Genomic DNA, 54928 nt, shown 5'->3' on the forward strand with positions numbered 1-54928 from the left:
CTGCTGCTGCGGCGAGTGCTGTGGTCAGGGTGGTGCGCATGTGGTGGGCTGCTTCCATTTTATTCGGTTCCCGACCGATTAGTCTGATGCTGCCATATGCGCTGGTTGTGGACTGGTTTTCGTCGTGTATTGCTGCGCGGGCCGGGAGTGAGTGTCGGTGTCCTGTCTCTGCGGTCGTTCGTCTCGTGAGGCATGTGCAGGTGCCCCGCCAACTCGGCGAAGGTGAAGGCCGGTGCCGCTGCGGGCGTCGCGACCCTCATTGCGACGGGGCACCACGGGTTGGTGGGTTAGAAGCCGAACGATCCGGTGGGGAGGCAGACCGATCCGGTGCAGCCGGGTTCGGGTTCTTCGGGTGTTACGGCGGGGACTACAAGTATCGACGGTGCGCTGTAATTGGCGAGACCGAGTGCCCTCATGGTCCCGTCGCCTTCGCCGGGCGCCAAATAGCAAAGCCACTCGATCGTGTAGGTGCCATCTGCTACGTCGGTGTCGGTGACGACAAGGGGGGACGAAGGTTCCGCGTCCATCCCGGCGAACAAACCAGCGTCGTTATTCGAGTAGTCGGTCATCGCGCAATAACGCGGGAGGCTGCTACCAGTGGCGGTGAACGTGCCGGTGACGGTGTTGCTGCCGCCGGGGTTGGGTGTGGTGGTGAAGACGGCGCTGATGTCGCCGGGTGCGGCTGTGGCTGGCGCGGCGGTGAGGAATGCGAGGGGTATTGCTGCTGCTGCGGCGAGTGCTGTGGTCAGGGTGGTGCGCATGTGGTGGGCTGCTTCCGTTTTGTTCGGTTCCCGACCGATTAGTCTGATGCTGCCATGTGCGCTGGTTGTGGGGTGGTTTTCGTCGTGTATTGCTGCGCGGGCCGACGTGGGTGTCGGTGTCGTGTGGCATGTTCTGTGGCCATCGATCGCACGCCGCCGGCCGTGACGAGTCGGTCGCATTTCGATGACTGCCCTCGGTGCAGTAGTCCGATTCGGTTGCCGCTGGACAACTTTCGTTCTCAGTGTAGGTATCCGTTGCGGGTCGATTCGGAGGAGCGGGCGGCACGGTTTTATGCTGCGAACCTTCGGCGGCTCCGTCGGCGTCGTGGGTAGAGGGGTCAGGTGGTGGCGGGGACGAGTGTGTCGGGTTTGACGAGGTAGGGGTAGACGCCGGGGCCTGGTGTGTCGTTTTCGACGAGGACGAGTCCTGTGTCTTGGATTTCGCGGATGACGACGATGCCGGGTGCTCCGGGTGCGAGGTGGTAGCGGTCGCCGATGTTCACGGTCTCTCCTGTGCTGCTGTGGTGGTGTGTGTTGATTGTCGGTGCTCGAGGCCGAGTCGGATGGCCACCGTGTTGGTGGTGTCGGTCATGTGATGGGTGTGATGGCGTTGGCAGGGACCCATTGCCGGTCGAGGTCGAGCCGCCCCATCTTGTTGCCGGTGGGGATCGAAAACGTGACGCTTGCAAGCCAATCGCCGACACTCGTCCGGGCCCAGGCGAACAAGGTTCCCTCGACGATGGTGTCCATTGCGAGGCCTTCGGCCGGACTTTCAACGCCGTGGTGTCGCGGAATCGTCCGCCTGCGGATCGTCCGATCGCGAGCGCGATGTTTTGTGCACGGATGGACAGATGTCCACGTACTGTTGCCCACCATGCCGAGACCTGGTTGGCGTGTTTGTATCACTCCACACGAGTTGGTGCCGCGGCCAGCGGTGCCGGACACAAATTTGGAGTGGCCTGGGTTCGCGCGGCCAGAGTTGGTGGCCGGCACGCCGTTCCTCATTGACCCATCATTTGAGTATGACATCGAGTTGAATGCCTTCTTCAGATCAGTCGATATGCAGGCGAAGGCGCGCCACACCCAGGTGGGCTACGCCCGCGATCTAGCCGCGTTTTTGAACTTCGTTGCTGTCTCACGAGACAGAGCTCGTTGGTGCGACGTCAACGAGGCTGACCATCTGGCGTACTGGCGCTGGCGCAGGATCGACTCTCAAGGGCCGCACATACAAGGTGCGACATGGGACCGAGAGGTTGCCGCAGTCGACAAGTTCTATCGATGGCAGGTCCGCGCGGGCCATATATTGAACAACCCTGTGCCGCAGAGAGTTCGACGACCAATGCCGTTCGGCGCGGGCCTCGTCCGTCATGACTCTTCGACCACAACACCGGCAACCTACTCGCACGATGCCGCGACGGATCGTATCGAGTGGCTCCCACCCCAGTCCTACCGTTTATGGCGCGATGTCGGGATTCGCGGATATCGCGCCGACGGTGTCCACGACACCGGGTTTCGCGGTCGCTGGGCGGCGCGCAATGCATCATTCTGCGACTTGATGGTGCGCACCGGCATGCGGTTGTCCGAGCAAGCGGCGCTGACGGTATTCGATGTGCCAACAGCTCGCGGTCTCGGGGGCTATCAACGTTTTTGGCTGCCGACGGCCATCGCCAAAGGTCGTTCGGCCCGCCGAGTCTACGTTCCTGAATCCGTGATCGCCGACCTGATCGGGTACGCGACACTCGATCGCGCGGAGGTCATCGCCCGCGCACGCGCCTGCGGACGGTACGAACAGGTTCGCCGCCCGCTCGTGATCCCTGATCCGCATTCGCCGGTCGTCGTACAGACTCGGTCCGGTCTGCGATCGACCGTGAAAGTTTCCAACCTCGATGCCGACGAACGACGCCGCTTGCTCATCGACGGGCCCGATGGCTTGACGCCGGCCGCGTTCTGGCTGTCGGAGTTCGGCACCCCCATCGCGGTCTCGACCTGGAAAGACATGTTCGCAGTCGCCAACACACGGTGTCGTCGAGCAGGAGTTCCTCTGACTGCACATGCTCACCTCCTGCGGCACACGTTCGCGGTGGTGACTCTGGAACAGCTACAGCGCGGACATATCAGCGCGATGACCGAAATGACTGCCGAACAGCGAGGGCAATGGACACAGATCTTCGGTGACCCTCTGGACTGGGTGCGACGTCGCCTCGGACACCGCTCCGTGGTGACAACACAGATCTACTTACACGCGCTGTCGGAATTGGAAATGGAAACGCGAATGATGTTGGTGCCCAACACATGGGAAGATCCCCGCGACACTCCACTCGACGTCTTCGACGTCGCCACTGAGAACAAAACACAGTGAACGGTCGCGGCAGTACCGGCACCGGGCGCCGCGCGATGCTCCCATCTGGCCCGTACACACCGACCGAAGGCGAACACGCCATCGCCTCCGGCCTCACGGTCCGATTCGATGGTGAAGACGGCCGGACTCTGCTGGTGGACGTCGCGAAGATGGCGCTGCCCGGTTGGCACACGGCAGTTGCAGAGGCTCTGGCCCTTGCCCTCGGGGCGACGGGACGCAGCAGGACGCTCAGCTCAGCGAAGGGACTGGTTACGAGGGTGCGATCCATGCTGCGATCCCTCTCGGAACTGCCGGATCCACCGACCGGACCACCGTTGCTGGAGACCGCCCACCTCCAATCTGTCTACAACCAGCGCAGAATCACGCAGAAGGACGTCTACGCCTGGCGAGGCATCGCACTTTTCGGACAGTTCCTGACGTTGCCACCGCTGGTCGATACGGTGAATTCATCAGTGATCGACTACACCTGCCGCCAAATCGGGCAGACCCGGATTGGCCAACCTGGCTACTCGGACGGAGAGTTCGATCGTATTCTCTCAGCCGCTCGGTCAGACATCACCGCATTGCGCGATCGAATTCGACTCTCGGAAGCTGCAATAGGACAAACGGGTGAACAGGAAGGCTTGGAGGGCGACAAAGAGCTCGTCGCGATTGCGGAATCAGGAGTCGTACCCCCGAGCCGGAGCTTCAGCGCGCACGTCGTCAGACTGGAGCTTGCGAGCCGGCTCTATATGACGATCCGGGACCTCGCGCCAATGCTCGTGTTGATGGTGGCGCTGACCGGCCGCAATATCGAAACCATCAAAGAGCTCCCCTGGGAACACCGAATCCTGGAGACACGCGCCGTCGAAGTTCGTGTCATCAAACGCCGCCGCGGCAATCACCGATGGTTCGAGACCGCGACGTGGGAGATCGGGCCACCGGGTCGCGAACTGCACTATCCCGGCGGTCTTTACCTACTGCTACACGAACTGACCACTCGCAGCAGGAACACTTCTGGCAGCGCATCCGTTTGGTCGATCTGGCGTAGCGGCCACAACACCGGCCTTCGCGGTATCGAAGAACATTTCGACCCATTCGCTCGCGAACTGACCGCGACAGCAATCAACCTTGCCGGATGGCGCACCCGGCATTGCCTCCACGCTGACGTCGTCGACGGAACGCCCCCGGCTCCGCTTGCGGTCACCGGCAACCGGATCAAGACCACGGCAGACGTGCGCCGTACCAAACAGATCGGCGGTCACCTCCCGTCCGCTGCCCGGAGCAACACCATCCCGGTTCTGTTCCGGAACTATCTACGCGGAGACCCGACAACACAGGAATGGGCACACACCGTTGTTGCGGCTGCCGTCAGCGACGCCGAATCGAGCGCTCTGGCAGCACACAGACGGGCGCTGCACGTTGCAGGAGGCACACTGAACGTGCAGCCGGAACGCTCCGCCACCAATCCTCACGGGGATACCCCGCCGACGCACACAGACGCAGCCGATACCGCCTGGTCAGCGTGCCGGGATCACGACCACCATCCCGCCACCGGGAGAAGCTGTCGCGCATCGTTTCTCGACTGCTTTCACTGCGGAAACTGCGTGATCACGCCTGATCACCTTCCTGGACTGCTCGGATTGCTCGATGCGCTGGCGGCCCGCCGCGATCAGCTGTCGGAGGCCGATTGGTGGGTCCGATACGGACCGACGTGGGCGGCCATCCGCCATGACGTTCTCTCGAAGTTCAATCGGTCCGAGATCCTGGCGGCAACGGAGATCAAACCCACCGATGCACTTCTCGATCTCGTCGAATCACCATGGGAGCAAACATGACCAACGCCCACCCTCAACCGTCGACGTCGCACCCGTTCGACGAACGATGCGTACTGAACGGGCGGCCGGTGCGCCCGGAGACAGAACTCAGCCGAGCTTCCCGATTCGTAGAGGACGTCTGGGATCTCAGTCCAGCTTTCTTTCAGCAACATCATGTTGCTCTGATCCTCGACTTCACATCCGTGCCGTCTGTCTATCGCACCGTGGCCAAAGAACTTTTCATCGGGCTGCTGGGCGGGCCTGCACCCGCCAGAGGACGCGGCTTACCGAAGGTAGCGACGATTGCCTCGATGTTGCCCACGCTCCGCCACTTCTTCTCCTGGCTCGCTTCGCGACCCAACCTGCGCCAGCCGCTGCTATCGGAGTTGCAACCTTCCGATTTGATTGCGTACCAACTGCATTTGCTCGCGACGCAACCCACTCTCACGGTTCGTGATCGCTATCGCAGTTCGGTTCGGTCGCTCTATCGCTACCGCGGACTCATGGTTACCGATCAGCTGACTTTCGACCCGTACCACATCGATGGTTGGAGCGAGTCCGGCGACAGGAGCGGGCCAGACAACGCGACCGCCAGAATTCCGGAGGCGGTGCTCGGACCCCTACTCACCTGGAGTCTGCGGTTCGTCGATGAGTTTGCATCGGACATTCTCGCGGCAGACCGCGAGTGGCGACGAGTTCGATTGCAAGAAGGGGTAGTTCCGCCCGAGGCAAGGCGTTGGGTAGAGAAGGATCTGGTCCATCTGTTAGCTGAATACCGTGACGCAGAACGCCCACTACCGGGACACAACGGCCAACCGAGCTTTCGCCACCTGTCCCGCCTGCTTGGATGCGATCGCTCGACCTTGCGGACTTACCATGACCTCATCGAGGACACAGCTCGACTGGTCGGGGTCGACAACGATGTCTCGTGTGACGTGGTGATCAACGGACGGATCAACGGGTCCCCCTGGATTGACCGCATCCTGTTCAATCGGCGTGATCGGCAGGCCGGGATCTTGCACCTGCTGTCGGCGCTGAGCGCAGCCTGCTACGTGATCATCGCGTTCCTGTCCGGCATGCGTGACAGCGAGATCAAGCATCTGCAGCGGGGCTGCATCAGCGTCAAACGTGACCCTCACGGCAGGCCCTACCGGTGGATGATCACCAGCCTGGCGTTCAAAGGTGAACGCGACCCCACCGGAGTGCAAGCGACCTGGGTTGTCGGCGCTCCGGCCGCCCGCGCCGTGGCGGTCCTCGAACTCCTCCAACCCCGTAACGAAACCCGGCTGTTCGCACCCTCAACTCATGGCACCGCTGTGCGGATCGGCAAAACCGCCGCCCACGTCAATTTGACCAAGACCACGAACGACCACATCAACAATCTGGTGTCCTGGATCGATGGCTATTGTCGCGCACATGATCTCGCAGAGGACATTCCGGCTGTGAATGCCCAAACGTGGCGGCTGACAACCCGCCAGTTCAGACGAACACTCGCCTGGTTCATCGCACGCCAACCCGGCGGATCCATTGCCGGGGCAATTCAATATCGCCACCAAGCTGTCCAGATGTTCGAGGGCTACGCCGGCACATCGGATAGCGGTTTCCGCGCCGAAGTCGAGTCAGAGGAGGCCCTTGCCCGAGGGGAGGGTCTGATGGCAATGATCGATGCCCACGAACACACCGATCTCGTTGGACCCGCCGCCGACGAAGCCCGCCGACGTCTGAGCGAGCTCGAGTCGAATATCCGATACCAAGGACAGGTCGTCACCGACCGGCGTCGGCACGACCGCTTAATACGCCGATTCGACCCAGCAATCTATCCAGGCCGATACGCCACCTGCGTCTACGATCCGGACAAGGCACTGTGCACACGCGCACAAAACCTTTCGGGCCAGAACGCGCCGACGCTCGGTGGTTGTCGACCTCTCGAATGCCGCAACGTCGCGCTCACCTCAGGCAACCTCGACGAGTTGCGTTCGGAGAGCTCCGATATCGAGCGCGAGCTCGAACGAACACCGTCGCTGCCTCCGTTGCTGCAGCATCGACTACGGCAACGGAGTGAGCAGATAAATCAGTTCGTCGACCGACACGATCCGAACTCAATCCGATGAGTAAACGCATCGACCTCCCGAGCGAGCAGGACGTCCGTCGAGTGATGACAGAGCACATCGAAGACGCAGCATCGGCCGGCGGCCGCGCCACTGTCATCGGCCTTGCCCGTCGACTGGGTCTGTCCAACGCAACCTTCTGGCGGCACTACCCCGCTATCGCTGCCGAACTCAGAGCCGCTTCCGTCGCAGCTCCCGTCGCCACACGGCATGACGACCGGACCGAACTCCTTGCCTCCAACAAACGCGTGCAACGAGACAACGCGGCGCTGACTCAAGACCTCACCCTCGCACTGGCCGTCATCCAGCGGCTAACACTCGACAACCACGCCCTACGGAAAGAACTGGAAACAACGTCAGGGGTGACCTCCCTGCAGTCACGCTCGAGCTCCGCGGACGCTGTCGTGGGCGCGTGTGGCCGGCAGGACCGCTAAGCCTCGATCCACCGATAAAGCTGCAAGATACTGGGCGTCGGGGAGGAAGTATCCTCCGACCAGAATTAATTCGAGTTCTCACACAGCGAATCAGACCAGACCACTCCGAGTATGTTCACCGCTGTCCTTTTTGAGATGACTCGTTCAGCTTTTGACGTCGGATGGCAGATACACCAACGACAATGCTTGCGATCCCAGCCGCGAGGACAAGCGTTGACAGCGGATCAAATTCATTAGTCTCCACACGCGTGTCAAAATCCTGTGCAGCGCAACGCACGACGACTAGCGGTAGGAGGGGACGACTGGACTCGACGTCGACAGCCCCCGGATAAGCATTCTCGCAAATTTCTGAGGCCGAGCGACCGAGCCCAATCTGGCTGGTCGCCCCAAATGCAACACCAACGAGCAAGACGCCGATTAGAACCAGCAGGACAGCTGGCCGTAGCCACCGAGAACCTGTATTGCTCATGCGTTCGAAGTCTAGCCGCCGTCGAGTTGGCGGCGGTCACGGTGACCGAATTGTGACCAAACTCGTGTTCGCGTGTCTCTCCAACGGTGGGCAAACTGACCGTACTGTTCGGTTCGTCCTTGATGCCCTTCACTGTGGGAGCTCCATGAAACCGAGCAGGCTACCTCTCAAGTCGCATATTGGCGATCCAAGCCCATTGATCAATGTCCGCTTCAGGCAGCATCGGACGCGAAATCAAATTGTCGCTCGAAGAATGTCACTTATCGGTGCGTTAATTACATCCCTTGCATTGCTAGTTTCTACACCTGGCGTTGCGAACGCCGATCAATTTCGCAACAACCAGTGGGTATTCGGCTCCATCGAACGCGAATTTATCGATTTCCTTTCCGGTGCTAACCAATACGGCCAAGGCGGCACCTCGAGTATCGGAGAACCCACCAGTGGCGAGCTTTACGCAGGAAACAGCAACGAGGGGCGGTAGCAGGAATTCGGGTTTACTAATCGCATTTACTGGTCGCCGAATGTCGACCCAAACAAAGGTCGTCAAATCGGCGGCTTGATCATGAACAAGTGGCTTAATTTGCCATCGCGTCAGTACAGAACGTATGTCAACGGCCCGTATCAGTACGAGAAGCGAAGCGACGAACGTGGACGACTCGGGTACCCGGTCACACGTGAGAGCCCTGCTTCTGGCGGGCGGTACAACAACTTCCAGGGCGGCGCGATTACATACAAGTTCGGAGCCACATCTGCCTATGCCACCTGGGGTAACATTCGCGATCAGTGGGCTGCGCAGAACTACGAGCTTGGACCCTTGGGCTTCCCGAGCAGTGATGAGTACCTGTGTCAAGATGGAACAACGTCCAATGATGGTTACGAGTCATATGGCGCTTCCGGACAGAACTTCCAGAACGGCCAGTATCTGACGTCAGGACGCAGGCCGCCGACATTGGGCTACAGCTCAGTCCTCTTCTCCAAACTCACCTATCAGTCATCTTCCCAATACACGACCGCAATTTCGCAGGCATCCACTGCTTGGAATGCACTTGGGAGCGTCCAGGTTACCCCCTATGACCCTGTGAACCCGACGCTCACTAATGTGGAAATTTCCGACGCCAACCGTCCGGACGTCACATGGGCCGGGCTATACAGCAACACCGACTTTGGGGTGGACACTATTCAAATGAATACAGCGAAGCTCGGTAACGCCAGTAATCAACGGAACGTTATGACACACGAGATGGGTCATGCGCTCGGTTTGGCGCATAACTGCAAAAGTCAGCTGATGGATCCGATTTCAAACTCATCGGTTTTTGCGCCGCAGTTCATGGATCAAGCCGCCTACCGTCAACTCTGGGGATGACATGATGAAGGTCAGAAGTTTAGGATCAAAGTACGGCACGGTGGGCGTTGCGAGCTTATTCGCCTGCATTGTATTAGTTGGCTGCAGCACTTCGGCAGGCACGCAACCTGGAGATGCTGGCACGACTGCCAGCGTGACTACGCGCACACAAGCAGTGGAAATGGACTCGGCTTTCGATGTGACAGACCCTCAGCAGCTTGCCGGTTGGGCCGACGCGGTCTTCGTCGGAACAGTGATTGAGCAAGTCGGTACGAAGGCAGTTGGGCCGTTTCCCGAGACGCAGTTTTCTGTTGAGGTGCTTCAGACCCTAAAGGGTGACGTCGCGGGCCAAATACTCGTCAATCAGCAAGGCGGGTATGGCACCGACGGTACGTTGTACTTACTGGACGATGACCCACTGATCGAGCCGGGAGCAACATACCTTATGTCGGCTGGCTTCTTGCCGTCCGAAAACTGGTACACGGTCGCTCCACGCGCGGGCAAAGTGACGTTGTCAGCAGAGGAAGTTGCTGCCGTCAGCGATGGAACTGCGCGGCGATCAACCGATGAGCCAGCGCCGGTCGCAACAATGCGAGATGCCATCGACAACGAGATTCCGTTCGATCCGAACCGCGAATCGGAGCCCGTCAGCTCCGAACCGCCAGTGCCACCAAGGTAGGTGTGTGACTTCAGTCGACTGGACCGGAAGCTGATCTTCACGTCCCACCAGTGCAGTTCGGGGGTGTATGACTTATTCCCGAACTGCACTGACGTTTTAGCCTGTCTTGGCTGTCGACGGGCCAAATCCTCATCCGCGGTGGCTCCGCTACAGCGGCAGCTCATGGTCCGAGCGTGATTCGGGCAGGTGTCGAACCCTCGTTGGTGATGGCCCGAAACAGCGGGATACTAATCGGATGCACAGTGGTCAGAGGCAAACCCCGTCTACAACACGTTCACTTTCACTGCCCTCGGTGGGTCGACGATGCGTCGGGTGGGTGGCTCGAAGGTGGTGGGCCAGGCATCGAAGATGCCGGCGGAGTTGTCGGTGGTCATTGCGCGACGGCGACGGCGACGGGCCGGTGGACGGTGAGGTCGGCGGCGGGTGCGGGTGTCCAGCGCAGGCCTGTCTGACCGAAGGTGGGGGCGGTGAGGGTGTAGCGGCCGGTGCGGTGCGGCGTTCCGCGTCCGTGGACGGTGGTTTCGAGGGTGATGGACTTGATGCGTCCTCTGCCCTGCTCGATGCCGCCGTAGCCGGCGACGGTGGAGGCGATCGTGAGATCGATACCGGGCATGTGTCCGTCCGTCAGCAGCAGCACACTCGCGTGACGACGGTTGCGTGCGAGCAAAGCCCTTGCGCGCGTTGGTGGTACGTCTCGTCCGTGCACGGTCGTCACGACCAAATCCAGCCCGTCGAGACAGATCGAGGCGGCGTCGAGCGGGTCCCCTGCCCCGGGATCGACGAGATGCACTCTCGCGAGATCTCCGCCGTGTTCGTGGACGGCGAGCAGGCTCAGCCGTGGTTGGCCGATGAGGGCGACGTGGTGGCCGGCGGCGGAGGCATCGGCGATGAGGGCGATGAGTATCGATCCGGCGCCGGTGACGGTGATGGCGGTTCCGCGGGCCAGGGCTCGACGTGGGAGCAGCGCGGCGAGCGGCGGGGGTACGGGCATGGTGCGGAGGGTTTTGCCGCGTACAGCGGCGGTGAGCGGTTCCGGATCGTCGACGACCGGCGTGACCCGATCGATGGGTTGAACCCGTTCGGGCGCGGCGATAGTGGGCAGATCGGCAGGCGCGTGGTCTCGGCGGCCGCCGGGGACGGTCGCCATCCGGCGGCGGAGGACGTCGAGCTGGGCGGCTTTATCGAGTCCGGTGAGGTCTTCGATCGCGTCGACGGTGGCCATGTGGATCGACCTTTCGCCGTGCCAGTGGGAGCTACCGCCAGAGTATCGAACACCCGTTCGAGTTGTCGAATGAGCTGGTGAGGCAGGTCAGCGGGGAACGGAGACTCCGTCGAGGTCGGCCGCTGTGAAGGTCCAGGCGAGGTGCCGGTACAGACGCAGGGTGCATTTGACCTGTTCGAGGGCATGAAGAACGGTCGGGTGGTCGGGGTCGTACCCCTCGTCTCGGACGGCTTCTCGTTCGTCGTGGTCCATACCTGCTTGGACGCAGTCGGGTTCGAGTTGGTTCCGACAACAGTCATTCGATCGAATGACTGAACTCAAGGGGCCTGAGTTTTAACGACTGGCGGCCATACCGAAAAGAGCAGGTGAACGCCCCCACGAAGTGGGGCGATGTCGACGTAACGGGTTGTTCACCGACACGCCAGACTTCCAGCGAGCCGAACCTCGATTTCGGCGGTACCGTCGCCATTAAGTCACAACCCGAGAGGGGGTGATGGAAGATGATTTATCAGCGCAAGAAGAGGAAGAGCCCGGTCAACTGGGGAGCGGTGGCGACCGTGATCCAGTTGGCCAGGATCTTCATCGGACTCTTCAGTTAACGCAATCATCTGAAGCAAGTTGGCCAGGTTTCCATTGCTACGGGGGCCTGGCCTTCTTGCTCCCCGAGGTTAGTCCAATGTCGGACACATGTCAGTCCAACTGTTCGGCGTGGCGTTTCGAAGTCTTCGAAAAACACTTGAGCACGCTCTGGGACGGGCGATCGACCCCGCCCGGTGTGGGCGGGGCCGTCCGGCTTAGAGCTTGAGCGGCTGGATCGGTTCGTCGGTGCGGTGTTTGCCGAGTAGGCATTCCCAGGTCCGGGTGTCGAGCTGCTCGGGTGTGACCCACTGTCCGCACATCGTGGCGTGGTGCACGTCCGCGTGCAGTCCGCCCAGGTTGTGGGTGGCCATCGTTGCGCCGCGGTTAAGGGCGGCGGATGCGATGGCGGAGAGGCGATCTGGAAGCATGGCGAGTTCCTTTCGAGGTTCGGATGAGACGTAGCGATCGGGCATGACGAGGGTGGCCTGTCAACCCCGAAGAGCGGAGCGTGGGTTGACTGGTCGGGGTCCCCGGCATGTCAGACTCGGCGTCCTCGTACGCCCCCTTTGGTGACCCATAGGGGGCGACGCCGCAGGCGGCGAGGTGGTGCTGCAGGTACACGTGCAGTCCGCACGGACGTACAGCTCCGATCTGGGAGACAAAAAAAGGGGGGCCCGGCCCCGTGGTGGGACCGGGCCCTGGAGGGCCTGGTGCTCAGTGGGTGCACCAGAAGGACCCGACCGGGATGGCCGCTCCCGGCTGTCTGCGACACCACCCGCAGGTGGTGTCGTGCTCGATCCGGCCGAGCACTCCCTCGGCCTCCTCGATGAGGATGGGCAGCTCTACTGCCCTGGCGAGCGCGAGCGCTTCGGTGGCCCACCGGGCCGCGCGCGGATCCCCAGCGGGGGCATTCGCGGCTGCGCCGATGAGGCCGGTGATGATCTGGTGATCGTTGAGCAGTTCGCAGTTGTTCATGTCAGGGACACCTTCCAAAGGTTCGGATGAGACGTCCCCGATCGACATGACGAGGGTGGCCTGTCAGCCCCGAAGAGCGGAGCTTGCGGAGCGTGGGTTGACTGGTCGGGGTCCCCGGCATGTCAGACTCGGGCGACTCGTACGACCAAAAATGGTGACCCATATGGGGCGGCCCCGAAGGGGACGTGCGGACGCGTTCACGCGACCGAATACGGTTGCACTGCAACGCCTGTGGTTGCTTCAATCGCTCACCTGTGGCCCAGCGGTATTGCTTTCTCGCAGCCTGTGTGTCCGTTTCCGGGAAATCGGATTCGGCTCGATAGCGGCTCGAATTACCGTGTCGATGAAGAATGCGGATATCGACGCTGGTTATCCTCGAGACGACGAATGCGGTTGCGCATTGCGAATGTGTCGATGAAAGGTTTTCCGGCTGTGGCCAAACGAGTGACAACCCAATTGGTGGACGATATCGACGGGTCGGTCATCAACGACGAGTCCGGCGAGACGATCGAATTCGCGATCAACGGCGTCGAGTACTCGATCGACTTGAAAGCGAAGAACGCCAACGAGTTTCACAAGAAGCTCGACTACTACGTCGGGCATGCGACGCGGGTCGGTGGCCGCAAGCGTAAGCCCTCCCCCGCTGCCGCGTCGAACGCGACAGCGGCCGGCGGATCGGTCAAGCGTGATCCGGAGCAGACGCGGGCGATCCGGCAGTGGGCGTTCGACCAAGGTTACGAGATCAGCGAACGTGGCCGGATTCCGGCCGACATCGAAGAGGCGTACAACGCCGCTCACTGATGTCGGTGAGCCGCCTGCGTCGACGTGAGCGGGTGCCGATGGTGGTGCGCCGAGCGGGGGAGCTCGAGGGCGGCGGAGCCCCCTCGACCCGGGCCGGGGACGAGGCCACCAGGTGGCGGGCAGCGTAGAGGTACCCGCCACCGATGCCGGTCCTAGTCGGTGACGCTCTCCTCGCTGAGCGCGTCGTATGCCTGTTCCGGTGTCATCGTCCCGGCTGCGACCTTCTCGACCGGAATCAGCTCGTAGCCCTGCTCGGCCAACAGTCCCAGGTAGTTGTCCTGGTTGGAGCCTCCGACTCGCTTCCACCAGTCCTTACCGGTCCCGCTCATCCGCGCTTCGTAGGCGGCGAGGATCTGCGCGAGCGCAATCACCTGCGCGCGTGAGTCGCTCGCCTTGTCGATCACCGGTGCCAGCGCATCACGTGCGGCCCGCTCTTTCCAATCGCCATAGAGGCTGGTCGTCGGCTCGGCCACGCTCACTCCGAGCAGCTCCGCGAGGTACTGCGACGCCTTGTTCTGGGTGAGCAGTCCCGGCTCGTCGACCAGGGTGTCGGTGATCCACTTCGCGGCCCCCTTCGGCAGGGTCTTGCGAGTGAGGAACTTCGACACGAACTCCTTGCGGACCACAGTCGCTGCGAGCGATGCGACGTTGAGCGCCTTGGTCCGTCGCCGGGCTGCCCGTTCTGCTTCCTTCGCCGCCGCCTCGGCGGCGAGCCGCTTCTGCTCGGCCGCCCGAGCGACTGCCTCGGCGTCGGCGGGATCGACGTTTTCTGCGGGTTCGGCCAGTGCGGCTGCGAGGATCGGCCCCGGCTTCACACCGGCGGCGTCGGGGTCGGCGGTGAAGTACTCCGGCACCCATACCTCGGCGGCGGTGATGTCCTTGTGGTGGTGCAACCCCTCGTCGGGTGTCGCTTCGGGGTCGTCCTGGGTGTCCCAGTCGATGCTGTCCTCCTCGATCACCGCACCTGTCGCGGTGAGGGTGAACTGGTCTTCCTTCGACAGCCACACCGCCCAGTGTCCCGCTGCGCCGTCGATCACGGCGTCGGTCACAGCATCACCGTCGACGGTCACCAGATCGTCTGCACGCAGGTACGGGCCGCCGTAGGCCGGTTCTTCCTCGAGGACGGTCAGCCCTTGCTCGACATACGGTGCGCCTGCTGCGGCGCGGGCCTTGCGGACGGCACGGTCCTCGAGCAGCCGCTGCGCGGTCCACCGGAAGTCGTACCGCGCAACTCCCAGTAGCTTCTCGACGGCGGCGGTGTCGCCCTCTGCGTCGAACACGGCCACGATCGCGGCCTGATCGAGAGTCAGCTGCCCCGCGTCGAGGGCACCGATCGCAGTCTGCGAGCGGCCCGCTGCCCCTGCCGCTTTGACGGTCTCACGCTTGACCTGGACGGCCTTGGCGATCTTGGGCACCGACAGACCGAGTTCGAGCATGTCGGTCACGGCCTTCGCGCGCTGACCTTCGGTGAGGCCGATTCTGCGGTCGTTGGCGACGACCTGCTGGGTGAGGCGTTCGATTTCCCGGTCCTTGGCCTTGCTGGCAGTCGGCACGATCAGCACTCGGACGCTGTCGACCCCGGCTTCGATCGCGGCGAGGGTGCGAACCTGGCCGTCGATGACAACGGTGTGGTCGCCGTCGCGGCGCGCGAGGATCGGCATCAGCACACCGTGCTCGATGATGGAGGCGACCATGTTTCGGAATGCCGGTGACTCGGTGTCGACCTCGCTGCGGACGTTCGGGCCGACCTCGAGGGCGGTGGGGTGCAGGCGGACGACGTATTCGCCCGCCTCCACGACCGGCGTGGTGCCGGTCGTGGAGGCTTGCGTTGCGGCGGTGGTGGTTTCGACGCTCGCGGTCATGGTGGTGTCTCTCTCCTGATAGATTCTTCGGTTGGAGACACCGGGCAGGTAAGGACTGTCCGGTGTTTTCTTGTTGTCCGGGCCTGTACGGGCCTGGGGCTACTTCTGGACGGTGGCTGCCTGGTGGTGGCCTTCGAGCCGTGCAGCGTGGATCTCGGCCTCACTGGCTCCGTTTTCGCGTGCGGTGCACGCCCAGAACGCGGCCCGCTCGAGGTGCGCGTCGACGGTGGTCGACTTCGCGTCCGCTGCGGCCCGGTTGACCTGCTCGGTGTAGGCGGTGACCTGCGCGAGTGCGTGGGTCTTGACCTGCCCCGGTACCTGACGGATCGCGGCCATGACTGCGATGCGCAGTCCCACCGTCCTCGGTCCTGTGATGGTGTCGTGCATGTCGCGTACTTCCCTTCTCAACTGGTGGCCTGACCCTTTGCCCTGCCACGTTTTTTCGCCGTTTCTGGCGTGAGGAGAGAAGTCAGCGCACGGGGACGACGGGGCAACCCCTCGTCTCGGACAGTTTTCGTGGGAGCGCAGCGACTGCTCGACGAAAAGTGTTCGGAGCCTTGGCCGTAGCGCAGCGGAGCGAGGGGTTGAGGCGGCGGCCACGGGTGATGAATGCTCGCCGGGAGCCAGAACCGCAGTGAAAAAACGTCTTCGCTCTTCCACGGTGCGGAGCGCAGCGGAGCTCGATTCGGTGGACACCGCAGGTGGCCTGATCCGCCGGCCGGAACATTTCGGCCGGCGAACCTCCCTGTGCACCTATGCGGCTTGCCCGGTCCCGGTGCCCTCGCCGTCGTCCGACTCGGCGGCGGCAGGATCGAGGGCGTCTGCCAACTCGTGGACGGCGGTCAGCACTGCTTTCGCGGTGGCGGTGACCTGCTCGAGATCTCCTGCTGCCCATCCGGCGATGTAGCCGACGCTGTAGGCGCTGGTGTCGAGTCCGAGCATCCCGGCCAGGACGTAGGCGACGGATTCGGCCTCGACCTCCATCCGGCCCCGGTGCAGGTCCTTTCGGGCTTCGGGGCCGATGAGGTCGGGTGCGTGCATGATCGCGTGCGCTGCCTCGTGGATCATCGTTTTCGCGGCCGCTGCGGGTTCGAGGGCTGCGTCGACGACGATCCGGTGGGAGCCGTCGGTGGTGGTGTAGCCGTTCGCGCTGCTGGGGATCGCCTCGCGGGTGACGGTCCAGCCGCGTCCGGTCATGATCGCGGCCACGCGGTCGTAGATCGCGTCCGGATCAGCGCCGGTGAGCAGCTGGGCGATTTTCTCGGGCTGCGGGTGTCCCTCGATCGGGTCGGTTTGGGAGTGGTCGAACACCGACAGAATCGGGAACGTGGGCACCTTGCGGGTCTCTTCGTCGCCGGTGTCGGGGTCGGTCTCGGTGACGGTGCGGGAGCTGTAGCCGTAGATCCGGATCGCCCTCTCGCCCTTACGGACCTGCCGTCCGCGTTGCTGCCAGGCACGGAATCCGGCGACCTGCGTTGCCTCGGGCTTCTGGGCGAGGATCAGCAGGACGTTGTTGAAGAAGGATGCGGAATAGCATCAGGTGCACGATCGCCGCCTCGCCCGTTGCAGCCGAAACGATCTCACCATGAACTGACCCCCGTTGTGGCCGCACCGGCACGCCATCCGATTCGAGGGCAGACTCGCTCGTATGAAGGTGGAGATCTTGTACTTCGACGGATGCCCGAACTGGCAGGAAGCTGCGGACCGGGTTCGTGCTGCAGCCAGCCTGATCGGACAGTCAGACATCGAGATCGGACACCGGCTGATCTCCTCCGACGCCGAGGCAGCGGCGTCGGCCTTCGCAGGCTCACCGACCATCCTCGTTGACGGCGTCGACGCCTTCGACGATGCCGTGCAACTGACCGAACTTGCCTGCCGCGTCTACTCGACCGACCGCGGCCTGGCGGGTCTGCCGACCGTCGACCAACTCGCCGCGTCGCTGCGATCCAAAGGCGAAGCGTTGCAACGATGAACGCAGCGAAGGGTCGCGTCACGCCGACCCTGTCGAACGCCGAGCGGTAGCGTCCGCGCGGCGACCGTGCACCTCGGCCCGCACGCACTCCCCGAAGGCACGGCAGCGTTCGCTTCCTCGTGCCGTTCATTGGCGTTAGTGTTGCCCATGCGTATGTCCAGAGCGGTCCCCGCACTGCCGGTACGGCACATCGAGACAGCAGTCGCTGTCTACACCCGCTCCTTGGGCTTCACGGCGCAGTACTCCGATCCCACCTTCGCCAAGCTCACTCGAGACGACGTCGAGATCCACCTGTGGGCCGCCGACGACGACAGCTGGAGCAGCCGGCCCGACACCGCACCCTGGCCTGTGTGCAGCGGAGCGGAGACCTTCCTCGCGGGAACGGCCAGTTGCCGCATCACCGTCGACGAGGTCACCGCGCTGTACGACGAACTCTCGCGCGCGGGCGTTCTGCATCCGGCAGACGCCGGCCACCCCGTCGCGACGGACTGGGGGACGATGGAATTCGCGACCGTGGACGGAGACGGCAACCTGATCACGTTCTCCACGAACACTATCCGGACCGAGAGCTCAGTCGTCGACGGTGACGGTGACGCTTTCACCACTTCCTGACCGGCGGTGCCTGGTTTTGCACGATCAGAGTGCGGGGCGTGGCGGGATGACGACGGCGGAGATCATTGCGGCCAGTGCAGCAGCGGCTGCGGCGAAGAGGAACGCGTGTTGGAACCCGGTGTCACCGCCACCCGCGACGAGGCTGAGTGCAGCGATGCTCGAGACGGTGGCCACGCCGATGGATGCACCGAATTCGTGGAAGGTGCTCAGCAGGCCGGATGCGATGCCGGCCTCCTCGGGGCCGATCTGTCCGAGCGCGGTGGCTGAGGCGACGACGAACAGCGCGCCGATACCGAATGCGCCGAAGCTGACGCCGATCGTGGTCGCCGCGGTGGTTGCCCACAGGGCTGGCACAAGTAATCCCAACGCTGCGATGAGCATCCCGGCGGTGCCGAGGATTCGTGCGCCCCAGCGGCCGATGAGGCGTCCGCCGAGGTTCGCTCCCGTCATCGTGGCCACGGCGATCGGTAGGAACAACAGTCCGGTCACGAGGGGGCCGTGCCCGGCGGATTGCTGAAAGTAGAAGGTGCCCAGGAAGAACACTGCGACCATCAGGGCTGTTGCGATCAGGATCACGAACACTCCGGCACCGACGGGACGTCGGCTGAGCAGTCCTAGGTTCATCAGCGGAGAGGACGCGGCCTGCTGTCGCCAGTAGAACAGCAGGTAGAGCGCTGCCGCTGCCCCGGCTGCGGTGAGGGTCTGCGGGTTGGTCCATCCGATTTCACCGGCGACGGTCAACGAGTAGATCGCCGATCCGGTCGCAGCGGTGACCAGCGCTGCACCGAGAATGTCGAGCGCGGGACGCGGCCCGGGAGCTGGGGCGAGGGGCGGAAGGACGCGCAGAAGGCCGAAAATGACGATCAGGCCGACCGGGATGTTGACGTAGAACACCCACGGCCATCCCGGTCCGGCGGTGATCAGGCCACCGAGCAGGACACCGACCGCCGCGCCGCCGCCGCCCAATGCCGACCAGATGCCCAGGGCGCGGTTGCGTTCGTCGCCGGCGAACAGGCGCACCACCACCGACAACGCCGCCGGTGAGAGCATCGCCGCGCCAATGCCTTGGACAATGCGGCCGCCGAGCAGGAACTCGGCATTGGCAGCCAGTCCGGCCGCTAGCGAGCCGGCGGTGAAGACGGCCAGGCCGGCGAAGACGATTGGTTTGGACCCGAACAGGTCCGCGCTACGCCCGCCGAGGAGCATCAAGCCGCCGAAGGTCAGGGTGTATGCGGCGACGACCCACGTCACCGCCTCCCGCGAGAGGGCCAGGTCCATGCCCATCTGCGGTAGCGCGATCGCGACCACTGTGACGTCGAGGATCAGCATGAACTGCGCTGTGCCCAGCAGGGCCAGTGCGAGCCATCGCTTCGGGTGAAGCCCTTCGCCCGCTTCCGGTGTCGTTTTCGACGTGGTCACCACTGCCTCCTAAGTTGTACATAGTTGTTTGAGTTGGACACTGGTACCGTAACTCATACAAACGTGTTCGGGAAGTGAGGGTTCTATGACGACCGATACGTCACAGGTAGGCGGTAAACGAGCCGACGCGGTGCGCAACGTCGAGCGCATCCTCGATGCTGCGATCGTCTGCCTGTCTCGGCGGCAGAACGCCACGATGAGCGATATCGCACGGGAAGCCGGTCTCGGGCGGGTGACGCTCTACGGTCACTTCGCTTCTCGCCCAGCGCTCATCGATGCCGTGGTGGCGCGTGTGATCGATCGCGGTGAGCAGACGTTGGCTGCGGTCGATCTGGGTGGGGATCCCCGAGAAGCGTTGTCCCGGCTCATTCACAGCAGCTGGGAGCTGGTGGACCGGTCACGATCGGTCATTGCCGCCGCCGAGGAAGAACTCCCCCCAGCGCGTATCCGCGAGCTTCACGACGGCCCCGCGAGCCGGGTCGAATCGTTGATCGAACGCGGACGCAGTGCAGGACTGTTTTCACGTGACATGCCCACCTCGTGGCAAGTCGCCGTGCTCCATCAGGTCCTTCACGGTGCCGGAGCCGAGATAGCAGCAGGGCGGCTGGATTCGATGGACGCACCCGATCTGATCGTGAGGACCATCCTTGCTCTACTCGACACCCATTGAGGCTTGGGCGCACCACCTTCCGCTCGGTTGGTCGCACACCGTCGGTTCGGTCGGCGTAGATCGGTGAACCGCCGCCCTCGTTCACGCAAGACCTTGCCGTTACCTGTGGCGTTGTCGACGGCGGCGGGCGTCCTGGTTGTGTCGTTGTGGGCGAGCGGCGCGCCGTCGATGGTCTATCCGCTCTTAGCGGATCGGTGGCGCGTAGGTGAGGTCGTCACGACCGCGTTGTTCGCTACCTATCCGGTAGCGCTGGTTCTCGCTCTCGTTGCATGTGGGTCTCTCTCGGACTCGATCGGGCGACGCCGCGTACTGCTTGCCGGCGTCGGCATGGTCGCCGTCGGCACTGCGCTGTTCGTGGTCACAAGCGGTCTCGTCCCGATCTTCATCGGCCGCACTCTTCAAGGACTCGGGGTCGGTATCGCGATGAGTGCGGCCAGCGCCGCACTCGTCGAGTTCGCACCGCGCCGCACCGCGGCACTGTCCACTTCCGTCAATACGGCGGCGACGGCCAGCGGTACCGCACTCGCGCTCGTTGTCGGCGGTGCGCTCGTGCAGTACTCCGCCTTGCCCACCACGTTCCCGTTCGCCATCTTGCTCGGCGTGACGATTGCTCTGCTGCCGCTGGTGTGGTTCCTCCCCGAGGAGGCCACGCGCAGCAATGTTCGATGGCGGCCCAGTCGGGTGCGAGCACCCGCGAGAACTCGAATGCAGTTCGCCATCGGTGTTGCTTCCCTCACCGTGGCCTTCATGATGGGCGCGGTGTTCATCGGGCTCGGTGCGCAGATCGTGAGGGATCTCGTCGGTACCGTCGACGCTTTCGTCGCCGCGTGCGCACTTGCGTGTTGGGCTGTTGCCATCGTTCCCGCGTCCATCATCGCCCGCCGCGGTTCGCCGACGTCCGCATCTTTGGCCGGTTCGGTGCTTTCCGCCACCGGGTCTGTCACCCTCGTCGCCGCAGCCAACGTGGACTTGCTCACAGTCTTCCTGCTCGCTGCGGTCATCAGTGGGGTGGGGTACGGCCTGATGTTCTACGGCGGGCTCGGGATGGTCGTCGCAGCCTCCGAGGCCGAGACGCGGGCCGCGACACTGTCGTTGATGTACTTGGTGGCGTACCTGTCGCAGGGTCTCACTGCGGTTGGGATCGGTGCGCTCGCAACCTTCTGGGGGCTCGACAGGGCGATCGTGGTGGCGATGCCGACGCTCGCAACACTCAGTGTCGCGAGCGGGGTGTTGGTTCACTGGTTCGCACGACCGAGAGCTGACGTCCGACTGGCCAGCTGAACGATGCACCGACGCTACCCCTGGGGGGTATGCCCTGTTACCGCCGAGAGCATGAACTCGACGATTCGTCGCACTCGACGGGGCACAGCCTCGGCGATCGGATTGTTGATTGCAGTGACGGTGTTCGGGGTGTTGTTGATGCATTCTGTGACACCGGCATCGTCGATGGCTGGCCCGATGTCGGAGTCGATGACCGGTGGTCATGCCGCGATGGCGTCGACAGCCCCGGGCAGTAGCTCGGCTTCGGTGATGTTCGGGGAACACGATTGTCCGTCGGCGCATCAGATGATGCATCCCTGTGTGGGAACTCCGGTGTCGTGGGCCGCGTTGTCCGTCCCGACGATGAGCACCGAGACAGGCCAGTCGCCGACAGCGGTGGACGGGATCGCCGGGCGCACAGACTCCATCCTGGAGCGCGCACCGCCGTGGACCTTGTGGGAGTTGGACAGATCGGTGACCTTGCGAGTGTGACAGGGAGCCCGGCAGACGCGTGTCTGTCGGCGGATCGAACGACATCGAATCCTCTGTACTACTCACTCTTGCAAGGAGTTTCCTCATGCGTACCAAAGTTGTTGCCTCGATCGCTGCTGCTGCCGCGAGCGCGTTCCTCGTCGTCGGCTGTAGCGACAACTCTTCCGAGTCGTCGATGGATGGCCATTCGATGGGATCGATGTCCTCGACGCCGGCATCGTCCGCTCCGGCGAGCTCGACGGCGCAGTTCAACGATGCCGACGTGATGTTCGCGCAGATGATGTACCCGCACCACGCGCAAGCAGTCGAGATGGCCGACTTGGCGAACGGCCGCACCGACAACCCGGAGGTCCTGTCACTGGCATCGGCGATCGCCGCCGCGCAACAGCCCGAGATGGACCAGATGACCACCTGGCTCACCGAATGGGGCCAGCCCATGCCCGACATGGACATGGGTGACATGGGCGGGATGGACCACAGCTCCGGCAGCGGCATGATGACCGCTCAGGACATGGACGCGTTGATGGCAGCGTCGGGACCGGAATTCGACCGCCAGTGGTTGACGATGATGATCGCCCACCACACCGGTGCCATCGAGATGGCGAACACCGAAATCGCGGACGGTTCCAATCCTGACGCCCTGGAGATGGCACGCGCCATCGTCGCCACTCAGCAGCAGGAAATCGAGACCATGCAGCGGCTGCTCGGCTGACCCGGCCCGCCACACAACGATGGCCGCATCCTCTCCGGCGGAGAGGGTGCGGCCATCAGCGTTTCGCAGTCGTCAGGGCTGCGTTTCCGGTACGAGATCAGCTCTCACAGTGACGGTGTGCGCTGCGACGGAGGATTGGAACTCCCCTCGTTCAGCGCTCCGGCGATGGTGTCGGGCGTGAGGTCGAGTCGCCGGAGCAGCTGCGCGTTCGCGGCGACGATGATCGTTGACAGCGACATCAGGATCGCGCCGATGGACATGGGCAGTACGAACCCGACCGGTGCGAGCACTCCTGCCGCGAGTGGGACTGAGATGAGGTTGTATCCCGCTGCCCACCAGAGGTTTTGCTTCATCTTTCGGTACGAGGCGCGCGAGAGTTCGATTACCGACAGCACCGACCGCGGGTCGTCGCTGGCGAGGATCACTCCGGCCGATGCGATAGCGACGTCGGTGCCGGCCCCGATCGCGATACCGACATCGGCTTGCGCGAGCGCTGGGGCGTCGTTGACTCCGTCGCCGACCATCGCCACCGTACGTCCTTCGCCCTGGAGTGCAGCGACGGTGTGGGACTTGTCTTCCGGCTTCACCCCGGCGAAGTAGCGGTCCACACCGAGTTCGGTCGCGACGGACTTCGCGACGGCATCGGCATCACCGGTGATCATCACGACGGTGATTCCGCGGGCGTGGAGTGCATCGATCGCGGTGCGTGATTCTGACCGGATCTCGTCGGCGAGCGCGAGTGCACCGATCACGGCCCCGTCGGCGAGGACGTGCAGGATGATCGCCCCGTCACCGCGCCACCGGTCGGCGACGGCGAGTTCGGATCCGTGTTCCTGCTCGAGCAGCGCGGGCCCGCCGACCTGTACGCGGGTACCGTCGACATTCGCAGAGACCCCGACAGCGGGGGACGACTGGAAGTCAGTGGCCGCCGGGACGGTCAGGTTCCGTGATCGTGCGGCACCGATGATGGCGCGTGCGAGTGGGTGCTCTGAGTCGGCTTCTGCGGCAGCAGCCAAAGCGAGGACATTGTCGGCGGTGCGCCCGTTCGTCACCTCGATTGCGGTGACGGTGGGTTCACCCTTGGTGAGGGTCCCGGTCTTGTCGAAGAGCACGGTGTCCACTGTGCGCATGGTTTCGAGTGCGAGCCGGTCCTTGACCAGAACGCCGCCGCGGGCGGCGCGTTCGGTGGCGATGGAGACCACCAGCGGGATCGCGAGTCCGAGTGCGTGCGGGCAGGCGATGACCAGCACGGTGATGGTGCGGATGACGGCGTCGTCGGGCATCCCGACCAGGGTCCACACGGCGGCGGTGATGATCGCGGATCCGAGAGCGAACCAGAACAGCCAGCCGGCGGCGGTGTCGGCGATGCGCTGAGCGCGCGAGGTCGAGTTCTGGGCGTCGGCGACGAGCCGGCCGATGCCGGCGAGGGCGGTGTCCTCCCCTACTGCGGTGACCTGGATGCGCAGGCCGGAGTCGGTGGCGACAGTGCCGGCGATGACCTGGTCGCCGTCGCTGCGGCGGACGGTGCGTGATTCGCCGGTGATCATCGATTCGTCCATGCTCGCCGATCCGGAGACGATGGTGCCGTCCGCGGGTACGCGTCCGCCGGGGCGGACGACGACGAGATCACCGAGCTGCAGCTCGGCCGGGGATACCTGCACTACGTCGTCGCCGTCGACGCGTTCGGCGGTGTCCGGGAGCAGTGCTGCCAACGAGTCCAGGGCGGAGGTGGTCTGAGCGAGGGATCGCATTTCGATCCAGTGCCCGAGCAACATGATCACGATCAGCAGGGCAAGTTCCCACCAGAAGTCGAGCTGATGATCGAGCAGGCCGAGGCTCGCTCCCATCGACGCGACGAATGCGACGGTAATCGCGAGGGCGATGAGCAGCATCATTCCTGGTGCACGTGAACGGATTTCGCTGACTGTGCCGGTGAGGAACGGGGAACCGCCCCAGACATACATCACGGTGCCCAGTACCGGGGAGACCCACGCGATCCACGCTGCGTCGGGCAGCGAGTATCCGAGGAGCATCGCGAACATGTTCGAGGCAACGATCACCGGGACGGCGAGGACCAGCATGATCGCGAACAGGCGACGGAACATGCCGACGTGATCGCCGTGACCGGCATGGCCACCGTGCCCGGTATGGCCTTCGTGTTCAGTCTGCTCGCCGTGTCCGGTGTGGGCTGCGCTGTGTCCAGACGGGTCGTGGCCCGACTGTGTGCCCGCTGTCTCGGCCACGCCGACATCGGCGTGTGTGTGGTTGTTCATCGTGCGAATCCTTCTCTCCACCGAGTTCAGCGGCTACGCGGTGCGTGAATCTGCGGGTTGCGGTTCGGCTGTGTATCCGGCATCGCGAACGGCGGCGACGACCTGGGCGTGGTCGGGCTCATCGGCGCTTGTCACCGTCAGCGTCCCCGCCGACGCCGATGCTTCGACCGTGTCGACCCCGGCCACAGCACCGACTTCTTCCCGGACCGACGCCTCGCAGTGTCCGCAGGTCATGCCGGTGACTCGGTAATTCGTGGTGATCATGAGGTACTCCTTCATCTTGAATGATACCCCCAGGGGGTATCTTGCGACGATTCGGACCATACCCCCTCCCCGTACCGTTGAAAAGGGGGCATCCATGTCACAACCGCCTACTTGCATCTGCGTCGATCTCCGGGGGCGGCCGCGGGCTCGTCGGTCATCAGCAGCTGAAGAGCATCACGTGAACATGCATCGAATGACTGTTACATTCATCCAGTGCCGGTCGACCCTGTTGCCAAAAAGCCCGCGTCCGACGCCAAAGGTTCCGCCGACCGCTTCCTCAGTGATGGCGTCGTATTACTGGTTCCGGAGGAAACGGTCCTGGAAGGAATGATCGACGGATGGGAGACGCAGCAACGTGCGCGGATGCTCGCAAACTTGACGATCGAGCGACGGACACAGATCGTGCGGAGGCTGGTCGCATTCACGAACGACTACCCCTGGAACTGGTCGTCGATGGACGTCGAGGAGTGGACCGCACATCTTGTCGATTCGGGGGTCGCTCACTCGACTGTGCGGCTCTACCAGATGGCCGCGTCGCTGTTCTGCGCCTACATCACTGATGTCCGATATCGGTGGGATGAAGTGTGTCAGCGATACTTTCGCGTTCACCCGGTGCAGGTTTTCCACGAATGGAACACCGTCGTCCACCGCGGGGAGTACGAAGGTCGACCAGGAAACCGGCCACTGACGAGGGACGAGTTACAGGCCTTCTTCGACTACTGCGATGAGCGGGTGAACCGGGTTGGGTTGTCCGGCCGCAAGGGATGGCTTGCCAGTTACCGAGACGCGACGTTGTTCAAGGTCATCTATGCCTGGGGGCTGCGTCGCCGCGAGGCAGCGATGTTGGACATCGTGGACTGGACCGCGAACTCCGCGGCCAAAGAGTTCGGCCGCCATGGCGCATTGTCGGTTCGCTACGGCAAAGCCCTCAATGGAGGGCCACCGCGCCGCCGAACGGTACTGACCACGATGGGGTGGGCCGCCGAAGCCGTCGCCGAGTGGGTCACCGAGATTCGGCCCCTGTACGACACCGACCATCTCGCCATGTGGCCGACAGAACGTCGGGCACGCGTCGGCACCGAGTCGATTTCGCACCGTTTCGCCGAGTACCGGGACGCAATCGGACTGGAGAAGCATCTCGGTCCGCACTGCCTACGGCACTCGTATGCGACACACCTACTCGAAGACGGTTTCGACCACCTGTTTGTTCAGCAACAACTCGGACACTCCTGGGGATCTACCACCGCGATCTACACCAGCGTCGGCACCGACTACAAGAACAATGCCCTCCGACGGGCATTGGACCGAGCGTTCACCGCAGAGTAGGACGGAGACAGGGATGCAACAGCCACGCTTGAACTACGACTGGCACCTACGCCGACTGTTGGCCGAGAGGGGAATATTCGCGACGACCGGTTTGGGACCGCTGCTTGCCGAGCGCGGGATCAGTTTGTCCGAAGCTCAGGTGTATCGCCTGGTCACTGGAACGCCGGAACGCCTCAGCCTGCGTACCCTCGCGGCGCTCTGCGACATACTCTCGTGCACACCGAACGATCTGATCGAACCAGTCGCCGAACGGGCGACGGTGCGAGCGACCGGTACAACTACCCATCGGCCCAAGACCGCAGCAACACCATCCGACGCGAAGACGCGCACACCACGGCGAGCGGAAATCAAACGTAAGAAGTGATCAATACTGTTTGTGTACTGTGCAATTCAGTCGTAGACCGCGTCCGGGTGTGCGACCGCTGCAGGAAAAGACGACGACAGCATCGCGGCGCGTGCACCGGCTGCACGAAACCCGACAAGCTGTTGGACGACAACGCATTATGCCGATGGTGTCGCGAGAAGGCGCAGCGAAGCTGCCCGCGGTGCCCCAGCGTCGGTCAGCCCCTGATCGCCATGGACGGCGAACGCATGTGCGCGCGATGCGCGCTCCGCTGCCACCTCGAGCACGTCTTACCACCGACTGCCGACGGGCCCCTGGAACCACTTCGTGACGCCATAATGCAGGCTGAACCGACGACCACACGGCGATGGCTGAACCGCAACACGGACCTATTGCGCGGCCTCCACGACGGCACCATTCCCCTCACGCACGAATCACTCGACCTGCTCCCTCGGCCCAAGTCGGTCGACTACCTCCGATCACTCCTCATCGCTACGGGCATCCTCGACCCCGACGTGCACCGTAGTCTCCGGCGGCTCGAGACGGAGCTCCCGCAACTCCTCAGCGGACTCGACACAGGCCATCGCAAGCTCGCTAGCCAGTGGACGCACTGGGCTGTACTGCCGCGTTTGCGCGGACTCGAAACGCACCGACCGATCGGCACCGCCGTACAGAACGCACGTTGCCAGATCCTCCAAGTCATTCAGTTCCTCAACACACTCGAACGACGAGGAACCGAGATGCCTCGATGTGCGCAATACGACATTGACGCCTGGTTCGCAGAGCCCGGTGCGTCCCGATGGCACATCCGCCCGTTTTTGAGCTGGGCACAAAGAACACGGCACCTATCGAAAGAGATTGCCCTCCCGAAAGAGCGTCGAGCCCATGCAGAACTACCGACCGACGCCGAGGATCGCTGGCAGATCGGCTGGCGCCTTATCCACGACGAGTCACTCGACCCGGTAGATCGACTGGCCGGTGCGCTGGTCGCCCTCTACGCCCAGCCGCTACGGCGAATCGTCAGCCTCACCACAGCCGACGTGATCGCCACCGCGACAACCACAGGTCTACGACTCGGTCCCACCGACGTCCTCGACCTGCCAGATCCGTTCGCAGCCATCGCCCGAAATCTACCCCTCAAGCGGCGCACCGGAACTGCGGAACAACTACCTACGACATGGCTTTTCGCAGGTGGCCACGCAGGCAAACCGTTGAGTGCAACCAGTCTAGGAAACAGGCTGCGCGCCATTGGAATCGAGCCCCGAAAGCTACGACTGTCCGCCACCGAACAGCTAGCCCGTGAGCTCCCGCCGAGTGTGCTCGCGGGAATCCTAGGGCTCAACGCTCATACCGTCGCCAAACACACCTTCAAGACGAACGGCCAATGGGCAAACTACGCCGCCGACCGCCGACCCTGAGCGACGGCATTCGCACCCCCGAATACACCATCCCTGCCAGTGCTGTAGGAGTGGAACGAGGCCACGTGGTCGAGGTACGCGCGCAACGTGTCGGAGCTGGTCAGCTCGGCCACCTTGTCGGTGATCGAGGCGTGCAGTGATGCCGCCAGCTCGCGGCGTGCTTCGACTTTCTCCGCTGCGCTGGTCTTGGTCCGTGATGCCATGACTGGCCCCTCTCCCTCGTGACCGGTCCCCCGGCCTGCTCTGCCAATTTCTTGTCGCCGTCATCTGGCGTGAGGAGAGACAGCAGCGCACGGGAACGACGGGGCAACCCCGCGTCTCGGACAGTTTTCGTGGGAGCGCAGCGAGTACGGGACGAAAAGTGTTCGGAGCCTTCGGCCGTAGCGCAGCGGAGCGAGGGGTTGAGGCGGCGGGCACGGGTGATGCAGTATCGCCGGGAGCCAGATGTGCGACACGAAATCGATGTCTTTCGCGGTGCGGAGCGCAGCGGAGCTCGGTTCGGTGGACGCCCGCAGGGCGGCCTGGCACCGCCGGCAGGCGGAATGCGAGACCGCTCGTCGACGTCGGCGGGTGACCACCTCCCACCTGCGGAGCTCGCGCGGTGACTGTGCGGGAGCGACGGAGACCGACCACGCTCGGTGTCGCGGCAGCTCAAAGACCCTGGATACATTCTTTTGTCGAACATTTATCTATTCCGCACAATTAATCGCGAATATGCGGAAACGAATCAGAGATATCCGCTGCTTTTAATCCGGCAATAATTCGCGCTCGATAAGTACGCGATTAAACTTATAAACCGCTTTTGACCTGCGAATATGTGGCGACTGCGCTTTCTTCGAGAGGTTGCGAAAAGGCCCTCGATATGGGACCCTAATGGAGGCGAAGCAATCGCTGAGCCAAGATATCGAGAATCCAACCGAAAGGCCGATATGCCACACGTGTGCGCAAATCACTCCAACAACGGGACGGAATTTCACAACGAGAGGAAACTATTATGGCTGCAGAGAAGAATGATGGGTCCGAGACCGGGCGAGCAGGCTGGAGAGGATGGTCCGCGAGGTTCAAGGGTTCACGACCCGTGAGGACCTTGTCGACACTGGCGCAGGTGCACTGGCGGATTCAGCTGGTGTGCCACATGTTCGGTGTCGATGTGCCGTGGCAGGGTGACGAGGTTTCGTCTCCTGTGTGGGCAGTGCTGCTGGCGGTCTGGGATGTGGTGGGTCCGTGGGTTCACGGAGCCGTTGACTTGCTGATCGCTTGGTTGCAGTTGTTCTAAGGCTGATAAGTAGAAGCACCAGGATCCGGTGGCCGTTCACGGTCACCGGACTTTTGGTTGTAGGGGTTGGCGGATTCAGCAGTGTCGCGCGTGGCGGCTGCGGTCGTTGGCCGTGGCGTTCGGTTCCGATTGGGGCCGGGCGTTGTTCAGTTCCACGAGCGCGAGGAGTCGCGCTGTGTTCGCTGCGATCTCTGCTGGTAGCGGTGGGCCGGTGAGTGTTCTGATTCGCATGAGGGCGAGTATTGCAGTGGGGACCGACAGAGTCGTTCTCTCGCAACGCTTTCAGGTCTGTTCCCCTTGGCCTGCCTATAGGTAGAGCAGGTGGGTGGCGGTGCCGTCGAAGTGTTCGAGGTTGTCCAGGACTCCGGTGTAGTTGCCGGGTCGGCACGCTCCGAGACTGACGATGAGGGCGCATTCTCCGTCGATGGTGACGAGGTACGTCGGTGGGGTGTTGGTGGGGCTGGTGTCGGCGTGGGCCTGGGCGTCGAGGAGGGCGTAGCGGACGGCGTCGGCAGCGGCTCGTTTCGATGCGTCGAGGCTGGGTTCTGCTCCTGCGGCGGTAATGGTTTCGGGTTGGCGGTCGGGTCGGGTAGTGACGGTCCAGGTGATCATCGGTGTCGTGTTCCTTCGGGTGGGTGAGCCGGGCGGCGCGAAAGTGCGTTCGGCTTCCAGCATCGCGTACCGAGCGCCAGCGAGGTCCGCGATGCGCAGGCATTTTCCGGAATCTGGGGATAGACGATCCGCCTGTGGATGGATACGACTCGGCCCCGGGACCGTGTCGGGTCCGGGGCCTGCGGGCGTCTCAGAGGCGGCGTCGCCAGGGTGCGGCCATGTCCTCCTGGTGTTCGCGTTCGGCGTCGTCGAATGCGTCAGTGAGGGTGGTCGGGTCGCTGAGGTACTGGTCGCCGTCGGTGAAGATCGCGACGGCCATACGATGCACGTTGCGGAGCTCGTCGAGCATGGTGACGTAGCCGAGTCGGTCGATGATGCGCCAGGTGACCGGTCCCATGTGGACCTCGACCCAGTGCATGGTGCGTCGGCGGGCGGGAACGTACTGCTCGCGTGGGGTGACGGCGGTTTCCGGTGGCGCAATCCAGACCACGGACATGGCGGCGCGGGCGTAGTCGTCGCCCGGTCCCCCGGTCTGGGGTGCCTGGTTGTCGATGCGGCCGATGAGGGTGCGGGCGTCGGCCAGTCCGGCGATGAACGCGTGGACGGCGGCGGCGGAGCGGAAGGTCATCATCAGTCGGTTGAAGGTGACGATCATCTGGGCGTCGTCGGTGGCGGCGGCGTGGACGTTGACCACGGCTTTCTGGCGGCCGACGATGGTGGCGGTGGTGTGGGTGACCACTGCGCCGTAGTTGTCGGTGTCGGTGCTGCTGTGGGCTTTCTGGGCGGTGGTCTTCGACATCTCGCGCTCCCCTGCTCAACGTGACGAACCGGGTGGCCCGCCAATTTTTTTGCCGTTCTGGCAGGGGAGAGTTGGACCGGCATGAGGGGGCCGGAGTGCAATGGTCGGGCCGGAAAGTTTTCAGCCGGAGGCGTCTGTGAAAAGTTTTCGGAGCCCCTTGGGGCCGGGAGCGCAGCGGACGCCGGCGGTTGCGCGGAGGTCACCGCCGGTCAAAATCGGAAGGCCAGAAGGGAAAACAAGAATTCTTTTCACAGGACGGAGCGCAGCGGAGTTCGATTCGGTGGACGCCCGCAGGGTGGCCCGGACCTGCTCGCAGCGCTCCTTCTCGGTGAGGCAATAGAGAAGGCCCGCACCCTGTGGGGGTACGGGCCTTGTCGGTCTGCGGCTGTGGCCGGCGTCAGGACTGTTCGGCCGGTGGGGTGGTGGGGCGCCCTTCGGCGGCGTCGCGGATCCATTGGGGTACCTCGCGGCCGCTGCGTTCACGGAGTGCGATCGAGGCGCGGGCTGCTGCGGCAGCGACACTGCGCCGTTCGTTCGGGGTCCAGGTCTTGCGGGCTTCTGCGGTGGTCATCGTGGGTCCTCCTGCTCGTTCTGGTTGTCAGTGTCCTCGGTTTCGTCGGGTTCCGCCAGTGCACGTCGGGCGGATCGGTCAGCGACGGCGACGAGGACGTCTTGCTCGGTGGTGGTGATGAGCGGTGAGTCGGTGACGGTGGCGTAGATGTCCCATCCGAGCTCGGCTTCGGCGGGGTCGGCGCTGGTGGTGCGTTCGAGGCACCAGGTGATCCGTTGCCAGGCTTGGGCGCGTTTGTCGGCCACGGTGCGTTGGCGGACTGTCAGGGCGACGCCGACGACGGCGAGGACGCCGACGATCAGGGTGGCCCATGACGGTCCTATACATGTCAAGCGATCCGTGGGCGGGAGCAGTGAATCGTCTGTCAGTCGAGCATGTGTCAGTCGTCGAGTTCGCAGAAGCGCAGGGCGTTCTGGAACGGATCCAGTAGCTCGACGGTCGGTCCACCAGGTGCGGAGCGATCGATACCGGGTCGCAGAGTCACCAGATGGTCTCGCCGACGCAGCTCCCGGTGGAACGCCGCGATGTCGACCGTCGGCAGCCACACAGCGGCCCCTGGTGTTCCATCCCCGTGGTGTTGACTCAGGTCCAGGTGAACACCGCCACGGGTGACCCGCATGTAGAGCGGTAGATCGGCGGCGAAGCGATGCTCGAAGTCGACCTCGAATCCGAGGTAGTCGCAATAGAAGTTTCGTGTCGCGACCTCGTCATACACCCGCAGGATCGGAACAGCCGCCAGCGGACGGGGAGCGAGAAGAGCGGCGCTGCAGCTGTTCCAGTCTCGAAATCCGGCAGTGTGAGCGACGGCCTCGAGTGACTGGGCGTGGGTCAATTGTGCAGCACCTGATTCGGCCAGGAACTTTCGCAACGTTCGTGCAGCGGACTTCAACTCATCGATGGTCATGTGAACGGGCATCAGGGATCCTTCGTTGGAAGCACAACCGAGTCCGGATGCTCGCATTACCGGCGGTCAGCTGCTTCCTGACGGATTCCGATGGTGGACCCTCAGAGCAACGTGTTCACCGAACCCCGGACGGGGCGCGAGCGGCAGGTACGTCAACCTCTGCTGACATGCTGCCACATCCTGCGAGATCAGCGACGAGATCGTTGAAAACCTCCCGCGCCACGAACCGCTTGAGGCACCTGATGACGTCCTTCTTCGACAACCCGTCACCGCGCCGGCGTTGCATGTAGTCGATCGTGCGTTGGTCGTACCGCAGCCGACACACGGTGATCAAGTAGAGCGCTCTGTTCGCGGCGCGATCACCGCCTCGGTGCAGCCTCATCCTCGTCGTCTTGCCCGACGAGGCAGGAACAGGGGCGACACCGCACAACCGGGCGAACGCGGCCTCGGAATGAAGCCGGCCGATGTTCTGCCCCGCGGTCACCAACAACTGCGCCCCGTTGACCGGTCCTACCCCGCACGCTGCGCGCATCGTCGGAGCCGTCGCGGTCACCAAAGTGTCGAGCTCGCGCTCCAGAACGGCGATCTCCTCGGCCAGATCGCTGGCCCGGCGACCGAGAGTCCGCAATGTCAACTTCGCAGCTTGTTCCGGATCGGACAGGCGCGACAAGTCCGGACGCAACCGGGAGCACGCTTCGACGGCTCCCTTCCCCCGCTTGTAGGTGATCGACTCACGCAGAGCCACCGGGGCGGTGATCAGAACATCTTGAATCTGTTGCAGCGCAACGGTACGAGCGTTCACTGCCGACTCCCGCGTGAGAAGCAGCATTCTGATCGATTCCACCGCTCCGGTACTCGACTTCGGAACGATGGCGTCGGCTCCGGTGAGGACGTGCCGAGCAGCCATCTCCGCATCGAGGGCATCGTCCTTCCCACGGCGAGCCCGCGCATGTTTGTTGGTCGTGTTGATCTCCGCGACCGACATGCCACGTTCGAGCAGGTGACGCGTCAGTCCCGCAGCGTACGAACCGGTGCACTCGACACCGAAGCTCGCCGGAGTTCCGAACGTCTCCACCCATTCCGACAGCTCGTTGTAGCCCTGTGCTGTGGCTCCGAACTGGCGCGCTCCGAGCCTCCTTCCACCCCGTGTGAGCACAGCTGCGTAGTGAGTGTCTTTGTGTGAATCGATGCCGACGACGATGTCACCGTCCATGTGATCCGAGCCTTCCCGTTCGACGGACTCGGCGGGCCTTCCGACCGAGTTTCGCGCTGGGTGGGCGGACGCTGGCGGTGGACAAAACAGTGATGGGGCAGAGTCGCTTCAAGGTCCTATGAAGTCACGCCGCCAGGCCCGACCACCGACGAGCGGGCCGCTCGACACCGCGACGACGCGTCTTGGGAAAGACACACCGGTCACTTGTGCGGTAGGTCAATCGTGGTGCCTAGCGACCCTGTGTCCAGTGTTCACTGCTTGTGCGGGCATCAGGGGCGTTCCTTCCAGGTGGTGGGGTTGGTGCCCCGGTGCCGTCTGGCACCGGGGCGGGTGTTTTACCGGCGTGAGGTTCCGCGGACGATGTCGCCTTCGATGTAGGTGAATCCGTCTCCGCGGCCGTCACGGAGCGCGAAGTGGTAGTCCGCGTGGACCCAGACGGTATCGAAGTGTCCGGCGTCGGTGAGTGTGCCGAGTAGGTCTCGGTCGGCTCCGTTGGGGAAGAAGGCGACTCCGGACGAGGGCGGGTAGTAGCGGTTCAGGGTATCGATCAGGGATTCGACGCTCCGGCATTCTGCGGCCGCGTCGAGGGCCTTGTCGTAGGTGGTCCAGTAGTCGTCGATGTCGTTGGTGGTCATGGCCTTTGCTCCTCGGTCGCGGTGCGGGTCGGATGGGGGTGTGAGCGGGCCGGGTCAGTAGTCCTCGTCCCACTGCTCGCCTGCGTAGGTGGGGTCGAAGTCGGTGGGTGCGTGGGCCGGGTAGCGGCGTCGAAGGTCGTCCTCGAGGTCGAGACGGTCCTGCCAGTGCTTGTCACACCTCGGGTGCGCTACCCCGGTGCCGGACAGTGCGTCCCGGTAGTCGACGTCGCCGGTGCAATCGGGGCCGTCCGCGATGCAGGTAACGGTCTCGGTGTTCGTGCTCTCGGTCATAACTGTTGCTGCCCTTCGGAACTCGTGCCGAGTCGGTCTTGCGTCCTACCCCGCGTTCTTTCGCCGTCATCTGGCGTGAGGAGAGTAGGCGGCGCACGGGAACGGCGTCCTGACCCTGGGCCGGGAAGTTTTCAGCCGGAGGCGTTCGTGAAAAGTTTTCGGCGCCCGCAGGGCCGGAGCATCGCGGAGTCAGGGGTGGGTAAGGCGGGCCCGGGTGACGCAGACTCGCCGGCAGCCAGATGCCCGAAAGAACGATGCTCGTCTACGGTGCGGAGCGCAGCGGAGCTCCACTCAGGGGACACCGCAGGTGGCCGGCACCGCCGGCAGGCGGAATGCGCGACCTCGTCGACCTCGACAGGCGTCCACCCTCGACTTGTGGAGCACTTCGGGTAACTGTGCGGGAGCGACGAGGCCCGACCACGCTCGTAGCCGCGGTAGCGCCCAAGATGCATGCGGGGGCGGGCAACTTCTAGGTGTCCCCGCAGGCACAACGCGAAAACTATGGATAAAACTATACATAGTTCGTTGCACGACGGTCGATAGTTTGCTACCTTCTCTGCATGACAACAAACGAAGACACAGTGGCAGTGTTCACCGGCAAGAGCCTCGACTCGATTCTGGGTGAGGGTGGGTCTCAGTCGTGGAAACTGGACGCAGCGCGAGCCAGGAAGTGCCAGTACGTGGTGTGCACGCAGAACGCACACAACGTCGAGGCGTACGCGGACGGCACCGAAGATCACGGCAGCGCCTTCTTGGTCGGGCGGATCTCTCGGATCGTTCCCGCAACGGCCGGCGACCCCGCCCGGTGGAAGATTCAGTTCAGCGAATTTGCTCGGATCAGTGTTTCCGACGTCTGGACCGGCGACCGAAATCCGGTGCGGTACACCACGTTGGACGATCTGGGGATCGACCTGACCGATGCAAAGTTCGAGAAATTCGAGGATCAGTCCACGAGCACGCAAGCACCGACGACGGAGGTCGCCGCGTTGACGATCCGGCAGGCGAAGGCCGGTCTGGCGAAGACGTACGACGTCGATGTCGACGCCATCGAGATCGTCATCCGCGGATAGCCGAACGTGCGCCTGACTGTCGCAGGCAGCACCGGAACGTGTGTCGACTGCCTTACCCTCGCTCCTACGACGAACTGTGGTCGTCGATGACGAGATCTGTGCAGATAGGTCGGCGCTGGCCGGTAACGTCCGCTCTCATCGACCCAGAAGGGATCCACCATGATGGCGACGACGGACGCAGTCGATGTCGAGATGCTCGTCGAGTACCTCACGGCTGAGATCACTGAGATGCACGCTGCCCCGGACGGATGGCCGGGGCATGTGGAATTGGCGTTGATCGATGCGGTCCTGTCGATCAGAGCGGTCTACGGAGTCTCTGCCGACACGGGCGTACGCGGCGCGATCAAGAGGTACAAGGCCGAGTCCGGCAGGCCATGTTGGGACGACCTCGGTGTACTGGGCGAGGCCGACCCGCAGTGGCTTCAGACGGTGCTCGGCAACAAGCAGAAGACCGGGGGTGTGCCGAAGGCTGAGGCGATCGTCTCTGCTGCCGGCCGGCTCGCAGCGTCGGCCGCGCGCCACGCATCCGACATCGATCGGGACTCGGCAGCGCAGCGAGCCGCGTACTGCGGAACTCGCGGCTTGGGCCCGGTGACGTGGGACTACTTCCTCATGCTGGTCGGCCATGACGGCGTCAAAGCCGACACTCTCGTCACTCGATTCGTGGTGGAGGCGTTGGGTCGCGGACTCGGGAGCGAAGAAGTCTCACGGCTGGTGACCGACGCTGCGAGGCGGATGGACATGCCGGTGTCGGCACTCGACCACTCGATCTGGCGGCACATGAGTAGACATCGGAAGAGCTAGTTCCGTTCACCTGCCCGATCGAGGGAAAATTTTCATGGCCATCGATTTCGAGTTCATCGGCATCTCGACCCATCGAGTGCGATGCTGCACGACCACCACGGGACCCGGTATGCGGCCGACGTGGCCGAATGCTCGTCGATCGAGCTCACGAACCGCCTCGGCTCACTCGTGACAGCACCGAAGAGTGGCGACGAGCCCTTCACACAGCAGGGGCAGTCGATCGGATCGGACCTTCGCCAGTTCTGGCGTAGGGCGTGCTCGGATCTCATCGGGAACGCCCAACGCGGTGTTCTCGCCGAATACATCGTCGGACTCGCACTCGGATGCGTAGCCGATGGAGTCCGAGTGGAGTGGGATGCTTCTGATCTACTGCCCGAAGGGGGAATTCGCGTCGAGGTGAAATCGTCTGCGTACCTGCAAAGTTGGAAGCAGAAGAGGGTGTCGACGATCAGCTTCGGGATCCAGCCGACGAACGGCTGGGACGCGACGACGAACACAATTGCCGCGCAACGGAAGCGGCAGGCCGACGTCTACGTCTTTTGTGTCTTCAAACAGACCGATCGGGCCACCGCCGACCCGCTCGATCTAGACCAGTGGGACTTCTACGTGATGTCCACCCAGCGCCTCAACTCCACGTTCGGGGAGCAGAAGTCGATTGTGTTGAGCAGTCTGCTCTCGCACGATCCCGTCGAATGTTCGTTCTCCGGACTCGCCAGTGCTGTCCAGGCCGCGGCGCGCGACCAATCCTGACTCCGACCGAGCAGGCTCCGTGGCGACACGCCCCTTCGCACTCGAGAATTCGACACCGGAACTTTATGCGTCAGCGGCTCGACCAGGAAGACTCCGCTGGGCCACGACCTCTTCAGTGACCGAAACGCCGAAGAGTCCCCGTGGATGGCGGTTGTCGTCGATGTAAGCGGCATACTCGGTCTGATCGTCCCCGACGTTGAGGTGGTTTCGGTAGGTCATGGCGAGTGTGCACGAGGTTATCGAAGCGTTCCGCGGTGAGCCGTCGAATTCGGAGCGGGGCACCAAGTTCGAGCAGCTGATGGTTCGATACTTCGAGCTCGACCCGACGCTGTCGCAGCAGTACGAGCAGGTGTGGCGGTGGATCGACTGGCCCGACCGTCAAGGTAAGGCCGACACCGGCATCGACCTGGTCGCCCGCGAACGCGACACCGGCGACTACACCGCGATCCAGTGCAAGTTCTACGAACCGACCACCACGTTGAGCAAAGGCGATCTCGACTCGTTCTTCACCGCCTCCGGACAAACATTTCCCACCGCCGATGGGGATCGGTCGTTCACCAACCGCGTGATCATCTCCACCACCGACCGGTGGGGAAAGAACGCCGAAGACGCCATCAACCACCAGACCATCCCCGTCCAACGGATCGGCCTGGCCGAGATCGCCGAGGCCCCGATCGACTGGGACATCGCATGGCCGCAGGGCGAACTGACGGTCGAGTTGAGTGAAGCGATCCGCAACGAACCCCGCCCACACCAGGTCGAGGCGATCGACGCGGTCTTCGCCGGGTTCTCCGCCGGCAACGACCGCGGGAAACTGATCATGGCCTGCGGAACGGGAAAGACGTTCACCGCTCTGAAGATCGCCGAACGCACGGCCGCCGAGGCCGGCGGCAGTGCACGCATCTTGTTCGCCGTCCCTTCCATCTCCTTGCTTTCGCAGACACTGCGCGAGTGGACTGCGCAAACCCAGCTCGACATTCGCGCGTTCGCCGTGTGCTCGGACTCGAAAGTCTCCCGCTCCGCCGAGGACTACAGCACCGTCGACGTCGCGATCCCGGTGACCACCGACCCCGACAACCTCGCAGCGCACATGGCGCACCGCAAACGCTCCAAAGGGCTGACCGTGGTGTTCACCACCTACCAGTCCCTGCCGACGGTCGCTGCGGCGCAAGAGCTGGGGGTGGATCCGTTCGATCTGGTGATCTGCGACGAAGCGCACCGCACCACCGGTGTCACCGTCGCCGGTGCGGACGAATCGAACTTCGTCCGGGTTCACGACGCCGAGTTCCTGAAAGCGTCACGGCGGCTGTACATGACGGCCACGCCGCGGATCTTCGACGACGCCGTCAAGGAGAAAGCCGCCGACCACTCCGCCGAGTTGTCGTCGATGGACGACATCGACATCTTCGGCCCCGAGCTGCACCGCTTGTCCTTCGGTGACGCCGTCGAACGGGGACTGCTCACCGACTACAAAGTCATCGTGCTCACCGTCGACGAGGACCTCGTCGCAGCCCCTATGCAGAAACAGCTCGCCGGCAACTTCGCCGAACTCCAACTCGACGATGCCTCCAAGATCGTCGGCTGCTGGAACGGTCTCGCCAAACGCGCCGGCCGCTCCCCCGACGGAGACGGGTTCACTGTCGGCGCGCCCCCGATGAAACGGGCCGTGGCGTTCGCCAAGGACATCGCCGCCTCCAAGCAGGTCGCCGAAGTGTTCCCCGACGTGGTCGATGCCTATCGCGCCCTCCTCGACGAGAACGAGAACGACGGCGAACAGGTCGACGCCACCAACCGAGACCTTGTCGTGTCCGCGCGCCACGTCGACGGAACTTTCAACGCTCTGCGGCGTAACGAACAATTGTCGTGGCTCAAAGCGCCAGTCCCCGAGGGTGAATGCCGCATCCTGTCCAACGCACGCTGCCTGTCCGAGGGCGTCGACGTCCCGGCTCTCGATGCCGTGTTGTTCCTTCACCCCCGTAATTCTGTTGTCGACGTCGTCCAGTCCGTGGGCCGCGTCATGCGCCTCTCCCCCGGAAAGGACTACGGGTACATCATCCTGCCCGTCGCCGTGCCCGCCGGAGTGTCACCGTCGCAGGCCCTCGCTGACAACCGCCGCTTCAAGGTGGTGTGGCAAGTCCTCAACGCTCTACGGGCGCACGATGATCGGTTCAACGCGATGGTCAACTCCATCGCCCTCAACGCCACCACCAAACAAGCCAAAGCCGGCCAGGGGAACGATCGACTCCTGGGCGGCCACATCGGCCCGACCACCGACTCCGACGAAACGATCGGTGACGGACACCCCACCCCGGACACCGATCCGAAGCCGGACAACGGCGAAGGTGGGAGCGGTGGGGTGGCGTCGCAGATGGCGTTGTTCGCACTCTCGGAGTGGCAGGAAGCGATCTATGCGCGCATCGTCGACAAGGTCGGCACCCGCGTCTACTGGGAACAGTGGGCCGCCGACGTCGCCGACATCGCCGCCGCCCAGATCGCCCGCATCAACGCCCTCCTCACCGGTGCCTCGCCAGAGACAGCCGAGCAGTTCGAGAAGTTCCTCACCGGGCTACGTGACAACCTCAACGACTCCATCAGCCGCGACGACGCAATCAGCATGCTCAGCCAACACCTCATCACCAAACCGGTTTTCGATGCCCTGTTCGCCGGCCACGACTTCGCCGCGCACAACCCCGTCTCGATCGTCATGCAGCAGATGCTCGACACCCTCGGCGACGCCAACCTCGAATCGGAGACCGCCGGCCTCGACTCGTTCTACGACTCGGTCCGTATCCGGGCCTCCGAAGTAACCAGCGCTGACGGCAAACAGCAGGTCATCGCCGAACTGTATGAACGATTCTTCCGTGTCGCGTTCAAGAAGCAATCCGACGCTCTCGGCATCGTCTACACCCCCGTCGAGATCGTCGACTTCATCCTCCGCGCCGCAGACCACGTCTCCAAGGAGCATTTCGGGAAGGGCCTCACCGACACAGGCGTCCATATCCTCGACCCGTTCACCGGGACCGGCACTTTCCTCACCCGACTCTTGCAATCCGGGCTCATTCTCCCCGACGACCTTGCACGCAAGTACCGGGAAGAGTTGCACGCCAACGAGATCATGCTTCTCGCGTACTACATTGCGGCAGTCAACATCGAGACCACCTATCACGCTCTGGAAACCCCAAATGGCGAGGACGGGCAGTACGAGTCGTTCGAGGGAATCGTACTTACCGACACCTTCCAGATCTCCGAAGACGGCGACAGCATGGACGCGATCATGTTCCCGCAGAACAACGACCGCATCCTCAAACAGGTCGCAGCCCCGATCAACGTCATCCTAGGTAACCCGCCGTACTCGGTCGGGCAGGACAGCGCCAACGACAACAACGCCAACCTCAGCTACCCCACTCTCGACGCCCGTATCGCCGCGACCTACGCCGGCCGCTCGACGGCGCAGCTCAAGAACAGCCTTTACGACTCCTACTACCGCGCCTACCGATGGGCCACCGACCGCGTCGGCGACCACGGAATAGTCGCATTCGTCTCCAACGGAGGATGGATCGACGGCAACACGGCGGACGGAGTGCGGCTGAGCATGGCCGACGAGTTCGCCCACCTGTGGATCTACAATCTACGCGGTAACCAACGCACAGCCGGCGAACTCTCCCGACGAGAAGGCGGCAAGGTATTCGGCTCCGGAAGCCGTTCCACCATCGTCATTTTCGTCGGTGTTAAGAACGAAAAACACACAGGACCCGTACAGATCCACTACCGAGATATCGGTGACTACCTCGACCGCGCAGAAAAACTCCGCCTCGTCGAGACGAGCACCATCGAGAACCTCGAATGGCAGAGTGTGCAGCCGAACGCGCACGGCGACTGGATCAGCCAGCGAGACAGTACGTTCAGCTCATGGCCGGCGATCGCGAGCCGTGGCGCTACGGAAGCCGTCGTCTTCCGAACTTTCTCAGGCGGACTTAAGACCAACCGAGATAGCTGGGTCTACAGCTTCTCCTCGAACTCGCTCCGCGAACAGGTCGGCAGGACGCTCACCTTCTACCAAGCGGAACTTCATCGCGCAGAGGCTCAAAGGGGGAACGGACGCCTACAGGACGTGGTGAACCGCGATCCCAAGAGCATCTCGTGGAGCAGCTCACTGTTGGCGTCGATCGACGCGCATAGGGTCATTCGCGAAGAGGCTTCTTCATACCGCGAGAGCGCTTATCGGCCATTTCAAAGAAGCCATGTCTACTTTGACAAGTCACTGAATGACCGTCCTGGCAGGCTCCCTTCGATGTTCCCCACCCCCGACCACACGAATTTCGGCTTCTACGTCGTGGGAGCGGGCTCGGACAAGCCATTTTCGACGTTGGCGACGGACACGATCCCAGACTTGTCGTATTGGGGATCAGGCAGTGGGCAGTACTTTCCCCGCCACACCTACGAACGGGTCGACGGGGCCGCGGTCGGCGAGTTCGACTTTGGTACTTCAGCAGATGATTCGAGTGTCGACGAGTGGGGCTACCGACGGGTCGACAACATCACCGACGAAATCCTCCAGGTCTACCGGACTGCAGTGGGCGCTCCCGTGACCAAGGATCAAATCTTCTGGTCGGTGTACGGGCAGCTGCATGCCCCCGCCTACCGAGAGACGTATGCGGCGGATCTGAAGAAGATGCTCCCTCACATCCCCACCCCTGAAAGCTTGGAGCGCTTCACCCAGCTCGCCGACGCCGGCGAGCAGCTCGGCGGCCTTCATATGCGGTACGAGGACGTCGATCCGTACCCGCTCAATGTCGAGATAAAGGCCGGTGCCGACGAACACGATCGTGAGACGTGGCGAGTGCAGAAGATGAAGTGGCGCACCAAAGATGACCACACTGCGATCGTCTACAACCCAAAGGTCACCATCGCCGGCATCCCACCCGAGGCAGAGAAATACTTGCTCGGCTCACGTTCGGCGTTGGCGTGGATCATCGACCGCTACCAAATAAAGACCGACAAGGCGTCGGGAATCGTCAACGACCCTAACCTTTGGTGCGACGAACACGACGACCCGACCTACATCGTCGAGCTGATCAAGAAGGTCACCACCGTGTCCGTCAGGACGGTGGAAATCGTGAAGTCTCTCGATGCGAGGGGCGTCGGCTGATGGCGCGCGCACAAACGATTCAGATCTACCTGCCCGGCGGGAATCCGGCCGGCATTCGTGTCGCCAGCCTGACCACGAGGACCGTCCGCGTGTTCGATGTACCCCGAACGCTCCTGACCGAATTCACCAAGCTGTCAGTATCAAGACAGGTCGGCGTGTACTACCTGTTCGGTGATAACGACGACGACCGAACGGCCTACATCGGACAAACCGGCAACGTCAGTACACGATTGGGGCAACACTCCTCGAAAGACTGGGAACGGGCGATGGTCGCGGTGTCCCTGACCAACGAATGGACCTCCACACACGTGGCCTACCTGGAGTGGCTGTCGATACAAGCCGCTCGACGTGCAGACCGGTATACGTTGACCAACGGCAACGACGCCAGCAACCCGTTCACCCCGGACCCACTCGAGGCGGACTGCCACGAATTCTTGGACACGATCTCGATACTGCTGACCACGCTCGGCGCACCGATCCTCGACTCTATCCAACCGGCCAGCAGTGGATCGAGAAGAACCGACGAAGACACCACCGAGCTTCTCTACTTCAGCGAATCGGACCGTGCGGCAACGGGATACCTCACGACAGAAGGTCTTGTCGTCAAGAGCGGTTCTCGCGGCCGGCCGGACTTCCGCGGTGCCGCGACCGAACGCCTCAAGGCCACACGGGAGTCCCTGATTAGCAGTGGTCGCGCTGCATTGACCGATGAGGCTTTCGTATTTCAGGTCGACGAACTGTTCGACAGCCCCTCGGCGGCCGGCGCAGTTCTGGTCGGCGGAAGCAACAACGGTCGTATCAGTTGGAAGAACGCCGCGGGTGAGGACTTGAACATGCTGGAGGCGCGCGATCTGGCTCGCGTCCAGAAGGGGAGGGACGGAGACTCGGGCACGACGTCCGGATCTATCGACACGGATGTGGAGTCATCGACATAGTGGGGTCACTCAGCGCCGTGTCTGCTCGAAGTGTCGGTACAGGGTGCGTTTGCTGACACCGAGCACGTCGGCGATGTCTCCGATAGCACTGCCCTGGTTGCGCATTCGAGTCGCTTCACGTTTCTTCGTCGTCGACAGGGCCGGCGGACGGCCACCGACTTTCCCTCGTTCGCGAGCCGCGGCCAGACCGGCGTTGGTCCGCTCGCGAAGCAGTTGACGCTCGAACGAGGCAAGTGCGCCGAAAATATGGAAGATCAGCTCGCCGTTAGCGGTGCTGGTGTCGATCTGCTCGGTCACGGATGCGAACGCCACTCCCCTGGCCTTGAGGTCGGTGACGAGCTCGATCAGATGCGGAAGGTTGCGGCCAAGGCGGTCGAGCCGCCATACACACAGCGTGTCGCCCGCCAACAGTGTCTCGAGCAAATGGTTCAGTGCCGGCCGGACAGTCGTCGACCCGCTGACCGTGTCAGTGAAGATGCGCTCGCACCCGAACGCCGTCAGTGCGTCGCTCTGCAGAGCCGGAGTCTGTTCAGCCGTCGAGACCCTGGCATACCCGTATTTGTGTCCCACAAGGCCGAAGCGTGCCACAACTCACTGATATTCCCTGTTTTGACACTCCGTGTTTAGCCTACGTTTTTGGCACAGCTCCGGCGCTGGTGGACAGATTGGGTTGTCAGTTTCAGAAGACGAGTGCACGAGTTCAGAAGTGCGCTGCACTTGACACCTCTCAAGTAATCTAGCGAAAACGCTAGATTGCTCCTTTGGTGCTTTGACTGCCCGATTGTCCGAACCTAGGCGCTCACTTATGACTACGTGTCTTTAACCTTCGTTTTAGACACGCCCTGGATTTGACACGGCAAGGACGATGAGCGTGTGTGTCAGAACTCATGTTCAAAACCGACACGCCGAAATGTGTCCCTACGACGAGTTGTGACACACTCGACCCTGTGGGAGAACTTCTGGGCTACGCGAGGGTGTCGACGACCGATCAGAGCGCCGACGCGCAGAGCGAGGCCTTGAGCGCTGCCGGGTGTTCGAGAGTGTGGACGGAGACAGCGTCGGGTGCGACGACGTCTCGGCCGCAGCTGTCGGATCTGTTCTCGCATCTGCGGCGCGGCGACACGTTGGTCGTGTGGCGACTCGACCGTCTCGGGCGATCACTCCCCCATCTCCTCGAAACGGTCGAGCAGCTCGACGTCGATGGCGTCGGGTTCCGGTCGTTGACCGAAGCGATCGACACCACCACCTCCGGCGGAAAGCTGATCTACTCCATCTTCGGAGCATTGGCGGAATTCGAACGCAACCTCATCCGCGAACGCACCAACCTCGGACTGGCAGTGGCACGCGCCCAAGGGCGACTCGGTGGCCGACCACCGGCGATGTCCGGGACGCAAATCAAACAAGCGAAGCGAATGCGCACCGGCGGAATGTCACTCACCGACATCCGAGAAGTGCTCGGAGTGTCGCGATCGACGCTGTACCGGCACTTGAAATAGCCCACCGCCAATCGCCGTTTCTCGCACATGGCCCGCCGGGCCGATGCGAGTCAACTTCCGAAGCTGCCACCGTGGGGGTCTCGGGCACATCGACGACTTTGAAAATCGATGGACGCATGATCAGCCACGAGAATTCGTCTGCTTCAATTCCGTCATGACCGAACCGGTAGAGATCACAACGACACCACCCACCATTGGTGACACACTCCAAGTGCGACGCCTAGAGGGCGGCACCGCTACCGGGACCGTAGTCGAGGACTTCGCCGACTACTTGCTGACCGTCCCCGCCGCCGGCCGAGACTGGGCCATGCCCCATCGATGGGCCATCGCGTCGGAAGACGGAACGCTGATCTTCGCCGACGACGCCGACATCATCGAGCACCACAAATCCGAACCGTCGACGACAGCACCGACAACACCGAACGACATCAGCGACAAGACCTGACCGGTGGACATCTACTCAATTCTGGTTGCCTCGGTCATCGGGTCCGCGGCCGTACTAAGCATTGCCATACCAGTCCTGCTGGCCATGACGATCATCGACATCACGCGGGCGCTGCGAAACCGCACCAAAGGTTCCCCAGGCCAACACCCGGCGTCAGCACGAAGTGCAGCCAACTTCTGACACTGACAAACGTCATCGACACTACTGATCCTCGCGTTGATCGCCCTCGCTGGTGGGAAGTCGATTCACGTCGCGATCACCGTAGGAATCACCCCATTTCCACACGCCACTGAGTGCATCGCGAACTTCGCTACCGCCCCGACGACGGCGTAGGCGCGTGGTACGCATGGCGTACTCACGGAGTCGATCACGGACATCGTCGTCCAGGTCTGGGCCACTGGGCAGATTCAAGGCCCACCACAACCGGCGCCGATACTCCGCACCCGAAATCCCGAACGCCACGAAGATGTCTTCGTCATCGGCACCTCCATAGGGTTCCCAGCGCACCGCGAACCCCACAAAAGTCTCTGCCGACCGCTCTTCCGTCATACCGATGATTCTGGTCGACGTATCGACCCGTCCGCACATCGGCCGCCCACCCCCACCACAGCCTTGAACACCCCGACCTGTGGTGCCGCTTGTGCAGTTCACTTCTGCACTCAGAATGTCAGAAGACGACTGCAATCACGGGTAAAACCCCAGCAAATCGTGCAGCCTACTTCTGAAACTGACACCATCCCTGAGTGCATCGCCGTTCCGACAACTCGTAGTCGTTTTCTATCGACGTTTCGGCATCGTCGAACGGGAAGCCGCACCAGACCGCCGATCGAGTGCGGACGCCTGTGTAAGGCTCTCGTGATCAGCTGGGGTCTTCGTGGGCGAGAGCGCGGTAGCCTTTCGCTCCGGCACGGTCGACGGCGGCTTTGACGACCCCGAACACCGCGCCATGAATGGCGGCCGCGATCAGCACCTCTTGGACGGTGCGGCTCAGGTCTTTCGGGTCGGGAGTCGAGGTGTCGTTGTCGCCGATACGTTTCCACACCTGCTTGAACACCACCCCGGCAAGTACCCCGCCGAGCACGCTGGTAGCCAGCGACAGCGGTTTGTACACCGCTTTCGACACCGCACTCATCGCAGCAACCGCCGCGCACGGCGACGACGCGAGAACACAACCAGCACTACCGCCGCGACCAGGGTCCCGACAGCGGCCGCGGCGACCTGCGGATTGTCCTGAGCCAATGTCTTGGCCTTCTCCGCCTGAACGGTTGCTTCACTGCGCACCCGCGCAGGCACATCGACTTTGTCGGCGAGCGCCGCCACCGTCTCGGCGAGTTCGGCGCGCTGCTGTTCGATATCCGGCACCGGCGCTACTGGCGGGTCTGTCACGTGCGCCTCCTCGCCTGTCTCGTTACCACGTGCAACGTGCTTGTTCTCGGTCATCGGATTCCCTTCTTGATGGCGGTGATGTCGTCGTTGACACTGGCGACGGTCTCTGCCGGTACCGGAGGTACCGCATTCTTCGCGCGTGAGGTCCCCACCGCAGCCAAAACCCCTCCCACCACCAGGACTGCGGCGGCGACGATCAGCGCTGCCAGCCACGCCGACAGCACTGTCGCCAACCCCAGCACTGCAGTTGCTATCAGAGTGGCGAGACCGAAGAACAGCAGCAGTGCGCCCGCACCGGTGATACCGATACCGATGCCGAGCCGGGTGCCTTTGCTTTTCACTTCCTCGAGGCCTGAGCGGATCTCGCTGCGCACCAGCGTCGACACCTGATCGGTCAAACGTTCGACGAGCTGCACTGTCGACAGATCCGCAGCCGAAGTGCGGGCTTCCTCCGACGGTGGCCCGGAATGAGCGTTCATTGTTTCTCCCTGCATATGTTGATTCGAAGTGATGTCTCCGCCAGTGCTGGAGCCGGAAACAGGTACAGGCAACGGCTTTTCGTCGCCGTGTGTCGTGCGATTGTGTCTGTCATCGCGCTGCCCAGCACCGCTGGAATGTGCCGTGGCATGTTGGTGCCGAAGCCGTCGTCCGTCGTCGACGGCGGCGGCATCTTTCTCCTCGTTCTTCTCCGACACCCGAGTATCTCGGGGTGGGAGCTGCAAACGTTCCTCGGCGACCATCCCTGCCTGCAGTTGTCGGCCACGTTCGAGTTCGGAATCGAGTTCGGCACCGAACAGCAACGCAAGGTTGGTGATCCACAACCACAGCAGGAACACGATCGCCCCGGCCAACGATCCGTAGGTCTTGTTGTAGCTGCCGAAATTGGCGACGTAGAACCCGAACAGGATCGTCGCGGCGACCCACACCACGATCGCCACCACTGCTCCGCTGCTGATCCACCGAAACTTCGGCTGCTGAATATTCGGAGTCGCGTAATACAACAACGCGACCGCGAGAACGACGATGACCAGCACGACCGGCCACCGTGCGATGTTCCACACCGTCAACGCGGTATCGCCGAGACCGACCGCATCCCCCACCGCGGCTGCTACCGGTCCGCTGACCGCGAGCATCACCGCCGCGAGAGCAATCAGCACCAGCGCCGCCACCGTCACCAGCAACAGCACCGGCCGCAATTTCCAGACCGGACGCCCTTCCTCGACCTCGTACATTCGGTTCATCGCCCGCCCGAACGCCCCCACATACCCCGACGCCGACCACAACGCACCCGCAACACCAGTAACCAGAGCGAACCCTGCGGCCGGAGCGGACACCAACTGCGTGATCGGCTCCCGCAGCGTCTCCACCGCCGAGGAGGGTCCCAGATCGGACACGATCTGCAACACACCATCGACGGTGGCTTGTCCTTGCCCGAACACACCGAGCAGCGACACGATCGCCAACACAGCGGGAAACAGCGACAACACTGCGTAGTACGTCAACGCTGCCGCGAGATCGGTGCACTGATCACGCGAGAACTCACGCGCAGTCTTGCGAAGCACGAACAGCCACGACGTTTTCGTCAACTCCGTCGGCGAGTCGGCCTTGCGCGGATCATCCGGGTCGGCATCCACCGGTGCGGACGGGACATCATCGTTCTCACTCACCTGACGCTAGTACCCGCAGCACACCGACGAAAACATTGCCCGAGAGTCAGCAGCAGATGAATCGTCGGCACAGAAAACGCAGTAACAGTCTGGTCTTGCGCCGCAAAATGGACCGAGCTTGGTACGCAGAGCACCGCTACCACCGGCGCGGTCTGTCTCTCGATGAGTGAACAACCCGTCAACCGAACAGGGTTTCATCGGAAATAGAACGGGGACGGTTTTCGCCCGGTGGCGGTGACAGATCACCATCACTCTTCCGTTGTTGTACACGGCCCCATACCCACGACGTTATCGGCGTTGTCCGCAGGCGAGGCGTCGAGACCACCGCGAATCAGCGGCTGACCGGCCTGCTTCAATGCTGAACTATGACCGATCCCAAACAAACCACCACCGGAGCCCTCTCGGTTGGTGACATCATCGAAGTGCACCGCCCCGACGGGACCACCTCTGCAGGGACACTCGTCGAGGACTTCGGGGACTACCTCCTGCCCGCAGACACCCTCGGTCGCACCTGGACGCCCCCACACCGCTGGGCGATCGCCCTGGACTCCAGGACCCTCGTCTTCGCCGACGACCAGGACGTCACCGCACTACCTGCTCCCCCACCCACCAACACCGCAGCCAACAGTCCCGCAGCTGACAGCACCGCCGGCACGCCGTGACGAAACACCCTCGATCTGTCCCCCGCCGCACCTATCTGTTCTGGAGCGGCGTAGCGCTCGTGCTGATCACCTGCGCGGCGTGGGCACTCGACCCCGAACGCGGGTTCCTCAGCGCCGCGATTCTCGGTGCCACCGGGACCGCCGTATTCCTGGCACTCGTAGCCGTCATCAGCAGAACAGGATGAGCGAACAACCCGCCCGGGCATGGAGGCGGGCGAGTCTGCGCGCACGCGCCCACCGCGATCGGTTCGACCTCGACACGCGAAATGAGGTTCACCCCGGATGCCGACGCAGCAGGTATCAGTTTTATCAAGACCGGCTGAGCGGCCGAAGGACGATTGGGACTGCCCCAGGTTTGGTTGACATCTGATCTGTGAGGATCGCTCCTCACGGTGGAAGGATGTTCACCATGCCGAAAGCGTTCCCAGAGGAGTTCCGCCGCGACGTCATCGCTGTTGCACGCAAGGGCGAGGCCCCATTGTCAGATCGCGAAGGACTTCGGAATATCCGAGGGCTGTCTGCATCGGTGGCTGAAGATCGCCGACCGCGACGACGGCATCGAACGAGGCACGACGCCGGCCGGCTTGGACGAGTCCGCCGAGCTACGGGAGGCCCGCAAACGGATCAAGCTCCTCGAGCAAGAAGCCGAGGTCATGCGCCGTGCGGTCGCCTACCTGTCCCGGGATGTCAACCCAAAATGATCTACCCGCTGGTCCTCGACCTTGCTGCCGACGGAGTCCCCGTCACAGTGACCTGCCGGGTGCTCGGATTCTCCACCCAAGCGTTCTACAAATGGAAGAAACAACCAGTCACACAACGTGATTGGGACGACGCGCATCTGATCAACATCGCTCGTGAAATCCACGCCGACGACCCGGCATTCGGCTACCGCTTCATCGCCGACGAACTGCCGGACCGCGGCATCACCGCCAGCGAGAACAGAGTCGCACGACTGTGCTCACAAGAACGGCTGTGGTCCGTGTTCTCCAAGAAGCGCGGCCTGAACAAGAAAGCCGGCCCGCCCGTCCACGACGACCTCGTCGACCGCCAATTCACCGCACAGGAACGCAACCAGATCTGGCTGACCGACATCACCGAGCACCGTACCGACGAAGGCAAGCTCTACCTCTGCGCCATCAAAGACCTGTACTCGAACAAGATCGTCGGATACTCGATCGACAGCCGTATGAAAGCCTCACTGGCAGTATCTGCACTGCGAAACGCCGTCGATCAACGAGACCCGGACGGCACCATCGTCCACTCCGATCGAGGTAGCCAATTCCGTTCACGAAAATTCGTACATGAGCTGTCCCGCAACGGTTTACAGGGATCCATGGGGCGGGTTGGGGCGTGCGGAGACAATGCTGCGATGGAGTCATTCTTCGCGCTTCTGCAGAAGAACGTGCTCGATCGACAACGTTGGTCCACGCGAGAGCAGTTACGGCTGGCGATCGTCACCTGGATCGAACGGACCTACCATCGCAAGCGTCGCCAACGCCGGCTCGGCAAACTCACCCCAACCGAGTTTGAGACAATCAATCAGTCCGCACACGCGGCCTGATTCACTCAACCCAACGAGTCAACCGAACTCGGGGCAGTCCCCTCAACCGGCTGCGCCGCGCACACGGCCAGCTCGCCGGAGTGATCGGCATGATCGAGAACGGACGTGACTGCAAAGACGTCGTCACCCAACTCGCCGCCGTCTCCCGCGCCCTCGACAAAGCTGGCTTCAAGATCGTCGCCACCGGCCTCCGCGAATGCATGACCGGCGAGACCGCCGACAACAAAGAACCCATGACCGAAGCGGAACTGGAAAAACTCTTCCTCGCACTGGCCTGAACCACCCATTTCACGTCAGAAACGAGGCCGACCCGACAACACCGTAGGAGTACCCCATGAGCACGACCAATCCAGATATTGCCGTCATCGAAACCTCGAGCCTCGGTGACCGCAGCTACCTGATCAGCCACGACGGCATCGCCGTCGTGATCGATCCTCAACGTGACATCGACCGCGTCCTGGCATTGGCAGCGGACAAGAACGCCGCGATCACCCACGTACTCGAAACCCACATCCACAACGACTACGTCACCGGCGGACTCGAACTCGCACGCACCACCGGAGCCGAATACGTTGTGCCCGAGGGTGACCCGGTCGAATACGAACGCCGGTCAGTCGGCGACGGCGATGTCGTCGCCGCGGGATCTGCGCAGTTTCAGGTCATGCACACCCCAGGCCATACACATCATCACGTCAGCTACGTGCTGCGACTCGGCGACAAGCCAGTCGCGATCTTCACCGGCGGCTCGATGCTCTACGGATCCACCGGCCGCACCGACCTACTCGGCTCCGAACACACCGACGAGCTCACCCATGCGCAGTTCCACTCGGTCCGTCGAATCGCCGCCGAACTCCCCGCTGACGTCGAGGTCTACCCCACCCACGGATTCGGTAGCTTCTGCTCCGCCACACCCACCAGCGGCGACTCGTCGACCATCGGTGAACAGCAACAGTCCAATCCCGCGCTGACCCAGGACGAACAGACCTACGTCGACGAGTTGATCGCAGGACTGTCGGCCTACCCCGCGTACTACGCCCACATGGGCGTCATCAACACCGAAGGTCCGGCCCCGATCGACCTGTCGACCCCAGAACCCGCCGACCCCGACGAACTACGTAGGCGCATCGACGACGGCCAGTGGGTCGTCGACCTCCGTGCACGCACCGCCTTCGCTGCAGGGCATCTCGACGGCTCCCTCGGCTTCGAGCTGTCGACAACGTTCGTCACCTACCTCGGATGGCTCTACCAATGGGGCGCGCCGCTGACACTGATCGGCGACACATCCGATCAAATCGAAGATGCCACACGCGAGTTGGCGCGCATCGGCATCGACCGCCCCTCCGGTTCGGCTGTCGGTGAGATTCACTCACTCGCCGGCGACGGCCACGTGCGGTCCTACGAGGTGTCTGACTTCGCCGGACTTGCCGCAACCGACTCCGACATCACTGTGCTCGACACACGTCAACAGTCCGAGTACGCGGACGGCCATATCCCCGGTGCAGTGAATATCCCCCTTCACGAACTACCGCACCGACTTGCAGAGGTCCCCGACGGCGACGTGTGGGTGCACTGCGCCTCCGGCTACCGCGCCTCGATCGCGGCCTCACTGCTCGACCGCGAACACCGCACCGTGACGCTGATCGACGACGACTACGACCACGCAACAAATCTCGGACTCGACACCTCGAAGACATGACGAAACGCTTCTACGACCGAAAGCGAAGAGACGAGTGTACCCCCAGGGGGTATATCCGAGTATCATCGGCCGCGTGCGCTCAGTGAGTCGGCGTGGTCGACGGGGCACAGCTCCAACGGCAGCTTTACTGATTGCACTGACAGTGTTCGGTGTTCTGTTGATGCATTCGGTAACACCGATGTCGATGTCCGTGACCGGCTCGATGTCCGCCGCGATGACCGACGGCCATGCCTCGATGTGCGGCGGCCACGCCTCGATCGCAGCACCGTCCCACACGGACGCCGCGGTTCCGGTGATGGCAGGGGAACACGACTGCCCGTCGGCACACCAGATGATGCACCCCTGTGTGGGCACGACAACTTCGTGGCCCGCGCTGACGTACCCGGCGGTGAACGCAGCCATCGACCCGGTACCGACGCTGCTCAACCGGATCGTTGGGCGCACCGACTCCGCGTGGGGACGTGCGCCGCCGTGGACGTTGTGGGAGTTGGACAGATCGGTGACCTTGCGAGTGTGACAGGGAGCCCGGCAGACGCGTGTCTGTCGGCGGATCGAACGACATCGAATCCTCTGTACTACTCACTCTTGCAAGGAGTTTCCTCATGCGTACCAAAGTTGTTGCCTCGATCGCTGCTGCTGCCGCGAGCGCGTTCCTCGTCGTCGGCTGTAGCGACAACTCTTCCGAGTCGTCGATGGATGGCCATTCGATGGGATCGATGTCCTCGACGCCGGCATCGTCCGCTCCGGCGAGCTCGACGGCGCAGTTCAACGATGCCGACGTGATGTTCGCGCAGATGATGTACCCGCACCACGCGCAAGCAGTCGAGATGGCCGACTTGGCGAACGGCCGCACCGAAAACCCGGAGGTCCTGTCACTGGCATCGGCGATCGCCGCCGCGCAACAGCCCGAGATGGACCAGATGACCACCTGGCTCACCGAATGGGGCCAGCCCATGCCCGACATGGACATGGGTGACATGGGCGGGATGGACCACAGCTCCGGCAGCGGCATGATGACCGCTCAGGACATGGACGCGTTGATGGCAGCGTCGGGACCGGAATTCGACCGCCAGTGGTTGACGATGATGATCGCCCACCACACCGGTGCCATCGAGATGGCGAACACCGAAATAACGGACGGTTCCAATCCTGACGCCCTGGAGATGGCCCGCACCATCGTCGCCACTCAGCAGCAGGAGATCGACACCATGCAGCGACTGCTCGGCTGACCTGGTCCGCTACGCGAAGCGGCCGCATCCTCTCCGGCGGAGAGGGTGCGGCCATCAGCGTTCCGCAGTTGTCAGCGCCGTACTCCTGGGACGAGATCAGCTCTCACAGCGCCGGTTCGCGCTGCGACGGAGCATCGGAATTCCCATCGTTCACCGCTCCGGTGATGGCGTCGGGTGTGAGGTCGAGTCGACGCAGTAACTGCGCGTTCGCGGCGACGATGATCGTTGACAGCGACATCAGGATCGCGCCGATCGACATCGGCAGCACGAACCCGACCGGCGCGAGCACTCCTGCCGCAAGCGGGACTGAGATGAGGTTGTATCCCGCTGCCCACCAGAGGTTTTGCTTCATCTTCCGGTACGAGGCGCGCGAGAGTTCGATCACCGACAACACCGACCTCGGGTCGTCGCTGGCGAGGATTACTCCGGCCGACGCGATAGCAACGTCGGTACCCGCGCCGATAGCGATACCGACATCGGCCTGCGCGAGAGCCGGTGCGTCGTTGACCCCGTCCCCGACCATCGCCACGGTGCGCCCTTCTTGTTGAAGTTCAGCAACGTTGTGGGACTTGTCTTCCGGTTTCACCCCCGCGAAGTAGCGGTCCACACCGAGCTCGGTGGCGACGGACTTCGCGACGGCATCGGCATCACCGGTGATCATCACGACCGCGATTCCGCGCGCATGCAACGCGTCTACCGCAGTGCGTGATTCGGGCCGGATCTCGTCGGCGAGCGCAAGGGCACCGATCACAGCACCGTCGGCCAGGACGTGCAGGATGATCGCCCCGTCGCCGCGCCACCGATCGGCGACAGCGAGTTCGGATCCGTGTTCCTGCTCGAGCAGCGCGGGCCCGCCGACCTGTACGCGGGTACCGTCGACATTCGCAGAGACCCCGACAGCGGGAGACGACTGAAAACCGGCTGCAGCCGGGACGGTCAGGTTCCGCGCACGTGCGGCACCGATGATGGCACGGGCGAGGGGGTGCTCGGAATCTGCTTCCGCGGCAGCAGCCAAAGCGAGGACCTCGTCGGCGGTGCGGTCGCCGGTCACCTCGATCGCGGTGACGGTGGGTTCACCCTTGGTGAGCGTGCCGGTCTTGTCGAAGAGCACGGTGTCCACCGTGCGCATGGTTTCGAGTGCGAGCCGGTCCTTGACCAGAACCCCGCCGCGGGCGGCGCGCTCGGTGGCGATGGAGACCACCAACGGGATAGCAAGTCCGAGTGCGTGCGGGCAGGCGATGACCAGCACGGTGATGGTGCGGATGACGGCGTCGTCGGGCATCCCGACCAAAGTCCACACGGCGGCGGTGATGACCGCGGCACCGAGAGCGAACCAGAACAGCCAACCGGCGGCGGTGTCGGCGATGCGCTGAGCACGCGACGTCGAGTTCTGAGCGTCGGCGACCAAGCGGCCGATGCCGGCGAGGGCAGTGTCGTCCCCGACCGCGGTGACCTGGACGCGCAGACCTGAGTCGGTGGCGACAGTGCCGGCGACGACCTGATCGCCGTCGCTGCGGCGGACGGTGCGTGATTCCCCGGTGATCATCGATTCGTCCATGCTCGCCGATCCGGACACGATGGTGCCGTCCGCCGGTACGCGGCCGCCGGGGCGCACGACAACGACATCAC

The 54928-nt window shown here is 63.1% G+C and carries 63 protein-coding genes and 1 pseudogene (2 of these 64 running past the window's edge); 34 read left to right on the forward strand and 30 right to left on the reverse strand.

Going from position 1 to position 54928, the window contains the following annotated elements:
- The 4 genes from AABD04_RS20255 to AABD04_RS20270 form a co-directional block, all read right to left on the reverse strand.
- On the reverse strand, window positions 1-40 hold the 5' portion of the coding sequence (locus AABD04_RS20255; RefSeq protein WP_341442278.1) for a hypothetical protein. 458 nt of this gene lie to the left of the window's left edge; the window shows 40 of its 498 coding nt (coding positions 1-40); the start codon lies at window positions 38-40; its stop codon lies beyond the left edge, outside the window.
- 247 nt (window positions 41-287) lie between these two features.
- Entirely contained in the window at window positions 288-761 is a 474-nt protein-coding gene (locus tag AABD04_RS20260) for a hypothetical protein (RefSeq protein WP_341442279.1), read from the reverse strand.
- A 338-nt stretch (window positions 762-1099) separates the two neighbouring features.
- Entirely contained in the window at window positions 1100-1264 is a 165-nt protein-coding gene (locus AABD04_RS20265) for a hypothetical protein (protein ID WP_341442280.1), read from the reverse strand.
- Window positions 1265-1349: 85 nt separating this feature from the next.
- Window positions 1350-1511, reverse strand: a complete 162-nt coding sequence (locus AABD04_RS20270; RefSeq protein WP_341442281.1) for a hypothetical protein — start codon at window positions 1509-1511, stop codon at window positions 1350-1352.
- Between the two features lie 232 nt (window positions 1512-1743).
- Here AABD04_RS20270 and AABD04_RS20275 point away from each other — a divergent pair, with 232 nt between their 5' ends.
- From AABD04_RS20275 to AABD04_RS20305, 7 genes are all read left to right on the forward strand, one after another.
- Complete coding sequence (locus AABD04_RS20275) at window positions 1744-3120, forward strand: tyrosine-type recombinase/integrase (protein WP_231893742.1); 1377 nt, start codon at window positions 1744-1746, stop codon at window positions 3118-3120.
- A gap of 35 nt (window positions 3121-3155) precedes the next feature.
- Complete coding sequence (locus AABD04_RS20280) at window positions 3156-4937, forward strand: hypothetical protein (protein WP_141215008.1); 1782 nt, start codon at window positions 3156-3158, stop codon at window positions 4935-4937.
- Window positions 4934-7027 (forward strand): hypothetical protein, encoded by a 2094-nt coding sequence (locus AABD04_RS20285; RefSeq protein WP_094642678.1) that lies wholly within the window; start codon window positions 4934-4936, stop codon window positions 7025-7027. Before AABD04_RS20280 ends, AABD04_RS20285 begins: the two co-directional genes overlap by 4 nt.
- Window positions 7024-7458, forward strand: a complete 435-nt coding sequence (locus tag AABD04_RS20290) for a hypothetical protein (RefSeq protein ID WP_042940335.1) — start codon at window positions 7024-7026, stop codon at window positions 7456-7458. Before AABD04_RS20285 ends, AABD04_RS20290 begins: the two co-directional genes overlap by 4 nt.
- A gap of 614 nt (window positions 7459-8072) precedes the next feature.
- Window positions 8073-8408 (forward strand): hypothetical protein, encoded by a 336-nt coding sequence (locus AABD04_RS20295; RefSeq protein ID WP_141217217.1) that lies wholly within the window; start codon window positions 8073-8075, stop codon window positions 8406-8408.
- A gap of 81 nt (window positions 8409-8489) precedes the next feature.
- Complete coding sequence (locus AABD04_RS20300) at window positions 8490-9290, forward strand: matrixin family metalloprotease (RefSeq protein WP_008720606.1); 801 nt, start codon at window positions 8490-8492, stop codon at window positions 9288-9290.
- A gap of 1 nt (window position 9291) precedes the next feature.
- A complete protein-coding gene (locus AABD04_RS20305) occupies window positions 9292-9948 on the forward strand; it encodes a hypothetical protein (protein ID WP_143545005.1) in 657 nt (218 codons plus the stop codon).
- A gap of 370 nt (window positions 9949-10318) precedes the next feature.
- Here AABD04_RS20305 and AABD04_RS20310 read toward each other — a convergent pair whose 3' ends face one another.
- The 4 genes from AABD04_RS20310 to AABD04_RS20325 all read right to left on the reverse strand — a co-directional run bounded on the left by AABD04_RS20310 (window position 10319) and on the right by AABD04_RS20325 (window position 12724).
- Window positions 10319-11170 carry a hypothetical protein gene (locus tag AABD04_RS20310; protein ID WP_341442282.1) on the reverse strand — a complete coding sequence of 284 codons (852 nt, stop codon included), beginning with the start codon at window positions 11168-11170 and terminating at the stop codon, window positions 10319-10321.
- Between the two features lie 87 nt (window positions 11171-11257).
- The gene (locus AABD04_RS20315; protein ID WP_341442283.1) at window positions 11258-11422 is read right to left on the reverse strand and encodes a hypothetical protein; all 165 of its coding nucleotides are present in this window, start codon (window positions 11420-11422) and stop codon (window positions 11258-11260) included.
- 542 nt (window positions 11423-11964) lie between these two features.
- Entirely contained in the window at window positions 11965-12177 is a 213-nt protein-coding gene (locus tag AABD04_RS20320) for a hypothetical protein (RefSeq protein ID WP_341442284.1), read from the reverse strand.
- A 286-nt stretch (window positions 12178-12463) separates the two neighbouring features.
- Window positions 12464-12724: a hypothetical protein gene (locus AABD04_RS20325; protein WP_341442285.1), complete on the reverse strand. Its 261-nt coding sequence runs from the start codon at window positions 12722-12724 to the stop codon at window positions 12464-12466.
- Between the two features lie 432 nt (window positions 12725-13156).
- Here AABD04_RS20325 and AABD04_RS20330 point away from each other — a divergent pair, with 432 nt between their 5' ends.
- A complete protein-coding gene (locus tag AABD04_RS20330) occupies window positions 13157-13525 on the forward strand; it encodes a histone-like nucleoid-structuring protein Lsr2 (RefSeq protein ID WP_341442286.1) in 369 nt (122 codons plus the stop codon).
- Between the two features lie 5 nt (window positions 13526-13530).
- Window positions 13531-13653, forward strand: coding sequence for a hypothetical protein (locus AABD04_RS20335; protein ID WP_279393588.1), 123 nt, complete (start codon window positions 13531-13533; stop codon window positions 13651-13653).
- Window positions 13654-13677: 24 nt separating this feature from the next.
- Here AABD04_RS20335 and AABD04_RS20340 read toward each other — a convergent pair whose 3' ends face one another.
- From AABD04_RS20340 to AABD04_RS20350, 3 genes are all read right to left on the reverse strand, one after another.
- Window positions 13678-15387, reverse strand: a complete 1710-nt coding sequence (locus AABD04_RS20340) for a ParB/RepB/Spo0J family partition protein (protein WP_341442287.1) — start codon at window positions 15385-15387, stop codon at window positions 13678-13680.
- Between the two features lie 99 nt (window positions 15388-15486).
- The gene (locus AABD04_RS20345; protein ID WP_243610782.1) at window positions 15487-15774 is read right to left on the reverse strand and encodes a hypothetical protein; all 288 of its coding nucleotides are present in this window, start codon (window positions 15772-15774) and stop codon (window positions 15487-15489) included.
- Window positions 15775-16140: 366 nt separating this feature from the next.
- On the reverse strand, window positions 16141-16893 hold the full coding sequence (locus tag AABD04_RS20350) for an ArdC-like ssDNA-binding domain-containing protein (protein ID WP_374640266.1): 753 nt from the start codon (window positions 16891-16893) through the stop codon (window positions 16141-16143).
- Window positions 16894-17035: 142 nt separating this feature from the next.
- Between AABD04_RS20350 and AABD04_RS20360 the strand changes: the two genes are divergently transcribed.
- Together AABD04_RS20360 and AABD04_RS20365 are read left to right on the forward strand one after the other, a co-directional pair.
- Complete coding sequence (locus tag AABD04_RS20360; RefSeq protein ID WP_032364207.1) at window positions 17036-17359, forward strand: hypothetical protein; 324 nt, start codon at window positions 17036-17038, stop codon at window positions 17357-17359.
- Window positions 17360-17506: 147 nt separating this feature from the next.
- Window positions 17507-17971: a bleomycin resistance protein gene (locus AABD04_RS20365; RefSeq protein WP_052053408.1), complete on the forward strand. Its 465-nt coding sequence runs from the start codon at window positions 17507-17509 to the stop codon at window positions 17969-17971.
- Window positions 17972-17995: 24 nt separating this feature from the next.
- On the opposite strand, the gene AABD04_RS20370 is transcribed toward AABD04_RS20365, so the two are convergent.
- On the reverse strand, window positions 17996-19390 hold the full coding sequence (locus AABD04_RS20370) for an MFS transporter (RefSeq protein WP_032364251.1): 1395 nt from the start codon (window positions 19388-19390) through the stop codon (window positions 17996-17998).
- An 85-nt stretch (window positions 19391-19475) separates the two neighbouring features.
- Between AABD04_RS20370 and AABD04_RS20375 the strand changes: the two genes are divergently transcribed.
- From AABD04_RS20375 to AABD04_RS20390, 4 genes are all read left to right on the forward strand, one after another.
- Window positions 19476-20060 carry a TetR/AcrR family transcriptional regulator gene (locus AABD04_RS20375; RefSeq protein ID WP_032364206.1) on the forward strand — a complete coding sequence of 195 codons (585 nt, stop codon included), beginning with the start codon at window positions 19476-19478 and terminating at the stop codon, window positions 20058-20060.
- A gap of 63 nt (window positions 20061-20123) precedes the next feature.
- Window positions 20124-21341: an MFS transporter gene (locus tag AABD04_RS20380; RefSeq protein WP_155289413.1), complete on the forward strand. Its 1218-nt coding sequence runs from the start codon at window positions 20124-20126 to the stop codon at window positions 21339-21341.
- 51 nt (window positions 21342-21392) lie between these two features.
- On the forward strand, window positions 21393-21812 hold the full coding sequence (locus AABD04_RS20385) for a DUF6153 family protein (RefSeq protein ID WP_032364204.1): 420 nt from the start codon (window positions 21393-21395) through the stop codon (window positions 21810-21812).
- Window positions 21813-21897: 85 nt separating this feature from the next.
- Entirely contained in the window at window positions 21898-22524 is a 627-nt protein-coding gene (locus AABD04_RS20390) for a DUF305 domain-containing protein (RefSeq protein WP_341442288.1), read from the forward strand.
- A 104-nt stretch (window positions 22525-22628) separates the two neighbouring features.
- Here AABD04_RS20390 and AABD04_RS20395 read toward each other — a convergent pair whose 3' ends face one another.
- Together AABD04_RS20395 and AABD04_RS20400 are read right to left on the reverse strand one after the other, a co-directional pair.
- Complete coding sequence (locus AABD04_RS20395) at window positions 22629-24797, reverse strand: heavy metal translocating P-type ATPase (RefSeq protein ID WP_341442289.1); 2169 nt, start codon at window positions 24795-24797, stop codon at window positions 22629-22631.
- Between the two features lie 33 nt (window positions 24798-24830).
- Window positions 24831-25061: a heavy-metal-associated domain-containing protein gene (locus tag AABD04_RS20400; RefSeq protein WP_032364250.1), complete on the reverse strand. Its 231-nt coding sequence runs from the start codon at window positions 25059-25061 to the stop codon at window positions 24831-24833.
- A gap of 213 nt (window positions 25062-25274) precedes the next feature.
- Between AABD04_RS20400 and AABD04_RS20405 the strand changes: the two genes are divergently transcribed.
- From AABD04_RS20405 to AABD04_RS20415, 3 genes are all read left to right on the forward strand, one after another.
- A complete protein-coding gene (locus AABD04_RS20405) occupies window positions 25275-26387 on the forward strand; it encodes a tyrosine-type recombinase/integrase (protein ID WP_032405569.1) in 1113 nt (370 codons plus the stop codon).
- Window positions 26388-26400: 13 nt separating this feature from the next.
- Window positions 26401-26751: a helix-turn-helix domain-containing protein gene (locus tag AABD04_RS20410; RefSeq protein ID WP_032364201.1), complete on the forward strand. Its 351-nt coding sequence runs from the start codon at window positions 26401-26403 to the stop codon at window positions 26749-26751.
- Between the two features lie 797 nt (window positions 26752-27548).
- Window positions 27549-28148, forward strand: a complete 600-nt coding sequence (locus tag AABD04_RS20415; protein ID WP_341442290.1) for a hypothetical protein — start codon at window positions 27549-27551, stop codon at window positions 28146-28148.
- Here AABD04_RS20415 and AABD04_RS20420 read toward each other — a convergent pair.
- Window positions 28124-28351: a hypothetical protein gene (locus AABD04_RS20420; RefSeq protein WP_341442291.1), complete on the reverse strand. Its 228-nt coding sequence runs from the start codon at window positions 28349-28351 to the stop codon at window positions 28124-28126. The two genes, AABD04_RS20415 and AABD04_RS20420, sit on opposite strands and share 25 nt — an antisense overlap.
- 243 nt (window positions 28352-28594) lie before the next feature.
- Between AABD04_RS20420 and AABD04_RS20425 the strand changes: the two genes are divergently transcribed.
- The gene (locus AABD04_RS20425) at window positions 28595-28753 is read left to right on the forward strand and encodes a hypothetical protein (RefSeq protein WP_341442292.1); all 159 of its coding nucleotides are present in this window, start codon (window positions 28595-28597) and stop codon (window positions 28751-28753) included.
- Between the two features lie 473 nt (window positions 28754-29226).
- A complete protein-coding gene (locus AABD04_RS20430) occupies window positions 29227-29424 on the forward strand; it encodes a hypothetical protein (RefSeq protein ID WP_341442293.1) in 198 nt (65 codons plus the stop codon).
- A 75-nt stretch (window positions 29425-29499) separates the two neighbouring features.
- Here AABD04_RS20430 and AABD04_RS20435 read toward each other — a convergent pair whose 3' ends face one another.
- The 9 genes from AABD04_RS20435 to AABD04_RS20475 form a co-directional block, all read right to left on the reverse strand.
- Entirely contained in the window at window positions 29500-29655 is a 156-nt protein-coding gene (locus tag AABD04_RS20435; RefSeq protein ID WP_243610786.1) for a hypothetical protein, read from the reverse strand.
- A gap of 75 nt (window positions 29656-29730) precedes the next feature.
- A complete protein-coding gene (locus AABD04_RS20440; protein WP_094722010.1) occupies window positions 29731-30036 on the reverse strand; it encodes a hypothetical protein in 306 nt (101 codons plus the stop codon).
- 190 nt (window positions 30037-30226) lie between these two features.
- Entirely contained in the window at window positions 30227-30835 is a 609-nt protein-coding gene (locus AABD04_RS20445; protein WP_094722009.1) for a hypothetical protein, read from the reverse strand.
- A gap of 397 nt (window positions 30836-31232) precedes the next feature.
- Window positions 31233-31406: a hypothetical protein gene (locus AABD04_RS20450; RefSeq protein WP_243610789.1), complete on the reverse strand. Its 174-nt coding sequence runs from the start codon at window positions 31404-31406 to the stop codon at window positions 31233-31235.
- On the reverse strand, window positions 31403-31738 hold the full coding sequence (locus tag AABD04_RS20455; RefSeq protein WP_243610790.1) for a hypothetical protein: 336 nt from the start codon (window positions 31736-31738) through the stop codon (window positions 31403-31405). The genes AABD04_RS20450 and AABD04_RS20455 overlap by 4 nt, the downstream gene beginning before the upstream one ends.
- 47 nt (window positions 31739-31785) lie before the next feature.
- Entirely contained in the window at window positions 31786-32322 is a 537-nt protein-coding gene (locus AABD04_RS20460; protein WP_219520300.1) for a glyoxalase superfamily protein, read from the reverse strand.
- Window positions 32323-32425: 103 nt separating this feature from the next.
- Window positions 32426-33523: an IS110 family RNA-guided transposase gene (locus tag AABD04_RS20465; RefSeq protein ID WP_206498880.1), complete on the reverse strand. Its 1098-nt coding sequence runs from the start codon at window positions 33521-33523 to the stop codon at window positions 32426-32428.
- 335 nt (window positions 33524-33858) lie between these two features.
- Complete coding sequence (locus tag AABD04_RS20470) at window positions 33859-34158, reverse strand: hypothetical protein (RefSeq protein WP_094722000.1); 300 nt, start codon at window positions 34156-34158, stop codon at window positions 33859-33861.
- A 54-nt stretch (window positions 34159-34212) separates the two neighbouring features.
- Window positions 34213-34449, reverse strand: coding sequence for a hypothetical protein (locus AABD04_RS20475; RefSeq protein WP_341442294.1), 237 nt, complete (start codon window positions 34447-34449; stop codon window positions 34213-34215).
- Between the two features lie 560 nt (window positions 34450-35009).
- Here AABD04_RS20475 and AABD04_RS20480 point away from each other — a divergent pair.
- The 5 genes from AABD04_RS20480 (at window position 35010) to AABD04_RS20500 (ending at window position 43157) form a co-directional block, all read left to right on the forward strand.
- Complete coding sequence (locus AABD04_RS20480) at window positions 35010-35519, forward strand: hypothetical protein (protein ID WP_341442295.1); 510 nt, start codon at window positions 35010-35012, stop codon at window positions 35517-35519.
- 159 nt (window positions 35520-35678) lie between these two features.
- Window positions 35679-36323, forward strand: coding sequence for a hypothetical protein (locus tag AABD04_RS20485; protein WP_341442296.1), 645 nt, complete (start codon window positions 35679-35681; stop codon window positions 36321-36323).
- An 81-nt stretch (window positions 36324-36404) separates the two neighbouring features.
- Window positions 36405-37073 (forward strand): hypothetical protein, encoded by a 669-nt coding sequence (locus AABD04_RS20490; protein WP_341442297.1) that lies wholly within the window; start codon window positions 36405-36407, stop codon window positions 37071-37073.
- Window positions 37074-37290: 217 nt separating this feature from the next.
- Window positions 37291-42222, forward strand: coding sequence for a DEAD/DEAH box helicase (locus AABD04_RS20495; RefSeq protein ID WP_341442298.1), 4932 nt, complete (start codon window positions 37291-37293; stop codon window positions 42220-42222).
- Window positions 42222-43157, forward strand: a complete 936-nt coding sequence (locus AABD04_RS20500; RefSeq protein WP_341442299.1) for a GIY-YIG nuclease family protein — start codon at window positions 42222-42224, stop codon at window positions 43155-43157. Before AABD04_RS20495 ends, AABD04_RS20500 begins: the two co-directional genes overlap by 1 nt.
- A gap of 9 nt (window positions 43158-43166) precedes the next feature.
- Here AABD04_RS20500 and AABD04_RS20505 read toward each other — a convergent pair whose 3' ends face one another.
- The gene (locus tag AABD04_RS20505) at window positions 43167-43745 is read right to left on the reverse strand and encodes a recombinase family protein (protein WP_341442300.1); all 579 of its coding nucleotides are present in this window, start codon (window positions 43743-43745) and stop codon (window positions 43167-43169) included.
- Window positions 43746-44104: 359 nt separating this feature from the next.
- On the opposite strand from AABD04_RS20505, the gene AABD04_RS20510 reads away from it, so the two are divergent.
- On the forward strand, window positions 44105-44653 hold the full coding sequence (locus AABD04_RS20510) for a recombinase family protein (protein ID WP_032375677.1): 549 nt from the start codon (window positions 44105-44107) through the stop codon (window positions 44651-44653).
- A 154-nt stretch (window positions 44654-44807) separates the two neighbouring features.
- Window positions 44808-45098, forward strand: a complete 291-nt coding sequence (locus AABD04_RS20515) for a hypothetical protein (RefSeq protein WP_068051213.1) — start codon at window positions 44808-44810, stop codon at window positions 45096-45098.
- Window positions 45099-45299: 201 nt separating this feature from the next.
- Here AABD04_RS20515 and AABD04_RS20520 read toward each other — a convergent pair whose 3' ends face one another.
- The 4 genes from AABD04_RS20520 to AABD04_RS20535 form a co-directional block, all read right to left on the reverse strand.
- The gene (locus tag AABD04_RS20520) at window positions 45300-45647 is read right to left on the reverse strand and encodes a hypothetical protein (RefSeq protein ID WP_094642614.1); all 348 of its coding nucleotides are present in this window, start codon (window positions 45645-45647) and stop codon (window positions 45300-45302) included.
- A 310-nt stretch (window positions 45648-45957) separates the two neighbouring features.
- Window positions 45958-46230, reverse strand: a complete 273-nt coding sequence (locus tag AABD04_RS20525) for a DUF4235 domain-containing protein (RefSeq protein ID WP_032375676.1) — start codon at window positions 46228-46230, stop codon at window positions 45958-45960.
- Complete coding sequence (locus AABD04_RS20530; protein WP_094642615.1) at window positions 46227-46538, reverse strand: DUF3618 domain-containing protein; 312 nt, start codon at window positions 46536-46538, stop codon at window positions 46227-46229. The genes AABD04_RS20525 and AABD04_RS20530 overlap by 4 nt, the downstream gene beginning before the upstream one ends.
- Window positions 46535-48151 (reverse strand): YhjD/YihY/BrkB family envelope integrity protein, encoded by a 1617-nt coding sequence (locus tag AABD04_RS20535; protein ID WP_314145773.1) that lies wholly within the window; start codon window positions 48149-48151, stop codon window positions 46535-46537. The genes AABD04_RS20530 and AABD04_RS20535 overlap by 4 nt, the downstream gene beginning before the upstream one ends.
- A gap of 365 nt (window positions 48152-48516) precedes the next feature.
- On the opposite strand from AABD04_RS20535, the gene AABD04_RS20540 reads away from it, so the two are divergent.
- The 7 genes and pseudogenes from AABD04_RS20540 (at window position 48517) to AABD04_RS20570 (ending at window position 53299) form a co-directional block, all read left to right on the forward strand.
- A complete protein-coding gene (locus AABD04_RS20540; RefSeq protein ID WP_052063203.1) occupies window positions 48517-48813 on the forward strand; it encodes a hypothetical protein in 297 nt (98 codons plus the stop codon).
- Window positions 48810-48998: a hypothetical protein gene (locus AABD04_RS20545; protein WP_032375675.1), complete on the forward strand. Its 189-nt coding sequence runs from the start codon at window positions 48810-48812 to the stop codon at window positions 48996-48998. Before AABD04_RS20540 ends, AABD04_RS20545 begins: the two co-directional genes overlap by 4 nt.
- A gap of 224 nt (window positions 48999-49222) precedes the next feature.
- Window positions 49223-50374, forward strand: a pseudogene (locus AABD04_RS20550) (IS3 family transposase).
- The gene (locus AABD04_RS20555) at window positions 50374-50652 is read left to right on the forward strand and encodes a metal-sensitive transcriptional regulator (RefSeq protein WP_314145663.1); all 279 of its coding nucleotides are present in this window, start codon (window positions 50374-50376) and stop codon (window positions 50650-50652) included. The pseudogene AABD04_RS20550 and the gene AABD04_RS20555 overlap by 1 nt, the downstream one beginning before the upstream one ends.
- A gap of 56 nt (window positions 50653-50708) precedes the next feature.
- Window positions 50709-52070, forward strand: a complete 1362-nt coding sequence (locus AABD04_RS20560) for an MBL fold metallo-hydrolase (RefSeq protein ID WP_314145652.1) — start codon at window positions 50709-50711, stop codon at window positions 52068-52070.
- A 178-nt stretch (window positions 52071-52248) separates the two neighbouring features.
- Window positions 52249-52587: a hypothetical protein gene (locus AABD04_RS20565; protein WP_314145653.1), complete on the forward strand. Its 339-nt coding sequence runs from the start codon at window positions 52249-52251 to the stop codon at window positions 52585-52587.
- Window positions 52588-52672: 85 nt separating this feature from the next.
- The gene (locus AABD04_RS20570; RefSeq protein ID WP_314145654.1) at window positions 52673-53299 is read left to right on the forward strand and encodes a DUF305 domain-containing protein; all 627 of its coding nucleotides are present in this window, start codon (window positions 52673-52675) and stop codon (window positions 53297-53299) included.
- A 103-nt stretch (window positions 53300-53402) separates the two neighbouring features.
- Here the strand turns inward: AABD04_RS20570 and AABD04_RS20575 are convergent, their stop codons facing one another.
- A protein-coding gene (locus tag AABD04_RS20575; protein ID WP_341442301.1) for a heavy metal translocating P-type ATPase crosses the window boundary here: on the reverse strand, window positions 53403-54928 show its 3' portion. 643 nt of this gene lie beyond the right edge of the window; 1526 of the gene's 2169 nt are visible here — the last part of the coding sequence; the start codon falls outside the window, past its right edge — the gene reads right to left on this strand; it ends in the stop codon at window positions 53403-53405.

It is taken from the genome of Rhodococcoides navarretei (assembly GCF_038069675.1).
GTDB lineage: Bacteria > Actinomycetota > Actinomycetes > Mycobacteriales > Mycobacteriaceae > Rhodococcoides > Rhodococcoides navarretei.

Bases quoted from the DNA above. Each gene is read 5' to 3' on its own strand.
- AABD04_RS20260 (WP_341442279.1), bottom strand. From the start codon at position 761: ATGCGCACCACCCTGACCACAGCACTCGCCGCAGCAGCAGCAATACCC.
- AABD04_RS20270 (WP_341442281.1), bottom strand. From the start codon at position 1,511: ATGGACACCATCGTCGAGGGAACCTTGTTCGCCTGGGCCCGGACGAGT.
- AABD04_RS20280 (WP_141215008.1), top strand. From the start codon at position 3,156: ATGCTCCCATCTGGCCCGTACACACCGACCGAAGGCGAACACGCCATC.
- AABD04_RS20285 (WP_094642678.1), top strand. From the start codon at position 4,934: ATGACCAACGCCCACCCTCAACCGTCGACGTCGCACCCGTTCGACGAA.
- AABD04_RS20290 (WP_042940335.1), top strand. From the start codon at position 7,024: ATGAGTAAACGCATCGACCTCCCGAGCGAGCAGGACGTCCGTCGAGTG.
- AABD04_RS20295 (WP_141217217.1), top strand. From the start codon at position 8,073: ATGAAACCGAGCAGGCTACCTCTCAAGTCGCATATTGGCGATCCAAGC.
- AABD04_RS20300 (WP_008720606.1), top strand. From the start codon at position 8,490: ATGAACAAGTGGCTTAATTTGCCATCGCGTCAGTACAGAACGTATGTC.
- AABD04_RS20305 (WP_143545005.1), top strand. From the start codon at position 9,292: ATGATGAAGGTCAGAAGTTTAGGATCAAAGTACGGCACGGTGGGCGTT.
- AABD04_RS20310 (WP_341442282.1), bottom strand. From the start codon at position 11,170: ATGGCCACCGTCGACGCGATCGAAGACCTCACCGGACTCGATAAAGCC.
- AABD04_RS20315 (WP_341442283.1), bottom strand. From the start codon at position 11,422: ATGGACCACGACGAACGAGAAGCCGTCCGAGACGAGGGGTACGACCCC.
- AABD04_RS20320 (WP_341442284.1), bottom strand. From the start codon at position 12,177: ATGCTTCCAGATCGCCTCTCCGCCATCGCATCCGCCGCCCTTAACCGC.
- AABD04_RS20325 (WP_341442285.1), bottom strand. From the start codon at position 12,724: ATGAACAACTGCGAACTGCTCAACGATCACCAGATCATCACCGGCCTC.
- AABD04_RS20340 (WP_341442287.1), bottom strand. From the start codon at position 15,387: ATGACCGCGAGCGTCGAAACCACCACCGCCGCAACGCAAGCCTCCACG.
- AABD04_RS20345 (WP_243610782.1), bottom strand. From the start codon at position 15,774: ATGCACGACACCATCACAGGACCGAGGACGGTGGGACTGCGCATCGCA.
- AABD04_RS20360 (WP_032364207.1), top strand. From the start codon at position 17,036: ATGAAGGTGGAGATCTTGTACTTCGACGGATGCCCGAACTGGCAGGAA.
- AABD04_RS20365 (WP_052053408.1), top strand. From the start codon at position 17,507: ATGCGTATGTCCAGAGCGGTCCCCGCACTGCCGGTACGGCACATCGAG.
- AABD04_RS20375 (WP_032364206.1), top strand. From the start codon at position 19,476: ATGACGACCGATACGTCACAGGTAGGCGGTAAACGAGCCGACGCGGTG.
- AABD04_RS20385 (WP_032364204.1), top strand. From the start codon at position 21,393: ATGAACTCGACGATTCGTCGCACTCGACGGGGCACAGCCTCGGCGATC.
- AABD04_RS20390 (WP_341442288.1), top strand. From the start codon at position 21,898: ATGCGTACCAAAGTTGTTGCCTCGATCGCTGCTGCTGCCGCGAGCGCG.
- AABD04_RS20395 (WP_341442289.1), bottom strand. From the start codon at position 24,797: ATGAACAACCACACACACGCCGATGTCGGCGTGGCCGAGACAGCGGGC.
- AABD04_RS20400 (WP_032364250.1), bottom strand. From the start codon at position 25,061: ATGATCACCACGAATTACCGAGTCACCGGCATGACCTGCGGACACTGC.
- AABD04_RS20410 (WP_032364201.1), top strand. From the start codon at position 26,401: ATGCAACAGCCACGCTTGAACTACGACTGGCACCTACGCCGACTGTTG.
- AABD04_RS20420 (WP_341442291.1), bottom strand. From the start codon at position 28,351: ATGGCATCACGGACCAAGACCAGCGCAGCGGAGAAAGTCGAAGCACGC.
- AABD04_RS20435 (WP_243610786.1), bottom strand. From the start codon at position 29,655: ATGCGAATCAGAACACTCACCGGCCCACCGCTACCAGCAGAGATCGCA.
- AABD04_RS20440 (WP_094722010.1), bottom strand. From the start codon at position 30,036: ATGATCACCTGGACCGTCACTACCCGACCCGACCGCCAACCCGAAACC.
- AABD04_RS20445 (WP_094722009.1), bottom strand. From the start codon at position 30,835: ATGTCGAAGACCACCGCCCAGAAAGCCCACAGCAGCACCGACACCGAC.
- AABD04_RS20450 (WP_243610789.1), bottom strand. From the start codon at position 31,406: ATGACCACCGCAGAAGCCCGCAAGACCTGGACCCCGAACGAACGGCGC.
- AABD04_RS20460 (WP_219520300.1), bottom strand. From the start codon at position 32,322: ATGCCCGTTCACATGACCATCGATGAGTTGAAGTCCGCTGCACGAACG.
- AABD04_RS20465 (WP_206498880.1), bottom strand. From the start codon at position 33,523: ATGGACGGTGACATCGTCGTCGGCATCGATTCACACAAAGACACTCAC.
- AABD04_RS20470 (WP_094722000.1), bottom strand. From the start codon at position 34,158: ATGACCACCAACGACATCGACGACTACTGGACCACCTACGACAAGGCC.
- AABD04_RS20475 (WP_341442294.1), bottom strand. From the start codon at position 34,449: ATGACCGAGAGCACGAACACCGAGACCGTTACCTGCATCGCGGACGGC.
- AABD04_RS20480 (WP_341442295.1), top strand. From the start codon at position 35,010: ATGACAACAAACGAAGACACAGTGGCAGTGTTCACCGGCAAGAGCCTC.
- AABD04_RS20485 (WP_341442296.1), top strand. From the start codon at position 35,679: ATGATGGCGACGACGGACGCAGTCGATGTCGAGATGCTCGTCGAGTAC.
- AABD04_RS20490 (WP_341442297.1), top strand. From the start codon at position 36,405: ATGCTGCACGACCACCACGGGACCCGGTATGCGGCCGACGTGGCCGAA.
- AABD04_RS20495 (WP_341442298.1), top strand. From the start codon at position 37,291: ATGGCGAGTGTGCACGAGGTTATCGAAGCGTTCCGCGGTGAGCCGTCG.
- AABD04_RS20500 (WP_341442299.1), top strand. From the start codon at position 42,222: ATGGCGCGCGCACAAACGATTCAGATCTACCTGCCCGGCGGGAATCCG.
- AABD04_RS20515 (WP_068051213.1), top strand. From the start codon at position 44,808: ATGACCGAACCGGTAGAGATCACAACGACACCACCCACCATTGGTGAC.
- AABD04_RS20520 (WP_094642614.1), bottom strand. From the start codon at position 45,647: ATGACGGAAGAGCGGTCGGCAGAGACTTTTGTGGGGTTCGCGGTGCGC.
- AABD04_RS20525 (WP_032375676.1), bottom strand. From the start codon at position 46,230: ATGAGTGCGGTGTCGAAAGCGGTGTACAAACCGCTGTCGCTGGCTACC.
- AABD04_RS20530 (WP_094642615.1), bottom strand. From the start codon at position 46,538: ATGACCGAGAACAAGCACGTTGCACGTGGTAACGAGACAGGCGAGGAG.
- AABD04_RS20540 (WP_052063203.1), top strand. From the start codon at position 48,517: ATGACCGATCCCAAACAAACCACCACCGGAGCCCTCTCGGTTGGTGAC.
- AABD04_RS20560 (WP_314145652.1), top strand. From the start codon at position 50,709: ATGAGCACGACCAATCCAGATATTGCCGTCATCGAAACCTCGAGCCTC.
- AABD04_RS20565 (WP_314145653.1), top strand. From the start codon at position 52,249: ATGTCGATGTCCGTGACCGGCTCGATGTCCGCCGCGATGACCGACGGC.
- AABD04_RS20570 (WP_314145654.1), top strand. From the start codon at position 52,673: ATGCGTACCAAAGTTGTTGCCTCGATCGCTGCTGCTGCCGCGAGCGCG.